Source organism: Evtepia sp. (assembly GCF_056797215.1).
In genome coordinates this window covers 1-56379 of the sequence record NZ_JBQILM010000008.1, presented here as the reverse complement: position 1 = coordinate 56379, position 56379 = coordinate 1, and the positions used below count along the sequence as shown (strand labels likewise).

Genomic DNA, 56379 nt, shown 5'->3' with positions numbered 1-56379 from the left:
GGGATGGAGAAATCAAGAAAGAACAGACGGGTGCGGCCCGGCTATGTCCTGGCGGTGGCCCTGAACCTGGGGGTCACCGCCGTTGTCGGTTATTTGGCGGCTGGGGACGGCGGGGCGGCGGCGGATGCCCAAAAGCGCTTTGAAACCTGCGCCAAACGCTACCCCTACCCCAGCGACATCGCCGGGGAACGGGAGCTGATGGGGCTGGTGGGGGAGAAGTGGTAGGTTTGGCCGGGGCGTTTGCAGCCCTGCGGGGTTGGCCTTGGCTGTGCAGAAGGGCCCTGATGCAGGCTTGACAATTTCTCCCTGGGGACATACAATAGATTTACCTATGACCACCGCCGCCCCTGGGCGTTTGAAACTGACTGAATAAAGGATGAAGGACTATGGCTAAGGACAACAAAAAGAAAGTGGAACAGATCACCGACATGGAGCAGGACTTTGCCCAGTGGTACACCGACGTGTGCAAAAAGGCAGAGCTCATCGACTACTCCTCCATCAAGGGCATGTTCATCTACCGCCCCTATGGCTACGCCATCTGGGAGAATATCCAGCACGAGCTGGACCGGCGCTTTAAGGAGAGCGGCCATGAAAACGTCTATCTCCCCATGCTCATCCCCGAATCCCTCCTGCAAAAGGAGAAGGACCACGTGGAGGGCTTCGCCCCGGAGTGCGCCTGGGTGACCTATGGCGGCAGCGAACCCCTGGAAGAGCGCTACTGCATCCGCCCCACCTCGGAGACCCTGTTCTGTGAACACTATAAAAATGTCATCCAGTCCCACCGGGACCTGCCCAAGCTCTACAACCAGTGGTGCAGCGTCCTGCGCTGGGAAAAGACCTCCCGCCCCTTCCTGCGCCACCGGGAATTTTTGTGGCAGGAGGGCCACACCATGCACGCCACCGCCCAAGAGGCCCGGGAGGAGACCCAGCGGATGCTGAACGTCTACGCGGACTTTTTGGAAAACACCCTGGCCATGCCTGTGGTGAAGGGCCAGAAAACGGAGAAGGAGAAGTTCAACGGCGCGGAGGAGACCTACACCGTGGAGTGCATGATGCACGACCACAAGGCCCTGCAATCCGGCACCAGCCACTACTTTGGCGACGGCTTCGCCCGGGCCTTTGACATCACCTTCACCGGCAAGGACAACACCCTCCACTATCCCCACCAGACCTCCTGGGGGGTCTCCACCCGGATGATCGGGGGCATCATCATGACCCACGGGGACAACAACGGCTTAGTCCTGCCCCCCCGCATCGCCCCCATCCAGGCCATGGTGATCCCGGTGGCCCAGCACAAGGAGGGGGTCCTGGACGCCGCCGCCGCCCTGCTGGGCCGGCTGCAAGCCGCCGGCATCCGGGCTAAGATGGATGCCTCGGACCAGTCCATGGGCTGGAAGGCCGCGGAGTATGAGATGAAAGGGGTCCCCCTGCGCATCGAGCTGGGGCCCAAGGACATGGAGAAGGACCAGTGCGTCCTGGTGCGCCGGGACAGCGGGGAAAAAGTATTCATCAGCCTGGACGAGTTGGAGAGCGCCGTCCCCGCCATGCTGGACGCTATCCACGACGGCCTCTACCAGCGGGCCAAGAAAAACCTGGAAGAGCACATCTTCCCCGCCTACTCCTTGGAGGAGGCCAAAGAGGTCCAGGCCCAGCACGGCGGCTTTGTCAAGACCATGTGGTGCGGCGCATTGGACTGCGAGATGAAAATGAAGGAGGAGGCGGGGATGACCTCCCGCTGCATCCCCTTTGCCCAGGAGCAGTTGGGGGATACCTGCCCCATCTGCGGCCGGGCGGCGAAAAAGATGATCTATTGGGGCGTGGCCTATTAACCGCCCGCAAACGGAGTGCAAGGAGTGTTTCATGAAAAAAGCAAAATGGATCCCGCTGGCCGCCCTGGTGGGTGGCCTGGCAGGGCTGGTGGCCCGCCGGTTTTATTGGCGCACCGCCTTTGAGCCCGACACCGGCCTGCCCATCTCCGGCACCACCAGCGAGGCGGTGATATGGGTGCTGAGCCTGGTGGTGGCCCTGGTGCTGCTCTTCCTCAGCTGCGGGAAGCACCAGGACTTTGGCAAACGCTACGGCGCCGCCTTTGCCCCCCGGGGCTTCGTGGGCCGGACGGCCATGCTGGCGGGGGCCTTCCTGTTTATGGCCGCGGCAGTGCTGAACGTGTGGGGCTTCTTTGGCGGCACCAAGGACGCCCTGGGCCAGCGCAGCGTAGGCGTGGTACACCTGGTCCTGGCGGCGGTGGCCCTGATGGCCGGGCTGGTGGTGGTGGCCATCACCACGTCCCTGAGCAAGGGCCAGGAGCCCCGGCGGGTGCTGCTGCCCCTGCCCGGCTTCGTGGGCTGCGTGTGGGTGATGGCAAGCTATCAGGAGTGGGCCCGGTGCCCCATCACCGGCAATTACTACCTGGAACTGCTGGCCCTGCTGGTGGCCATGGTGGCCTGTGCCCTGCTGGCGGCCTTCGGCTTCGACAAGGGGAAGGTAGGGGGCGCACTGTTCTTCGCCGGGGAGGGCGCCGCCTTTTGCATCATGATCCTGGGGGACGGACTGCCCCTGTATGACGTGGCCATGGCCCTGGGGATGGTGTTCTATCTCCTGTCCATGAGCGAAGCCCTGGCCCATAACGACGGCATCCCCCTGCCGCCCCCGCCGTCCCCGCCGCCCTCCTGCGACAGCGGCACCTGCGCCGGCTGCCCCAGCGCCGCCCCCGACGGCAGCTGCCCCAGCGCCCCCCAAAACCAGGGGTAACAGCCGCCCGTTGATAGGGGCAATCTGCCCCATACCCCCATTCCTATCCTTCCGGAGGTTACGATTTTATGGACCGAACAGACAAGAAAAAGTTTTATATCACCACCCCCATCTACTACCCCTCAGATAAGCTCCACATCGGCCACACCTACTGCACCGTGGCCACCGACGCCATGGCCCGGTATAAACGCCTCACCGGCTGCGACGTCATGTTCCTCACCGGCACCGACGAGCACGGCCAGAAGATCGAGGACAAGGCCAAGGAGGCCGGGGTCACCCCCCAGGCCTTCGTGGACGCCATCGTGGACGGCCCCAGAGGGGTCCGGGACCTGTGGAAGCTGATGAATATCTCCAACGACCGCTTCATCCGCACCACCGACGGCTACCACGTGGCCGCCATCCAGAAGATATTCAAGGCCATGTACGACAAGGGGGATATCTATAAGGGCAAGTATGTGGGCAAGTACTGCAAGCCCTGCGAGTCCTTCTGGACCGAGAGCCAGCTCAAGGACGGCAAGTGCCCGGACTGCGGCCGGGACGTCCAGGACGCGGAGGAGGAGGCCTATTTCTTCCGCCTGTCCAAGTACGCCGGACGGGTCCAGGACCTGCTGGAAAACACCGACTTCCTGGAGCCCCGGAGCCGGGTCCATGAGATGGTGAACAACTTCATCAAGCCCGGCTTGGAGGACTTGTGTGTCTCCCGCACCTCCTTCTCCTGGGGGGTGCCCGTGGACTTCGACGAAGGCCATGTGGTGTATGTGTGGATTGACGCCCTGTTCAACTACATGACCGCCCTGGGCTACCAGAATGGCCAATACAACGATCTGGACCACTACTGGCCTGCCGACGTCCACTTTGTGGGCAAGGAGATCGTCCGCTTCCATGCCATCATCTGGCCTGCCATGCTCATGAGCCTGGAACTGCCCCTGCCGGGGAAGGTCTACGGCCACGGCTGGCTGCTGCTGGACGGGGGCAAGATGTCCAAGTCCAAGGGCAACGTGGTGGACCCCTACCTGCTGGCGGAGAAGTTCGGGGTGGACGCCCTGCGCTTCTTCCTCCTGCGCACCTTCCCCTTCGGCGCGGACGGCAACTTCTCCAATGAGCTGCTGATCCAGACCATCAACGTGGACCTGGCCAATGACCTGGGCAACCTCCTCAGCCGCACCACCGCCATGGCGGGCAAATACTTCGGCGGCACCCTGCCGGAGGGAAAGCTGGCCGATGAGGCCCAGGACGCAGAGCTCATCGCCCTGGCCTCTGGCCTCCGGGACCGCTATGAGGCCCAGATGGAAAAATACCAGTTCCAGAATGCCCTGGCGGAGGTGTTCAAGGTCATCCAGCGGGCCAACAAGTATATCGACGAGACCGCCCCCTGGGTCCTGGGCAAGGACATTGCCGCCCATGGCCCCCGGCTGGCGGCGGTGCTGTACAACCTCTTGGAGACCACCCGCATCTGCGGCGTGCTCCTGACCCCTTTCATGCCCGAGCGCATGGAAAAGCTCCTGGACCAGCTGGGGGCCTGTGAGGATTGCCGGGGCTGGGCCGCCGCCGGGACCTGGGGTTCCCTGTCCCAGACCATCACCGTCACCAAGGGGGAGAACCTCTTCCCCCGCATCGACATGGACAAGGCCCTGGAAGAGCTGGAAGCCCTGCAAGCCGCAGCCGCCGCCCCCAGCCAGCCGGAGATCGAGCTAGAGCCCTGGGAGGAGGAAGTGGACTTCGATACCTTCGCCAAGAGCGACTTCCGGGTGGTGAAGGTGAAGGAGTGTGAGCCGGTGAAGAAGTCCAAAAAGCTGCTGAAATTCACCCTGGACGACGGCACAGGCACCCCGCGGCAAATCCTGTCCGGCATCGCCATGTACTATAAGCCGGAGGACTTGCTGGGGAAAACCCTGGTGGCCATCGTGAATCTGCCCTCCCGGAAGATGATGGGGTTGGAGTCCAACGGGATGCTCCTCTCTGCCGTCCATAAGGAGGCCGGGGAGGAACGGCTGAACCTGTTGATGCTGGACGATGGGATTCCCGCAGGGGCGAAGCTGTGTTGAACGCCTTGCGGGAGATCATAGCATAACGTTTTCATCCACCTTAACGAGGGACCCGCTTCTAGCCGGGTCCCTTTTCTATGCCCAAAAACCAAACAGACAAATTGTAAGCTTTTGCAAAAGGATAAGCTGTTTTGTCAGCCATAGCCCGAGAGGAGCCAACAGGACAGTCAGGATGCACAAAATTTTAGCAAGGAATTTGCCCCCACGTCTTGACAGGAAAACAAGATTAAATTAACATAAGGGGCAGACAGCGGCCCGCAATGGCCGCCGCGTTCATTGAGAAAGAAGGAGTGTAGAAAATGAAAAAGAACCGTTTCCTGGCCCTGCTGCTGGCAGGGATGATGTGCCTGGGCTTGGCCGCCTGCGGCAGTGAGCCCGCCCCTGGGGAAGGCGAGGGCAATGACGACGCTGCCGGCAACGGCGAGGCCGTGGTGCTGAAGCTGGGTACCACCGTCAACGAAGAGGACAGCTTCCAGGTGGCCGCCGAGAAGTTCGCCGAGCTGGTGGAGGAGCGCACCGAGGGCGCTTATAAAATCGAAATCCACCCCAACGGCGCCCTGGGCGACGAGCGCACCATGCTAGAGAGCATGCAGATGGGCACCGGTACCCTGGACCTGGGCATCATCACCAGCGGCCCCTTTGTGAATTTCTCCGCCGACATGGGCGTGCTGGACATGCCCTTCCTGTTCTCTAGCAACGAGGACGTGTATAAGATTCTGGACGGCGAGATCGGCAAGGACCTGCTCAAGTCCTTGGAGAGCTCCAACCTGAAGGGCCTGGCCTATGCCGAGCGGGGCTTCCGGAACCTCACCAACAGCGTCCGCCCGGTGGAAAAGGCCGACGACGTGAAAGACCTGAAAATCCGCGTGATGGAGAATGAGGTCTACACCGCCTCCTTCAAGGCTATGGGCGTCAACGCCGTCCCCATGGCTTGGAACGACGCCCTCACTGGCCTGCAGCAGAACACCATCCAGGGCCAGGAGAACCCCATCAACGTCATCTATTCCTATAAGCTCTGGGAGTCCCAGAAGTACGCCACCCTCACCCGCCACGCCTACGCCAGCGCCATCATCACCATGAGCCTGGACACCTACAACAGCCTGCCCGAGGACGTGCAGAAAATCTTTGACGAGGCCGCCCAGGAGGCCGCCGAGTACGAGCGCAACTGGACTGCCGAGCACGAGGCCGAGCAGCTCCAAGCCATGAAGGACAACGGTATGGAAGTGGTGGAGACCCCCGACCTGGAAAGCTTCCAGGCAGCGGTGCAGAGCGTGTATGACGCCTATCCCCAGTACGCTGACTACATCACCCGGATTCAGGAGGCTCTGGCCTAAGGGGCAGAGAGGACGGAACCATGCCAGTTGCAAGAGCCATCCACAAAGTTAGCAATGTTTTAGACCGGGGGTGCAGCGGGGTGCTCATCGCCGCCCTGGCCGCTATGGTGCTCCTCACCGGGGCCCAGATCGTCTGCCGGCTGTTCTTCACCGCCCTGGCTTGGAGCGAGGAATTGTCCCGCTACCTGCTGATCTGGTCCACCTTCCTGGGGGCGGGCATCGTGTATAAGCACGGGGGCCACATCTCCGTGACCCTGCTCCATGGCTTCCTGCCCCCCATGGCGGGGAAGGCCGTCAAGATTTTTATCCATGTGGTCTGCGGGGCCTTCTGCGTCATCGCCATCTACTATGGCTTCCGCTACATGGGTATGCAGGGCAACCAGCTCTCTGCCGCCCTGCGCCTGCCCATGCGGTACATGTATATGAGCATCCCCATCGGCTTCGCCATCATGGAGGTCCATGTGGTGGACGCCATCCTCCAACTCCTCACCCGGAAGCACGCGGAGGGGGTGAACCTGGAATGACCGCGATTTTATTTGTCACCTTCCTGGTTCTCCTGGTGCTGGGGGTCCCCATCGCCTTTGCCATTGCCGTGGCCGGTGTGGCGGTGATGATGGCAGGGGATGTCAACCTGCTCATCGTGGTGCAGCGGATGTTCGCCTCCACGGACTCCTTCCCCCTGATTGCCGTGCCCTTCTTCATCCTGGCTGGGGACCTGCTGGCCCGGGGTTCCATGTCCCAGGCCCTGGTGGCCTTTGCGGAATCCCTGCTGGGGCGCATCCGGGGCGGGCTGTCCGCCGTGGCAGTGGCGGCGGGGATGTTCTTCGCGGCCATCTCCGGCTCCGGCGCGGCCACCACCGCCGCCGTGGGGGCCACCCTGATCCCGGAGCTGAAGAAGCGCAACTATGACGAGAGCTCCTCCGCGGCCCTGGTGGCGGCGTCGGGCTGTATCGGCGTGGTGATCCCGCCGTCGGTGCCCATGGTGCTCTACGCGGTGATCGCCAACCAGAGCGTCACCCAGCTCTTCTCCAACGGCTTCCTGCCGGGGATTGCCATGGGCGTGGTGCTCATCGCCATCGCCCTTTATCAGGCCCATAAGCGCCACTACCCCAGGGGGGAGAAGCGTTCCCCCAGGGATACCCTGGTGAACATCGTGAAAACCTTCGCCCGGGCCATCGGGGCCATCCTCATGCCCCTCATCATCCTGGGCGGCATCTTCTCCGGCAAGTTCACCCCCTCGGAGTCGGCGGCGGTGGCGGTGATTTACGCCGCCCTCATCTCCTTCGTGATCTACCGGGACATGAGCCTCAAGGAGCTGGGGCAGATCATCCTGGGCAGCGCCCGGACCTCGTCGGTTATCATGATTATCATTGCCTGCAGCGGTATCTTTGGCTGGGCCCTTGCCAACTGGAAGATCCCGGAACACATCGCCACAGGGGTGCTCTCCATCTCCGACAACAAGTACGTGCTGCTGCTGCTCATCGCCCTCATCGTCCTTGTGGCCGGGATCTTTATGGAGACCTCCTCCGCCGTAATCCTGCTGACCCCGGTGTTCCTGCCCCTGGTGAATGCCCTGGGGGTGAGCCTGGTCCACTTTGGGATCATCTTCACCATCGGCATCTCCATCGGCATGATTACCCCGCCGGTGGCCATCAACCTGTTTGTGGCTTCCAGCACCACAGGGCTGCCCATCGAGAAGATATCCAAGTCGGTGGTGCCCTACCTGGTCGGCTTGATTTTGGTGTTTTTACTGTATACCTACCTGCCCCTGTTCATCCCCGCCTTGGTGGTGTGATTGGGCGCAGGCAAACAACAGGATGCGCGAAAGCGGCCTGTGGAGAAATCCACGGGCCGCTTTTTTCTGGCTTAAGGGGGAGGAAAACCATAGAGCTCTACAGAAAATCGGGGTTTTCTCTCGAAAATAAGAAGATTACAGCGCTTTTCTGTTAGAAAAAGGGGGACAAGACAGCGGACATTTTGTAGAATGGGGAAGTACGCCAAACGCCAAGCAAATGAATGGAGGGATGCCCCATGGCAGAAACCACGTATGGATACATCCGCGTGTCCACCACCGAACAGAACGAGGACCGGCAGCGCATCGCCCTAGAGGGCAAGGGGGTAGCTGCTGCCCACATCTATATGGACAAGCAGTCCGGCAAGGACTTTGACCGCCCCCAGTACAAACGCCTGGTCCGCCGCCTGCGCCCCGGGGACCTCCTCTACGTACAGAGCATCGACCGGCTAGGCCGCAATTACCAGGAAATCCAAACCCAGTGGCGCATCCTCACCAAGGAGCTGGGGGTGGACCTGTGCGTGCTGGACATGCCCCTGCTGGACACCCGCAACGGCAAGGACCTCATGGGCACCTTCATTGCCGACCTGGTGCTGCAAATCCTGTCCTTTGTGGCCCAGAATGAGCGGGAGAACATCCGCCAGCGCCAGGCCGCGGGGATTGCCGCCGCCAAGGCCCGGGGGGTACGCTTTGGCCGTCCGCCCCGGCCCCTGCCGGAGAACTACCACAGTGCCTATCAAAAGTGGAAGGCCGGGACCCTCAGCGGTGCCGCCGCCGCCAAGGAATGCGGGATGCCCCTGGCCAGTTTTCGCTATCGGGCAGAGGGGTACGAAAAAGAGGGAACGCCGTGAGCGGCGTATTCCAACCGGCTGTTGGAGCGGGTGGAAGCTGCCCAGGGCTATGAGCCGGGGATGCCCGTGGTGCTGGTGGGCAGCACCACCCGGGAGGCGGGGCTCTCTCCCACGCCGGAGCTGGATACCGCAGACCTGGTGGGGATTTTCGACATGGGTGATTTGCGCAGCTTCTTTACCTACCGCCACTTCCTGCGCTACTACCTGGGCTTTTCCCAGCCGGTCTATACCGGGGAGAGTCCATTGGCCCAGCGCTTTGCCGCCACCCAGCAAGTCCAGGCGATGCCCCTCTATCCCCAGGAGGGCAGCGTGGAAGTGCTGGACGGGGCGGTGGTGGTTAAGCTGAATCCGTGAAGCGGGGGTGGCTTTCTATATCAAAAGTATTGCGTTTCGTTATACAAGTGGGTATAATACAGGGAGAAAGGCGGTGTGTGATATGGCAGCAAAGACGGCAACCATTCTTGCACGGGTAGAGCCCGGCATCAAGGAACAGGCGGAGGCAATTATGGATCAGCTTGGTGTCCCGGCTTCGGTGGTGATCAACATGCTTTACAAACAGATTATCATGACCCGGAGCATTCCATTTTCCCTGGCGCTTCCCGCTGTGCCTGCGGCCCGGGATGAGCTGGATGCGGCTGCATTTGACGCTATGATGGCGCGGGGCTTGGAGGAGGCGAAGGCGGGGCGTGCCCGTCCTGCCCCAGAGGTTTTTTCCCAATTGCGGCGGGAGATCGGTGAGTAATGGAGGAATACACAGTTAAGATTACACCCCAGGCGTAGAAACAGTTGGAGGAAATCACCCATTATATTGCGTTTACCCTGCAAGCACCGGAGGCAGCCTTAGATTTATTGGAAAAACTCGAGCATGAAATCGCGTCACTCTCCAACTTCCCCAGCCGCATTGCACGGACGGAGGAAGAGCCCTGGCACAGCTTAGGCATCCGCAAAATGCCGGTGAAAAATTATTTGGTTTACTTTTGGATCGACGAGGAAACCCGCAGTGTCCAGGTGACCGCTGTTGTCTATGGCCGGCGGGACCAGAGACGTCAGTTATCTCAAATGGACCTGGGGAAAGGGGAGGGATGACTTGCCAAGGGCGCAACAAAACCGGTTGACTTTCCAGGGAAAACAGGGGTACAATAGGGAAAACCCCACCCTGGTGCGGTACCACCGGGCAGGGGAATGGAGGAGAGAGAATGAAACGATTTGCCCTATTGCTTGCCGCCCTGCTTCTGCTGGTGGGGTGCAGCGGCGGGAGCCCCTCGGAGGGGACAGCCTTGGCGTCCATGTCCGCCTACCCGGAGACCTTGGAGCTGCAGCCTGGGGAGAACAGCGCCATCCAGGTGGTCCTGACCCCCGCCGACGCCAAGGAACAGGACCTGCTCTGGGTGAGCAGCAACAGCAGCGTGGCCACTGTGGACGACAGCGGCAAAGTCCAGGGGGTGGGTGCGGGGAGCTGCACCATTACCGCCGCGTCCAAGGCCTACAGTGAGATTTCCTGCACAGTGAGCGTGACGGTGGGGGGCGCCCAACAACCAACCCAAGCTGAACCTGCCACCACCCCAACCCCCACCCAGGGCGGCACGGAAACGCAAGTGGTCTACGTGCGGGAGACCAACCCCGACGCCGTGTACCCGGCCTATGCCCTCACCGAGGGGGAGGTGGCCAGGATGGATGGGGAGACCTTGCAATTTACCATCAACCAGATCTATGCCAAGAACGGTTACATCTTCCGCACAGACAGCTTGCAGGCCTACTTTTCCCAAATGCCCTGGTATGCCCCGGTGTCCAATGACACCGGCAGCCTGCGGATGTCCACCCTGGACCGGAACAACCTGAACCTGTTGGTGCGCTACCGGGACCAGCTGCCCAACCGGGACAGCATCTCCCAAATGGGCTGGCTGTGGACCCGCTACGCTGTAGACGAGCGGCTCAGCGAGAGCTATGTGCGCAACCTCTCCGGGGCGGATATCCAGCTTTTGATCAATACCATCTATGCCAAGAACGGCTATATCTTCCAGGACAGCGCCCTGCAAGCCCTGTTCTCCGGCCAGTCCTGGTATCAGGGGGTCACCCGGGATGCCGCCAGCATTTCCTTCAACAGCACCGACCAGGCCAACCTGCGGCTGTTGACAGCCCACCGCTGAGGACTTGACAGCGGGGGATGAGAACCGGTATAATAGCTCAAAGGAGTGAGGCCCATGTTAGAAGAAAGAGATTTACAGGAGATCGACCGCCTGATGGCCCATCGAATGAATATCATCATTGAGTCTGATGTTATGCCTAAGTTCAATCTTCTGGCGGAGGGTATCCAGGATATTCAAGAAAAGCTCCTTCCGCGTTCTCGTGTGGATGACTTGGAGGACGAGATGAAATTCCTAAAGGTTATGATCCGCCAAATGGCAGAGAGGATCAGCGAACTGGAAAAAGCAAACTAAAACAAACCGTCCCCAAAGGCCTGTCTGGCCTCTGGGGACGGTTTTTTGTGCTCATTCGCCCTTCTTTTTCAGCTTGGTCTGGCTGCCGTCGGGCTCTTGGAAGTAGACGTTGTCTAGTTGGGCTTCCAGGCTTTCCCGGATGGCGGCCAGGTATTCCTTGCGCAGGACGGCCTGCTCGGCGGTCTCTTCCGGCGTGAGGCCCACGGACTTTTTCTTCCGGGCCAGTTCGTTGATGCGGTGGATGCGTTCTTGGGTCATAGGTTTACTCCTTTTTGCTGTTGAACACAGCGGAACAGTTTCACTAACCTTGTTTCAAAAGGTGGCGGAGCCCCGGGCAGTGCCCAGGGCAGGTCTGGGCGGTGGCCCAACAGGATGCGGTTTCTCAAGGACGCTAGAGATACCGTTCCAACTCCAAAATCAGCCGCCCCCGTTTGGAGCTGCCGCTGGCGCTGCGCAGGACACACTTCCCCAGCCCCCGGCAGGTGAGGACGGCTTCGGGTTCTATCAGCTTGTCCGCCTTTTCACAGGGGCGGTGGTCCACCATCACCCGTCCGGCGCGGATGAGCTCCGCTGCCCGGCTGCGGGGGATGGAAAAACCCGCCGCCACCACTGCGTCCAGCCGGGGGGAGGCCACTGTGGCCCGGATGGCCTTGGTCTCCCCTGGGGTGGGGGCCAGGCCCGAGAGGGGGAGGGGGGACAGGGCCACAGGGTAGCGCCCCACCCGCTCCCATTGGCTCAGGAGGATGGGCAGGGTTTCCCGGAGGAGGAGCACTTGGGCCTCCCCCTCCAACAGGAGGATATCCCCCAGCTTTTCCCGGGTGAGCCCCAGGCCCATGAGGGAGCCCAGAAGGTCCCGGTGGCTCAGCTGGGCCCCCTTGGGGAGCTGCACCCGGAGGGCACACAGGGGGCAGTCCTCCCCCTGCCGCCAGGCCTCCTCCTCCAGCCAGTCTGGCAGGAAGGCCCAGAGCTTCCGCTCCGCCCCCTCGTAGCCGCCAAACAACAGCCCCGCCCCAGGGGCAGCGGCCATGAGGAAGTCCGCGCTGGTGGCCTGCTCCGCCGGGGAGAGGAAGGCCGTGTGGGTGGGGATGCCCCGCTGCTGTGCCCGCTGCTGCTGGTCCAGGATGCGGCCCAGGAGCAGGCGGCTGCCGCTGTCCCGGGCAAAGCGGTCTAGGAGCTGTGTCTTGTTCATAAAACCCCTCCCTTCGGGGTAAGGTAGTGTATATATTATATAGTATATCCGGCGCTTGTCAACCGGCAGCCAGAGATTGCATCCCTTCCCGAGATATGGTATGATGGGAAGAAATAGGGAGCAGCATGAGCCGCAAAAAGTCTGAGAACACAGGGAGGGCTTTTTTATGAAACGTGTTTTATTTATCTACAATGCCAAAGCCGGCAAGAGCCGCACTTGGACGGAGCTGTCCACGATCATTCAGGCCATGACCCAGGAGCAATGCCTGGTCACCGCCTACCCCACCCAGTACCGGGGGGACGCCGGGGACGCCATTGTCCGTTGGAGCCGGCAGTTCGACCAGGTGGTGGTGGCCGGGGGGGACGGCACCCTCAGTGAGGCCATCTCCGGGGTGCTCCGGGCTACCCATCCCCCGGAGGTGGGGTATATCCCCGTGGGCACCACCAACGATTTTTCCAAAAACCTGAACCTGCCCCTGGGGGACCTGCACGCCCTGGCGGCCACGGCGGTGAACGGGGTGCCCCGGGCCCTGGACCTGGGGCGGTTCAACCGCAAGCCCTTCCTCTATGTGGCGGCCTTTGGGGTGTTCACGGAAGTGACCTACTCCACCCCCCAAAAGGCCAAGAACCTCCTGGGCTACAACGCCTATATCCTAGAGGCGGTGAAGGAATTGCTGAACCTGAAGCCCCACCACGTCCGCCTGGAATACGACGGGGAGGTGGTGGAGGGGGATTACCTCTTCGGCATGGTGAGCAACACCACCTCCGTGGGCCGCTTCCGCAACTTCCCCCCGGGGAACCCGGACCTCTCCGACGGCCTGTTGGAGGTGACGTTGATCGCCCCCGTCCGGGACGTGAAGGACGCGGAGGAGTTCAGCCGGGCCCTGCTGGCCACGGACCCCTCCATGCTGCGCTCCATGCTCACCAGCTTTTCCGCCTCCCGGGTGCGCATCATCGCCGGGGAGCCCCTGAACTGGACCCTGGACGGCGAGGCAGGGGGGACCCACCAGGTGGTGGAGGTGGAGTCCATCCACAATGCCCTGCGGATTATGCATGGGATGTGACGCAGGCCAGAAAGGAGACAATTTCATGGCACATACGATCATTACGGCTGAGGTGGATGCCCACGACAAGGCGGATTTCGATGCCTTCTGCTCTAATGTAGGGCTGAATACCTCCACAGCCATCAACCTGTTTGTGAAAGCAGTGCTGCGGGAAAACCGCATTCCCTTTGAGATCACGCCTGCCGCTGACCCCTTCTTCTCCCAGGAGAACTTGGCCTATGTGAAAAAGTCGGTCCAGGAGCTGCGCGCCGGGAAAGGGACGGAGCATGAATTGATTGAGGTGGAGGAAGCTTGAACAAAATATGGTCAGATGACGCGTGGGAGGACTACCTATACTGGCAGACCCAGGACAAGAAAACCCTGAAACGGATCAACCAACTGATTCAGGACATTGAGCGCAACGGCTGTTCCGTGGGGATTGGAAAGCCGGAGGCACTCACCGGCGACCTGCGGGGAGAGTTTAGCCGCCGTATCAACGACAAAGACCGCCTGGTCTATCATATTGAGGACGGACGGCTCTACATTGCCCATTGCCGCGGACATTATGGAGATAAATAGGGGACAGGGATGAAAAGAGGCCATGTGGCCACTGGTTCGTGTGCCGCCCTTGACAGCGTCCCACTCCCCGTATATAATTTTTACAACCCCAGACAATATGAAGGAGGGCCCTCTTATGAAAAAAGTTCTTCTGCCTGTGGACGGCAGCGCCCGCAGTAAGCGTACCGTGGAAGCGGTGAAACAGCTTTACAAGCCCGCTGACTGCGAGCTCATCATCGCCAAGGTCATTGGCGCACAGCTGTACCTAAACTCCACCGACGAGATCAAGCACAACGCCGAAAAGGCCCAGCCGGAGCTGGACGGCGTGGCCGCTATGCTCCCGGAGTACAACGTAAGCACCCAGATCCTCCTGGGCAGCGCCCCTGGCCCGGAGATTGTGGAGTACGCCAAAGAGGTGGGGATTGACACCATCGTCATGACCCGTTCCTCCCGGGGCCCCCTGCGCCGGATGGGCTCGGTGGCCGCCTACGTGGTGAAAAATGCCGGGTTCCTGGACATCGTGGTGATGCGGGAGCCCCACGAGGATGAGCTGTAAAACCAAATAGCCAATGGAAGCTGCGGAGCGTTGCGCGGCGCTCTGGGCCGTGGCCCAAAGCGCCCCGGCGCTCCGCGCTTCTGTATTTTAATAAGGAGGCGTTTCCTATGAAAGAAGTTTTGCTCCCTGTGGATGGCAGCGAGCGCAGCCTGCACTCCTTGGAGGCGGTGAAACGGATTTATCCCCCAGACCAGGCCGCCTTGACCATCCTGATGGTGGCGCCCGGGGTGGAATCCGCAGGGAAAGAGGAACGGATTTTGGGGCTGCTGGAACAGTACGCCCTGGAAATGGAGGGGTATGAGGTGAAAACTGTATTCCTCCGGGGGGTGGTGGGCCCGGTGATTGTGGACTACGCCCGGGAGAAGGAGATGGACGCCATCGTCATGACCCGCTCCTCCCGGGGGCCCCTGATGCGCCTGGGCTCCGTCAGCGCCCACGTGGTCAAACACGCCGATTTTTTGAACCTCTTCGTGCTCCGGGAGAGTGGGTCGCACTGAGGGGTAGGCAAAACAAAGGAACAGCAAAAGCCGCAAGGTTTAGGGCTACGTGTAGCCCCGGCCTTGCGGTTTTTGGTTTTGTATAAAATGCTGAAATTGAAAAAATTTATAAAAACATATCCACTTTTTTCCTTGGAGAACGATATATATTATGGGAGAATTTTTGGTTTTGACTTGCGCAACCAACGGTTGCCCCTGGTGTAAACCGAAAGTGGTTTACTTTTTTGAGAAACTATCTAAAATGGGAGGCAGAATTATCCATGAGCTTACAAGAAAAACTGATTACGCTGAGAAAAGCAAAGAAACTGTCCCAGTTGAGGGTGGCGGAAGCCCTCAGGGTTTCCCGGCAGGCCGTGTCAAAGTGGGAGGCGGGAATTGCCGTGCCGTCCACCGACAACCTAAAATTTTTGAGTGACCTATATGGGGTGTCGGTAGATTATTTATTGGATAGCGGTGCGGACAGACCAGAACCGCCGGAGGAAGAAACCCAGGAGGCCCAAACGCCACCAACAATGGGGAAAAAATTTACCCGCGAGAGGAAACTCATTGTTGTCCTTTCGTGTGCTGTGGTGCTGCTGCTGGCAGCGATGATTTACACTCAAATTCCCCAGGAGACGGAGGACATCCCGGTGCTCCCAATCGAGGAATTGGAGGAGGAAACTGATGATGGCACACCCTATGTAGAGTTCTCTTTGGAGTGGCCATAACCTAGAAACGGGGGGAGGTGAACAGAATGAAGGGGAAGAAAATCCTTTGTACAGTGTTGGCAATGGTTACTGTGCTGGGATGTTCAGGCATCACCGCGTGGGCGGTTGAGGTAGAGCCGGAGGATACCGATGCAGCCGTGGTATTCATGGACACACGGGCAACTGGAAGAATCAACGTGAATATCCCGGCCAACACAAAGGCACGCGTGAGTACAGCCTTCCCGCTGGAAGCGGGGGCGGTGGTGACGGTCAATGCGTCCTATTCCCCCCGGACTGCCAGCGTGGACTTCGGCCTGGTTGGCCCCAACGGCAGCTTCCACTATATCAATGTGACAAATGGGAGCATTAACAGGGGTATCCAGGTGACCCAGCGTGGAAACTATACCTTGCAAATTCGGAATAATTCCGGAAATGCTGTGCAGGTTTCTGGGTTTGTGAATTACTAACCTGGATGTTGGAGAATGGAGGGGAGGGGAGTCCGATGTGGAAATAAATGGATAAGGATAAGGGTTTTACTGCAGAAAAGAAAGGAAAGACAACATGAAAAAGATTTTTATATCAATGATTTTAGCAATCAGTCTTTTGAGTTCACTTGTAGTCCCGGCGTTTGCAGCGAACGAGAACAGTAACACTGTTCCTGATGATGTAATTGAAGCAATTGGACGTGTCGTTAGCACAATGGCGTTTGAAAAAGAAAACTATGGATTTGCGGACGTTGACCTCTCGAAGATTCAAATTGGGGACGTGATTCCTACATATACCCTTCTTGAGGATACGGGTGTCCAAGCTACCCAGGAAACCTTTTACTCCATTCTGGATGAGTTTGATAATCTTATAGCGCTTGCGGCGGTTTTTTCTGATGAAGAGAATGGAACTTATGCGTTCGTGTCGTCTGAGTTGGTTCCTATGTTGAACAGCAGCATAGCTACTGATGGGAATGTTGCATTGGTATATGACGATAGGGGTGTTTATTGTTGGAATGGAACGTCTGCCACTTTGCTGAATTATAATAATGTTATTGAGGGAATAGAGGGACGAGCATCTCTATCTGATATTCCAACGGCAGAACTTTCGATTGTTGAAACAAACCAAGTTGGAGCAACCTGTGAATTGGGGCTTGATCTTGACGCTCCAAGCACAATTGGATATGGTGATGAATCTGCGTATGTTAATGCCCCTGTAATACGCCAGCCTGCGGGAAGTAACTGGTGTTGGGCAGCGTGTATGGCAAGTATCGTTAAACTGGAAAAAAATTTATCGTATAGCTGTAAAACTATGGCAAATAAATATACAACGAACACAGCGGAGGGAGCTAGTATCACTACAGCAAAATCTAGGTTGTTGAATGATTTTTCTTTAGCATTTGCTTTAAACTCAACCAACAATTTAACGCCAATTTTGAATACGTTGGGTAAGGGTCACATTGTATATGGGAGGTTTACTGTCATTGGCGCCGGACATACAATGATTGTACGAGGAATTAACATAGATGGGGGTACATTCTCATATATGGACCCAGAAGCGACAGGTGCCAATTACAAGACAGGAGAAATCCTAAATAGGAGCGGGAGTCATGGAGATTTAGTGGGGTATAATTTTAACGGAAATCTGATGCTTTGGCTAGATGCATATCTTTATAGGTATTGATATGGCGATGGCGTGAAAAGACTTTTGGTGGCCCTTTTCCATTGACTATTCTGCCTATATCCTGTATAATATAAAAAACAATGTATAAAAAATATTTAATGGCGGAAACGAAAAAAGGGATGATCCTATGAACTTTGATATCAAACTTACAAGCATCACCATAAAAAAGCCCTCCGCGCCCCCTGGCTCTGTGAAGCCAGTGGGCGCGGAGGCGGACGACACCCGCGTCACCTACTACAGAGGCGACCCGGAGTTTGACCGCTTTGAGCACGCCCATGACAAGCCGTTCTGGACGCCTACAGACGAAAGAGGGCTGCCCAAAAATTTTGTGGGTCCGGGGTCTATGGGGACATCTGTCTCTGGCATGGACTTAAGCCACCAAGTTTTAGATACCTTTGAACAGTACTACCGAGGCCAAACCAGTGCGTCGGCTGTGGAACAGAAGTTGACCGAGGTTGTGGAGGATTTGAAAACTGCCTACGTCAACAAGGGATATGACCCTGCTGACTTTATGCAAAAGCTCATTGAAGATGTCTATAATATATCGCGGCTGGGAAACGTGCATGGCGCTGCGATAGGCAGTTGGTACGATGGGAAAGAGGTACTCAAGCAGTTCAAGGGGGCCAATGAGTACTCCGGATACTACGTCTATTATGACGCTAAGTATTATTATCAGTCTGAGGACATGAAGGATACTTTGCAAGATATTGCGTGGAAGCTGGCGGAAAAACACGGGGTTACGGAGCTGAACCTTCCCACAAGTTACCCCGACGGAGACGTGCGCAAAGGTCTGTATGAAAACTACAACGCGGCCATCAATGACCGGATGCGCAACGACCAACACATTGGGAATTTCCTCAACGAGGGCTTTGTCCCACCTAAGGATTTCCGCTTCTTCTACCGGATGTATGGCGGGGTCGGCCCCAAGGTTCCGCCACTGCCCGCCCCCACCAATGACATAGAAGGCAACCACGACGACAGCCTGCTGGTTGTCTGGACCAAGAATTGGTCGTATATGGGGCGCATCCCTACGCGTATGAATGCCACGCGATATCCGGCCAGTGTCAACGCCTATGACATCGTCAGCCGCACCGCCGGCAACATCCCCAGGGACGTTGCCGCTGTGCTGCGAAACATGGACTTCTATGCCCAGAACCGGGGGAAGGAATATGAGAGCACACACCCCAGACGCTACCATTAAACACCCATAAAAACAGACCCACTGGCAGGGCCCCGCTGTAAAACGGCAGCGGGGCCCTGGGCGTTTTGGCAGGCCTGGGGCTTTTCTATTGACCACCCTGCCCCCATCCTGTATAATATAGACAAAACAAGGGGGAAAGGGAGGGGAGTCCGATGTGGAAGTGAAAAGGGTCTTCCAGTGAGAACAGGCAGAAAAGAAGAGTCTGAAGCTATGACAGTACATTTCACTGGATATAGAAAAAGACAGGAGTAAACATTAAAAATACAATATCACCATACAAAATAGTAGAATGATGAAAAGAATATCCTCAATAGTATTTATTGTGTGCCTTTGTCTACTGAGTGCCTGCGGCGACGAGTATTGTGTGACAGGGACCATTGCGGAATGCTCGGAGGAGCGGGTGGCAGTTGAGGTAACACACATGACAGACGTGAACGACACAACGGATGTTTCAGGCACTAGGGTGACCTTCCCTCTGTCGGAAACTGGTGTCCCGCCGATTGACGGGGCTGTTGTGGGGGATGTGGTGGAGGTCATTTACCGGGGGAAATTGACCCCCGCTGACAAGGGGGACCTGGATGCCCTGGGGTTCAACTTGGCAACAAAGGAGCTCAGGGCAACGCTTCAAGCCTTTGAGCCGGACTATTTGCTGGTCAGCCCCCTGGAATCAGACCCACTAGCCCAGGAAACCGAGGTTATTAAAGTGCAAATTGATCGAGACGCTCCCCTCAAGGTTCGTGGGGCAGACAAGGGTGATACCCTTCTGATTCCTTACGTTCGGGAATTGGTTCCCGGTTCTCCGCCGCAAGTGGAGGCAATAGACTGGATGATTGAAGTGATTGGATAAAAGATACCCAGGGGTCGCGCTGTGCGGCCCCTGGGCGTGATGTTTCAGTGTTACATGATCTAAAAATATAAACGAATGGATAAAATGCGCCCTTTGAAAGGGCGGGGAGTCCGATGTGGAAGTACCCAGTACATCTACAAATCACAACTTGATGTAATCGGTTAAGGAGGCGACGATGGCAAGAATTTTTTCTATGGCGCTTATTCTGATCCACTGTTTTTGTCCCAGCGTGTACGCGAGCAATTCTAACCATGCCAACGATTTCATAGGAACTGTTGTAGAAGTTTCTGGCGATCGCGTTGTCGTTGCGGTGCCAGATAATCTCTTGGTCCGTCAGATGGCCTTTTCCTTGGAACGGAACAAGCTGAGTAACTACGACGGCGCTGTTGCTGGGGACAGTGTTGTGATTACCTATATGGGGCCGTTGCTTCCTTATTCCGTAGGAGATACCGACGTGCGGTCTTGGGGGGTGGCCAAGAAGGAGATGAATGGAATCTTGCTCTCCCTGGATGAAAGCCAAGTCGTTGTCCAGCCCATGCCGGATGATCCCTTGGCTGGGCAGGTGGAAGAATTGATGTTTTTGCGGAATAACGAGGATTTGAAAAGGGATATTGGGGTTAGTGTAGGGGATTCCGTTTCCGTTACCTATGTCCGCGATGTGATTCCTGGAAATCCACCGCAGATTGAAGCAAAAAACTGGGGTGTTTATGTAGACTTGGATGCTTGGGAAGAAGAACTAATAAAAAACATGGAGGAATCATGATGAAAAAGAAATGAGAATCCCAGAAAATGTTGCAGAAATTATTGCATCATTTTTCGTGAGGGATTTTCAATCTATGCCTGATACCATGTAGACATCAGAAACAGAGATTGCTAATGTTGTAACCATGTATGATGTGGATGGTAGTGTTTCAGCATACTCATGTGAGCTGGAAACGGCAGGAGATGAAACAGGATATGTTGTTATATCTGCATACCCCGACAGCGAGAATGTTATCTTAGAATTTTCTGATACTGCTGCTCCTTTTTTGGCCCCGTTCGGCGATATGTAAGTAGAAGGTTTTTAAGGCCTGCAACGCGTAAGGAGGATTCTTATGATCGATCTGGTTACTTTTGTGAGTGCAGTGCTCTTTCTGGCCACTGGCTATATTCCCGGAGGAAATTCGGAATGTGCAACAGGAACGGTTGTGGCGATTTCGGAGGAAATGGCTGTGGTTGAGATCACGGACCATCCTCTGATATCGGACATCCGGTTTCCCTTCGAGAACACCCTCATGGACCCCAACGACGTCGTCGTGGGGGATCAGGTCAACCTGACCTATGTGCGCAAACTGGTTCCCGCTGACGTCGGGGAGACCGATGTGGGCAGTTGGTGCCTTACACGGAAGTATTTGGACGGCACCGTGGTTTCCATGGACGAAAACCAGGTGGTGGTGCGACCTCTGCCGGAGGACCCTTTGGCGGGACAAGTTGAAACGCTTCGGTTCCTGCGCAACAACAGGGATTTACAGCGGGATATTGGCGTTCAGCCGGGGGATGTGGTTGGCATCTCCTATGTCCGCGATGTGATCCCCGGGAACCCACCGCAGATCGAAGCGGTGAGCTGGGGTGTGTAATGGGAAGTCGGAATTTCACGCCCTGATGCCGAAGGGCCAGAATGCCTATGAGGTGGTGCGGTATTGTGATGCCCTGGGGAAATTTTCCGCTTTGCTGGAAGAGGCCACCGTGTTGCTTCGAGCGGACAATGGAAATTGAGTTGGATGATTGACCACCCTGCCCCCATCCTGTATCATATAGACAAAACAAGGGGGAAAAGGGGAGCTGGTGACGTGATGAGAAAATTTTTAATAAGCTTGCTTCTGCTTGCGCTCGTTCTCTCCGCGTGCGCCCAGGAGGAAACGCTGGCAAAAGAGGGAACACTATGTGGAACCCTGACCGCATTCAAAAGGGAAGGGATTGAGCTTCAGGCGGAAAACGATGCGGCCTATTGTTTTGAACTTCCCCTTGGCCTGGATCTGTCTGCCTTTGCCGTAGGAGACAATGTGTGCGTTGACTACAGGGTAGAGGAAAACCCGGTTGCGTATCACGTTGCGGCGGTGGAACTGGAATGGGGGGAGCTCTTTGTGGTTCGCCCGGATAGCTTTACCATCAGCCTAGGGGGTGGGGCCGCCATGACCTTTGCGTATGGGGAACACATAGATATGGACGCCTTTGAACAAGGAGACCGCCTGTGTGTGGAATATTATGTTGACAACATCCACACCGAGGCCCTTTCGGTTTCAAGGGCGCAAGACGAATAGTATCCCTGTTTGCAGGGCATTTCCTCCATCTTGTTGTCAGAAACCCAAGACGCCCGAAAGGAGGCCTATAATGGACCAATACAACCTGTTTGAGCTGGGGATCATCCTGCTGTTTGGACTGGCGGGGGGACTGCTGATATATGGGCGGCGGGGGCTCCTGCCGGACAGGGAAGCCCGGGCGCGGGGCGTGTTCCTGGCTGGGGGGCTGCTCTGCGGGCTTGTCTGTTGGCTGCGTTTGGATAGTCCGTATTCGTTTCGTACCTATAACGCCGATGATTTCGTATGTCACTATGGCTTCCTGGGGCCGAAGATTGCCATAGTACTGCTGCCCCCGGTGGTACTGCTCCTGGCAGCGGTGCTGCTGTGCTGGAAGACGCGGCGGTTGGCCCAGACGGAGAGTAGGAATGAGATATACCACGGGATGTGGCTGCTCTGCGCTGCGGTCTGTGTGGTGCTGTTTATAGTGGAAACCTATCCGCTGCTGCGAGAGCTGTTGTTCTAATGGGCAGCGTATCATGATAACAACGAGGGGGCTGCGCCGCTATGGCTGCAAGCCCCCTCGTTGTGTTGTGGCAGGCGGGTACGCCCTTCACGACGGCACCCGCCCCAGGGTCCCCACGCTGACCTCCTCCGGGGGTACCCCCAGCATCAGCTGTACCCCGGCGCAGGCCAGCACGTGGAGGGGGGAGGTGTGCCCGCCCCGGGGCAGCAGCAGTTCCTGGCATTCCAGGCAGTCCCCCGCCAGGGTGACCACCTCCCGCTGCAGTGCCAGGCTGATGGCCTCCTCCCCCAGGCTGGACAGGGTCAGGGAGTCCCGGGAGGAGATGCCATAGCTCACCGCCCAGGCGGCAGGGATATCCCCCGCCAGAGGCGACAGCCGCCCCGGCACCAGCAGCGCCCGGCAGGCGGGGGGCGTCACGTCCTTTTCCGCCAAGTCCGGGGAGACCACCAAAAGGTCCGCCGTCTGCCCCGCAGGCAGCTCCCCCACAGGGCACAGTGACACCTGCTGCCGCAGGCCCTCCGGCAAGGTGCCGGAGAGGAAGGTGGAGAGGGCCGGACGGCTCTCTAAGATACCAACGAGATACATAACGCTCCCTCCTTGTTCTTCCCTAAGTATGGCCTGGCAGAGGAGGGTTTATGCGGCAGAATTGACAGTTTCCTGTGGTTTTTGGGCCTTTTTGCAGGGGGGCAACCAGTAGTTGCCCCCAATGTAAACCGAAAGTTGTTTACTTTTTCGAGAAATAATATATATTTTCGGGACATAATCGCTAGGATAGTTTTAATTGTGCGAAAAGCACAAAACAACTTGATTTGTTATGGGTTTTATGATATAATAAAAATATATTGAATTTCATGTTACTGGTAGTGCGAAGGTTTACTAATAATTATGAAACGAATTCCCTTTGTTTTGATTTTTTTGTCTTATCCCTTGTCTTTATTGATGTCGATGCTTTTGACTCTTATAGAAATAGGAATTGGACATTTAGTACTTGGGACAAAGTTAGAAATAATATGGTCATCACTGTACCCCGTTGTTTCTATTGAGAAAGCAAGTATTTTCTTTTTTATCACGTTTAATTTGATTTCACTCTTTTTGCTTTGGGAAAGATGGGAAAAGAGAAAAGCATCTTCTCAAGATGAAAAAGCTGAAAGTGAATAAACGTTGTTTGGCAGGACCTCACTGCGAAGTCACAGTGAGGTCCTGTTTTTGGTAGTTCTTTAACATGAAAAATTCCCCTGGTTCTACCAGGATTATAAAATATCCAAAGTATGAACGATCGTCCCAAACCTCCCTCCTTGAGGGCCGTGCCCCAGTGCGCACACTGGCCGGATGCGCAACGACAACACATTGGGAATTTCCTCAACGAGGGCTTTGTCCCACCTAAGGATTTCCGCTTCTTCTACCGGATGTATGGCGGGGTCGGCCCCAAGGTTCCCCCACTACCCGCCCCCACCAATGACATAGAGGGCCACCATGACGACAGTCTGCTGGTTGTCTGGACCAAGAATTGGTCCTTTATGGGCCGGGTTCCTACGCGCATGAATCCCGTGCTGTACCCAGCCAGCGTCAACGCCTATGAAACCGTCAGACGCGCCGTCTCCAACATCCCCCCGGACATTGCCGCCGTGCTGCAAAACATGGACTTCTATGCCCAGAACCGGGGCCAGGAATATGAGAGCACACATCCAAGGCAATACGCTTAAAACCCTTGATTGCATTCCCATTGGCCTAGGGGGTGACCGCAGTGTTGTTGTGACCCCCACAAGGAAATCACCCGTCACGAGCTGCGCCGTGACACCCTCTTTGGAAAAGAGGGCTTGGGGGTCGGGATTGACAGCGCCTTGCTGCTTGCATATAATAAGTGTGGTGAGGAACCACCATGCAGCGTGTACTTTGTCCCCGGCAGTGGGAAGCCGGTGGTGAAAAAAGTTTAAGCCCCTTGTCTGGAAACAGCAAGGGGCTTAATGTATACAAGGGGAGGCCTGCCCTTATCCGCAGCGCTCCAAAAATACCTTCCCCGCCGCCCGGGCAAAGAGCCGGGCCCCGGCCAGGGCTTCCTCCAAGCTGTTCCCGTGGCTGCCCACCTCCACCAGGAAGGAGCCCTTGGTGAGCTGTTGGTTGAAGCGGGCGGTGCGCAGGGTGATGGGCCGGGCCAGCTGGGGCCAAAGGGAGTTCATCTGCTGCTGCACGGACATCACCAAGGCCAGGTGTTCCGGCCAGTCGGGGAACTCCGCCCCGGCGTCGTCAGACCCCACCAGCATCATCACCTGGGCGGTGGATACCCCGTCCAGCTCTATGACAGGCTTGTAGATGGTGCCGTCGGAGCCCACCAGGGCGTCCCGGTGGATGTCCAGCACCACCTGGATGGTGGGGTGCTGGGCCAAGATGGCCTCAATCCCCGCCCGGGAGCGGGTGTAGGCCTCGTTGTAGGAGGGGTAGTCGTAGAGGGTGGTGTCGTGGATGACATTTAATCCCATTTCCGTGAAAATTCGCGTGATCTCGTCCCCCACCCGTATGATACTATGGGAGGGGTCCGTGGTGCGGGCGGTGCCGCTCTCTGGATAGGGGTCGTCCGGGTTTTGGGCATAGGCCTCTGTGGCGTGGGTGTGCATGATTAGGATTTGGGGCCCCGCCTGGGCGCTGCCCAGGTGGAGGCTGCTGCCCCCTTGGGCAATGGCGTCCAGGTCCACGGTTTTTTCCGTGCGGTTGTACAGGGTGACCCCCTGGCCGTTGAGATAGCCCGTCCCAGACCCGGTGATGGTTTTGGGCTGGATCTGCTCCGGCGTCACCGCGTCCAGCTCCACCTCGTCCTCACCGTCGTCCTCGGCGGTGGTGATCTCCTGGGGCGGCGTCCCCGCCGCCCAGTGGGACAGCAGGGCAGATTCCCCCAGCAGCAGCCGCTGCAGGCGGGGGACCGGCTCGTCCGCCGGGGTGGTTTGGGCGGAGAGGGCGGCAGAAAAGGCGTCCAAGTCGTTGAGGGCCTCCAGGTCGAAGCCGGCGGTGGCAACGGTCATGCCCAGGCCTGCCAGGGCCAATAGGCCCCCCAAGCCCCGCCGCAGCCCCCTGGTGGCGGCCTGCGTTTTTCGTTTCATTTGCATCACGCTCCCGTATCTCCCATGGTATGCGGGGCGGGATGGGGTAAGAACTGGTAGGAGGTGGCTTTTTTGAAGAAGCTGTGGAGCAAGCTGTGGGAGGCAAGGGCTGTGCGCTTCCTGCGGGAGGCCCTGACCCTGTATTTTAGCTGCCGGGCCCCCCAGGCGGCGGCGTGCCTGGCCTATTTCCTGCTGCTGACGGTGTTCCCCATGCTCATCTGCGTGTCCTTCGTCTTGGGGCTGGTGAACATCGACATTGTGAGCCTCATGGAGAGCTTGGGCAGCGTCCTCCCCGACGAGGCCTTGGAGGTCATCAGCAGTTACCTGCGCTATATCTCCTACCGCCAGAGCCCGGGGCTGTTCATTGCGGGGCTGGCGGCGGGGTGGTTCTCTGCGGCGGCGGCCTTCCGCACCATCACCCGGGTGATTTTGGACGTGTATACCGACGTGTCCCAGTCCATGGTCCGGGGGATGGTGGTCAGCGTGGCCTTCCCCCTGGCCCTGCTGCTGACCATCGACCTGTCCATCATTGTGGTGGTCACAGGGCAGCGGACCTTGGAGAGCTTAGGCCAACACCTGCCCTTCCTGGACCAGACCTTGCAGCCCTGGGTGTGGCTGCGCTACCTCCTGCTGTTTTTCATCTTCTACTTATTCGTCCTGGCGGTGTTCGTCATGGCCGCCCCCAAGGGGACGCCCCGGGTGCCCATGATGGTCAGCAGCCTGGTCTGTGCCCTGGCCCTGGTGACGGCCTCCGCCCTGTTTTCCTGGTTCATCGGCCTGTCCTCCCGCTACTCCCTGGTCTACGGCTCCCTGGTGTCCATCATTATCCTCCTGGTGTGGCTGTACTTCTGCGGCCAAATCCTCTTTTTGGGGATTGTGTTCACCAGCGTGTGGTACCGCCGGCGGCCAGACGGAAAACTGGACCTCTGGCGGCATTGGCGGTGAGGAATGGATTGATAGAGGGGGCTGGATGTGGTACAATAAAGGCGTTCCCAGGTATTATGTTCAGACGAAGGGAAGGAGGCTGGCCATGAGCAACCGTGAACGATGCGACGCGATTTTAGACAGCTTCAGCGAGGCCCAATTGGTCAACGTCGCCGCCATGCTCCAAGCCATGCGGCAGACCATTGACGACCTAGAGGATGAGGCCTTTTGCCAGAGGATGATCGAGGACTATGAGCGTGACCCAGATAAGGGAGACCCTATGCCCCTTGAGGATTTTGCCAAGGAGCTGGGGATTCAGCTATGAAATACAGGATTGTCATTGAGCGCCCCGCCCGGAAGTTTATCCAAAAGCAGCCACGGGACCAACAGGAGCGGATCGTGGCCGCACGCTATAAGCTACCCTATGAAGGGGATATCTTTCCCATTCGTGGGCAAAAGGGGCGCTACCGGGTCCGTATTGGCACATATCGGGCCATTTATGACCTTTACCAGGATGTTCTGACGGTCAGTGTAATCAAGGTGGACAATCGGGGCGATGTGTATAAAGGGTTATAATAGAGCAAAAAAGCGGGAGCGATGAGCTCCCGCTTTTTTGTGTTGATGAATAAGCTGTCAATGGCTGGTATCCACAAACACCACGCTGGAATCCCCCTTGCGGGCCTGGTCCAGCACGGCGGCGGACAGCTTTTGGAAGGAGCCGTGGGAGGAGGTGGCGCCGGTGATGGCATTGACCTCCCCTGTGCCCTGGCCCTCTAGGAACTGGCTGGCATAGTTGCGGGTGTACTCGTTGGGATAGGTGCCGTTGGAGTGGAGCATGGTTTGCATGTAGGCATTGTCCCAGCTCTTGATGAAGCCGCTGGCGTTTTCCGCGTTGTACTCCACGGAGATGATGCTCCCGTCCTTGACCAGGATGGTGATATACTCCTTCCAGCCGTGGCTGAACTCGGCGGCCTGGGCGGTGTAGTAGCCGTCCTGGAGGGTATCCTGGCCGCCACAGGCTGTTAGGGGCAGGGCCAGGGCCAACAGCAGGAGAAAACAAAACATCCGTTTCATCGCTTACATTCCTCCTTCAGGACAAATTTGTTCACCTGGGCTTGGAGGGCCTCCGCCTCCCGGGCCAACAGGCCGCTGGACTGCTCCGTGCCGCCGGCGTTTTGCAGGTTCCGGTTGGCGATGGTGGAGATGTTCTCAATGCGCTCCTCCATAACAGACAGGTCCTGTTCCTGGCCCTCCACCGCGGCCACCAGGTGGTCGGCGATGGTGCTGATCTGGCCGGTGACCCGGGAGATGGCTTGGAGGGAACCGGCGGTGTCAGCGGTGAGGATCACCCCGGTCTGGATGATGTCATGGGTGCTGCCGATCATCTGGGTGGCCCGCTGGGCAGCCTGGGCGCTGCGGGCGGCCAACCGCCGCACCTCCTCCGCCACCACGGCGAAGCCCTTCCCGGCGCTCCCGGCCCGGGCGGCCTCCACCGAGGCGTTGATGGCCAGGATGTTGGTCTGGAAGGCGATGTCCTCAATGTCCTTGGAGATCTGGGTGATCTCCTGGGCGTTGCCGCTGATGTCGTCCATGGCGTTGGACAGGGCGGACATGTGGGTGTTGGCCTCCTGGACCCGCTGGGCAATCTCGGCGGATTTGCCCCGGGTCTGGCCGCTGCTCTCAATGACGTTGGAGAGGCGCTCCTTCGCCCGGTGGACCTCCTGCACCAGGGCCTGGGTGGACTGGGTCTGCTCCACCGAGGCCTGGTGGAGCTGGCTGGACTGGCTGTTGAGCTCCTCAGACATATCTGCCAGCCGGGCGGCGGCGGCCCGGAAGCCCACGATGGTCTCGTTGATGGACTGGATGATGGTGCCCAGGCTGGCGCGGATCAGGGCGAAATCCCCCTTGTAATCCACCTGGGGCTCCACTTGGAGGTTGCCCCCGGCCACCTGGGTGAGCACTTGCTGGATGTCTGAAATGTAGCGGTTCACGCTCTCCACAGTGGTGTCCAGGGTCCGGGTGAGGACTTCCAGCTCGTCGCCGGAGCGGACAGGGACCACCGCTGCGTGGAGGTCCCCGTCGGAGAGGGCCACCATCCGCCCGGTTACCCCCTTCACCGGGCGGGAGATGGATTGTGCCAGGCGCAGCACCAGCAGGATGGACACCACCAGCACCACCAGGGTGGCCGCCACCGCCACCAGCATGGCCCCGTTGATCATGGAGCTATAGTCCGCCTTGGGGATTTGGATCACCAGGGACCACTGGGTCCCCCGGATGGGGGAGAAGGCCACCAGCATGGTCTCCCCGTCCACGGGGAACTCCGCCGAGCCGGTCTCGTCGGTGACGATGCGCTCCATGGCCTCCTGGTTGTCGCCGCTGAGCTGGCCCAGGGTGCCGCCCCCTTGGACCAGGGCCTGGTCCGGGTGGCCGGTGATGGTGCCGTCGTGGCCGACCATATAGGCGGTGCCGTGGCGGCCCAGGTTGATGCTGCTGATGACATCGTTGAGGGTATCGTATTTATACACGCCCACCAGGTACAGGACGGTTTCCCCACCGGCCTTGACGGGCATGCCCATGGTGACGCCCAGGCTGCCCTGGAAGCGGGTGGAGCTGTCGGTGGTGAGATTGTCTGTCTCTTGGAGCAGGGAGAGGAAGCTGCCGTCCAGCTGCTCCGGTGCGCCGCTGATGCCCTGGACCAGCCGACCGTCCAGGCTGTACAGGGCGATGGTGTGGAGTTCATAGATTTCGGCGGCCTCTGCCAGCACCGCCTGGCGGCTGCTCCGGGGGTCGGCGTCGCCGGTGGGGGCCATACGGGGGTCCCCCGCCACGGTCATCATCCGGTCTGCCAGCATGTGGATGTTGGCCTCCACGGTCTTGGCGGACTGCCGGGCCATGGGCTGTAGGCTGTCCAACAGGATGTTGTTGGCCAGAAATTGCATGGAAATGGCCATGATCACGCAGCAGATGACCACCAAAATCAGGATGTTAAGGGTGGTGTTTTTCAGGATCCTCCCATTGAGGCTCCGTCTGGTCTCCCGGCTGTGGGAGTGTGTCTGTTTCCCAGCCACGGTTTGATCGCTCCTTTTCCTGCGCGGGGCAAGGGGTCAGAGGATCCGGGGGAGAAGGGCTGCGCCCCTGGCTGCCGCGCTGATGATGGTGACAGAATCTATGTCTGTTCGCCCCGTAGTATACCACAGTCTCCGCCGGGAAGGAAGCCCCCTTTTCCCAAAATCAAGGGAGAAAAACCGGGGGCCTGGCGGGGCCTCCGCCCCCTGGCAGATACGACAAGGTTCCTCCTTGTAACCGGGGGAAAACTATGGTATAATATTTCATCACACTACACTTCCACCCCGGCCGCCCCGGCGGCCCAAGCCCATGGAGGCGCAATGATGCAACAGAGCTTTACCAAAACAGTATCCAGCCTGACGGATACCGGGATGCGGGTGATGCTCGTCACCTGCCTGGTCTTTGCCGGCCTCACGGCGATGTTCAATCCCTGGCTGTCCTTGGGGGAGGTGGCCGCCCTGGTGGGGGTGTGCCTGGTGCTGCGCGCCAGTGCGGCCCGGCGCAGGAGTGCCCTGCTGTCCTACCTGGACACGGTGACCAGCGACGTCAACTGTGCCTCCCGCCAGACCATGATCGCCTCCCCCCTGCCCATCCTCATCCTGCGCCCGGACGACGAGGAGATCATTTGGAGCAACAGCCGCTTCCTCCGGCTCACAGGGGATAAGAACCACATCTTCGAGACCAAGCTCTCCGCCCTGGTGCCCAACTTCCAGACCCAGTGGCTGCTGGACGGCAAGCACCTGTGCCCCGAGCCGGTGCAGGTGGGGGAGCGGTACTATCTGGTCTACGGCAACCTGGTGTGCGTGGAGGGGGAGAGCGAGTTTTTGGCCACCACCTACTGGGTGGACATCACCCGCTACGCGGGCATCGACGAGAAATACCAGCGCAGCCGCCAGGTGCTGGGCATCATCCAGGTGGACAACTACGACGACCTGGCACGGGGCCTAGAGGAAGGGGAGCGCTCCGCCCTGCGCTCAGAGATCAACAACCATATCGCCGACTGGCTGGACCCAGTGGGGGGGATGCTGTGCCGCTACAGCCGGGACCACTACCTCTTCCTGCTGGAAACCGGCAGCTTGCAGGAGCTGCAGCGGAAAAAGTTCGCCATCCTGGACGACATCCGCCGGGTGCAGAGCCCCAACGGCGTGGCCGCCACCCTGTCCATCGGCCTGGGCCTGAGCGCCCCGGACCCCAAGACCCTGTTCCAATATGCCTCCCTGGCCCTGGACATGGCCCTGAGCCGGGGCGGGGACCAGGTGGTGCTGAAAAACGGCGACAGCTTCTCCTTTGTGGGGGGGCGGTCCAAAGAGGTGGAGCGGCGCACCAAGGTGAAGAGCCGTGTGGTCGCCTCCGCCCTCTCCGAGCTGATGGCGGGCACCCAACAAGTGCTCATCATGGGCCACAAGTTCCCGGACCTGGACGTGGTGGGGGCTGTGGCGGGGGTGTGCGCCCTGGCCCGGAAGCGGGGGGTGAGCGTCCACGCGGTGAAGGCCCCCGGCCCGTACCCAGCCCAGGACATGGCCCGGAGCCTGATGGCCCTGCCGGAATACAAGGGGGTGTTCCTCCCCGCCGAAGAGCTGCGGCACCTGGCGGGGCCCAACACCCTGCTGGTGGTGGTGGACACCAACCGCCCCGAACAGACCCAGGACCCGGAGCTGCTCAAAACCGGGGCCCGGGTGGCGGTGATCGACCACCACCGCCGGGCGGCCTCTTACATCGAGAATCCGGCCCTGAGCTTCCACGACCCCTACGCCTCCTCTGCCAGCGAGCTGGTGACGGAGCTGGTCCAATACGCCCTGGACAGCGGCGACCTGCTGCGCACCGAGGCGGAGGCCCTGCTCTCGGGCATCGTGCTGGACACCAAGAGCTTCACCATGCGCACCGGCAGCCGGACCTTTGAGACGGCGGCCTTCCTGCGCAAGTCCGGGGCGGACATCAACCAGGTCAACCGCCACTTCCAGAACGGCCTAGAGGATACCCTGCAAAAATACAGCATCATCCAGAGCGCCCAGACCTACCGGGACAACATCGCCATCGCCTCCACCGCCGCCAAGGTGGAGCGGATCATCGCCGCCCAGGCGGCGGATGAGCTGTTGAAGATTGCGGGGGTGGACGCCTCCTTCGTGCTCTTTGCCGAGGCGGGGCAGCTCTACCTCTCCGCCCGCTCCCGGGGGGATGTGAACGTCCAGGTGATCTGCGAAATGCTGGGGGGAGGCGGCAACGCCGCCACCGCCGGGGCCCAGTTCCCCGGCCAGACCATGGAGCAGGTGCTCCCCGCCCTCACCGGGGCCATCGACCAGTATTTCGACGAGGACAGCTAACCCAGGGGCCGGGCCGCCATTGGCGGCCCCTACCATAGAAATCAAAATAGAAAGAAACCACAATCGAATGGAGGACATGAACGATGAAAGTCATTTTACAGCAGGATGTGAAGGGCCAGGGCAAGCGGGGGCAGTTGGTAAACGTCTCCGACGGCTACGCCCGGAACTTCCTGTTCCCCAAAAAGCTGGCCGTGGAGGCCAACGCCGAGAACGTGAACACCATGAAGATGCAGGACAAGGCCAAGAAGGCCCAGATGGCCGCGGAGAAGGCCGAGGCAGAGGCCGTTGCCAAGCAGCTTAAGGACGTGGTGGTGAAAATCCCCGCCAAGGCCGGGGCCAACGGCCGCCTCTTCGGGGCGGTGACCTCCAAGGAGGTCTCCGACGCCCTGCAGGCCCAGCACGGCATCGCCGTGGCCAAGACCAAGATCGTCCAGGAGGAGCCCATCAAGGCCTTTGGGGCCTACCAGCTCAAGTGCAAGCTGGGCTATGAAATCTCCGGCACAGTGCATGTGGAGGTTTTGGAAGAAAACTAAGGGGATCGGGAGGTGAACATCCATGGACGAATCCCTGCTGCTGCGGCAGATTCCCCACAGTGTGGAGGCGGAGCAATCCGTCCTGGGCGCCATGCTCATCGACCCCCGCTGCATCCCCGACGTGGTGGAGGGGCTCACCGGGGAGGACTTTTACCTGAAAGCCAACCGGGAGATTTACCAGACCATCTATGGCATGTTCAACTTCTCCGCCGCCATCGACCCGGTGACGGTGTTGGAACAGATGCGCCGCGATGGCGTCTATGACGAGGCCAACTCCCGGAGCTATATCCTCCAACTTATGGAGATTACCCCCACGGCGGCCAACGTCATGGAGTACGTGCGCATCGTCAAGGACAAGTCCCTGCTGCGCCGGGTGTATGACACCGCCGGGGAGCTGACCTCCCTGGTCCAAGAGGGGGGCGAGAGCGCCCAGGCGGTGCTGGACTTGGCGGAGCAGCGGATTTACGCCATCCGCCAGGGCCGCAGTGCCCAGGGCTTGGAGCCCTTGAGCAAGATTCTGGTGGACGTGTGCGACCGCCTCCAAGAGCTCTCCGCCTCCGGATCGGAAATCCCCGGTATGGCCACCGGCTTTGGGGACCTGGACCGGACCCTCACAGGGTTCCACCCCACGGAGCTGGTCCTCCTGGCCGCCCGGCCGGGCATGGGCAAGACCTCCTTCGCCCTGAACATCCTGCTCCACGCGGGGAAGTTCTCCAAAAAGGCGGTGGTGTTCTTCTCCCTGGAAATGAGCCGGGAGCAGTTGGCCACCCGGCTGCTGTCCAGCGAGGCCTTTTTGGACAACAAAAAACTCATGACCGGGCGCTTAAACCAGGACGATTGGGATAAGGTCACCCTGGCGGCCACCGCCCTGTCCCATACCTCCATCTACATTGACGACAACCCCAGCCTTTCCGTGGCGGACATGAACGCCAAGTGCCGCCGGATGGAGAACTTGGGGCTGGTCATCATCGACTATTTGCAGCTGATGCAGTCCTCGGGCATGGGCCGCAGCTATGCCGGGGAAAACCGGCAGCAGGTGGTGGCGGATATCAGCCGGGCCTTAAAAATCATGGCCAAGGAGCTGCGGGTACCGGTGCTGTGCCTGTCCCAGCTCTCCCGTGCCAACGAGAGCCGGTCGGACAAGCGGCCCATGCTCTCGGATTTGCGGGAGTCCGGGGCCATTGAGCAGGACGCCGACGTGGTGATGTTCCTCTACCGGGAGGACTATTACAATAAGGACAGCGACAAGCACAACCAGGCCGAGTGCATCATCGCCAAGAACCGCCGGGGGGAGACCACCACCATCCCCCTCCAATGGCTGCCGGAGTTCACCACCTTCTCTTCTGTGGAAAACAACTATGAAGAGCCCTACTGAGCTCCCCCGCCAGGTGCTGGCCTTTGGGGACGGCTTTGGGATGTTCCCCCAGGGAGGGACCATCCTGTGTGCCCTCTCGGGCGGGGTGGATTCCATGGCCCTGCTCACCCTGCTGCTGGCGCTGGCGGAAGGGCGGGGGCTGAGGATTCACGCCGCCCACTACAACCACCAGCTCCGAGGGGCGGAATCCCAGCGGGACGCGGCCTTTGTCCAGGACTGGTGCCGGCGGCAGGGGGTCCCCCTGCACCTGGGCCAAGGGGACGTGGCCGCCCAGGCCGCCCGGACAGGCCGGGGCATTGAGGACACCGCCCGTCAGCTGCGCTACGTCTTTTTGGAGCGCACCGCCCAGGGCTTGGGGGAGGGCACGTTGATTGCCACCGCCCACAATGCCAATGACAACGCCGAGACGGTGTTGCTCCACCTGCTCCGGGGCAGCGGCCTGGACGGCCTGACGGGCATCCCGCCCCGGCGGGGCAGGCTGTGCCGCCCCCTGTTGGAGTGCCCCCGGGAGGTGTTGGAGGCATATTTGGCCGCCCAGGGGGTCCCCCACGTGGAGGACAGCTCCAACGCCGACGTGACCTATCGCCGCAACCTGCTGCGGCGGGAGGTGATGCCGGTGCTGGAACGCCTGAACCCCAGCTTTTCCCGCCGCCTGGCGGCGAACCTGCGCCACCTGCGGGCGGACCGGGACTGTTTGGACGGCCTGGGCCAGGCGCTGGTTCAAGGGGGAGAGCGGACGCAGGAAGGGATTGCCCTTTCCGTCCAAGCCCTCCGGGAGGCCCCCCGCCCGGTGGCCATCCGGGGGGTGAAGGCGGCGTTGGCGGCGCTGGGCCGCTGGGAACACAGCGCCGCCCATTTGGAGGCGGTGGTGGAGCTGGCCCTGGGGGATAAGCCCTCCGGGCAGATAGACCTGCCCCAGGGGCTCCGGGTGCGGCGGCAATACGGCCGCCTGCTCTTTGCCCTGGGGGAGGCAGAAGCGCCGCCGCCGCCTATGGAGCTCCCCGGCCCCGGCCAGTACCACTGGGGGGATTGGACCCTCCGCATCACCCCCGCCACCTGCCCGGTGGAAGGGGAGGGGTGGTATCTCCGGGACCCGGTGTTCCCCCTGACCCTCCGCCCCCGGCAGACCGGGGACCGGCTCAAGCTCCCCCGGCGAGGGGAAAAGAGCTTGAAAAAGTGGTATATCGACGAGAAGATTCCAAAAGCCCAGCGGGACAGCCTCCCGGTGCTCTCCGACGCCCGGGGGATGCTGGCCGCGGCAGGGCTGGGGCCCCATGCCCCCCGGCTGGCAGCGGCAGGGGAGGCGGCGGTGTGTCTCGTCCTAGAGAGAAAGAAGATAGAGAGGAAGGAACAGCAGCGATGATGGAAGAAGATATGAAGGCGATCCTCTATACCAAGGAAGAAGTGGCGGCGCGTATCCAGGCCATGGGGGAGCAGCTCACCCGGGACTACCAGGGGGAGCTGCCCCTGGTGGTGGGGGTCCTGCGGGGCTCCTTCATCTTTATGGCGGATTTGGTGCGCAGCATCCAGACCCCCCTGGAGCTGGACTTCGTGGCCGCCTCCTCCTATGGCTCCTGGGCGGTGAGCACCGGGACGGTGGAGATGCGCCTGGACCTGGAAAAGGAGATCATCGGGCGGCATGTGCTCCTGGTGGAGGACATCTTGGACACCGGGCGTACCCTGTCCAAGCTGGTGACGGAGCTGAAAAAACGCCACCCCGCCTCCCTGAAGCTCTGTGTGCTCCTGGACAAGCCGGAGCGCCGGGTGACGGAGATCGAGGCAGATTACGTGGGCTTCACGGTGCCCGACGAGTTTGTGGTGGGCTGCGGCCTGGACTTCAACCAGAAGTACCGCCAGCTCCCCTACATCGGTATTTTGAAACCCAGCATTTACCAATGATGCAGCAAAAGGATGTGATGGATTGAAGCGAAATGCAAGCCCCCTGCGGGCTCTGATTATGGTGGCCTGCCTGTTGGCCCTGGTGTTCTGCGTCACCACCCTGTTCCGGGACTCCAACGATAAGCCGGAGTACAGCTATGGGGAAATCCGGGACCTTTTCGAGCAGGAAAAGGTGATGGAGGTGAAGGTGGAGGAGGATACCCTCACCCTGTTCCTGCGGGAAGCGGTGAACGGCAGCCATACGGTGACCTATTCCCTCTACAATTTCCAGCTCTTCTATGATGATTTCAACGACCTCCTGGTGGAGCAGTACCGCCAGGGGATCATCAAGCACTATGATTACCCCGACAGCCCCTCCCCCACCTGGCTCAGCGGCATTCTCACCTGGGCGGTGATCCTGGTGGTGGTGGCGGTGCTGTGGTACTTCCTCTTCCTGCGCCGGGCCCAAGGGGGCGGCGCAGGCGTAGGGGGCGCCAGCCAGTTCGGCAAGGCCAGGGCCCGGACCCTGGCAGAGAGCGGCCGCAGCGTGACCTTCTCCGATGTGGCCGGGGCCCAGGAGGAGAAGGAGGAGCTGGCGGAGGTGGTGGACTTCCTGCGCCAGCCGGACCAGTACACCAAGCTGGGGGCCCGGATTCCCAAGGGCGTGCTGCTGGTGGGCCCTCCGGGCACCGGTAAGACCCTGCTGGCCCGGGCTGTGGCAGGGGAGGCAGGCTGCCAGTTCCTGTCCATCTCCGGCTCGGACTTCGTGGAGCTCTATGTGGGCGTGGGCGCCTCCCGTGTCCGGGACCTCTTCGACCAGGCCAAGAAAAACTCCCCGGCCATTGTGTTCATCGACGAGATCGACGCCGTGGGCCGCCAGAGAGGCACCGGCCTGGGGGGCGGCCACGACGAGCGGGAACAGACCCTGAACCAGCTGCTGGTGGAGATGGACGGCTTCTCCTCCAACGAGGGCGTGATTGTCCTGGCGGCCACCAACCGGGCGGATATCTTAGACCCCGCCCTGCTGCGCCCGGGGCGCTTTGACCGCCAAGTCTATGTAGGCCTGCCGGACATCAAGGGCCGGGAGGAAATCCTCCGGGTCCACGCCCGGAACAAGGCCCTGGGGGATGATGTGGACCTGCACACCATCGCCAAGGCCACCGCGGGCTTCACCGGGGCGGATTTGGAAAACCTGCTCAACGAGTCCGCCCTTCTCACCGCCCGGGCACACCGGCCCTTCATCCGTATGGACCTGGTCCATGAGGCCATGTTGAAGGTCATTGCCGGGCCGGAGAAGAAGAGCAAGGTGGTCTCGGACCGGGCCAAGCGGCTCACCGCCTACCATGAGGCAGGCCACGCCGTGGTCATCCACGAGTTGGAGACCCAGGACCCGGTGCATCAGATCACCATCATCCCCCGGGGCGCCGCCGGGGGCATGACCATCTCCCTGCCGGAGGAAGATAAGGCCTATCAGGCCAGAGGGGAGCTGCAAGAGAGCATCTCCACCCTCCTGGGTGGCCGGGTGGCGGAGGAATTGGTGCTGGGGGATATGTCCACCGGCGCCTCCAACGACCTCCAACGGGCCACCGCCATTGCCCGGAGCATGGTGATGAAATACGGCATGAGCGACCGCCTGGGGGCCATCTCCTACGACAGCGACCAGGAGGTGTTCATTGGCCGGAGCATGTCCCAGGCCCGGAGCTACTCCGAAGAGGTGGCAGGGCTCATCGACGAGGAGGTCAAAAAACTCCTGGACCAGGGCTACCAGCGCTGCCAGGAAATCCTCAACAGCCACCGGGAAGAGCTGGAACGCACGGCGGAGTATTTGTTGGAGTTCGAGACCATGTCCGCCGAGGACTTCGCCCTGGTGTTCGACGACCCGGAGGCCCTAGAGCTGCGCAAGGCAGAGGAACGGGAGGAACGGGAGAAACGAGCCCAGGTGGAGGCCCAGGAGCGGGAGCGGATGAAAGCCCAATGGGAAGAGGAGACCGCCAAGCGCCTGCGGGCCGCGGACGAATTGATCAAGGATCACGTCCAGCTGCCGCCTTTGGATGAGGAACCACCAGCCAAGGACAGCAAGGACGACCAGCCGCCGGACCCGTTTTGAGGAAATAGAATAAGAAACCGAGAGGGCCGCACACAAGCGCGGCCCTCTCGGTTTGTCTAGCCTTAGGAGAACCAAGGCCGGGAAGCCCCTTGTCTTTTGATAGCATTTATGCTATCATGTGGGTACAAAAGCAAAGCCGAATTGGAGCACATAAACTGATGTATACCGTGGAATTTTACGAAACAGAGGACGGCAATTCTGAGCTCTGGACATTTCTGGAAACCCTGCGGAAAAAAGCTGCCACCAGCAAAGATGCCCGCATCCAGTATAAGCAGATCAGCCTATACATCCAATTGCTTCAGGACAATGGCACCCGTCTAAACGAAAGCATCACGAAGCACCTTCAGGACGGCATCTGGGAACTGCGTCCTGGCAGGAACCGCATCGTCTATTTCTTTTATGAAAACGATACCTTTGTCCTGCTGCATTCATTTCTCAAAAAAACCCAAAAGACACCAAAGCGTGAACTGGACCGCGCCAAAGCGGAACGCGCCGACTATCTGGCCAGGAAGGAGCGAGAGCAGAATGAAAACGTGGAATGATTACAAGGAGCATGTAAAAGCAGTTGACCCGGATTTTGCCAAGGACCTGGAGGAGGTGGAGGGAATTTCTGCCATCGTCAGTGCCATGGTGGCACAGCGCACTGCGCTGGGCCTGAGCCAGCGGGACCTGGCTGCGGTGTGTGGGATTCCCCAATCCTCTGTGGCCCGGATCGAAGCCTGCAAAACCACGCCCAACCTGGGAACATTGCTGAACATCCTTCAGCATCTTGGACTGCAATTGACGGTAACACCTGCGAACTAAGACCAAGCGGCAAAAAAGACGTTTTGCATGAGCGCGTGTTCTGTGAATGCAGCCAACATAAAGACGAGGAATGTAGCGCAGATCGACCAGATTTGTATAGACTTTGCCGTAGAAAGTTTCATTCTCTATGCCCCCCTTTATCGTATCTTACTATGATACATGATACCTTAAAATGGTGGGGAGAGCAACGGGTGATTTGTGGAAGGTGACGGAAACTGAAAGAGAGCAACAAAACAAAGCCCGTGGGAAGCGCTTCCCACGGGCTTTGCTTATTGTACCACCAACGTCCCCTCCACGCAATCCACCGTGAGGGTGGTGCCGGGGAGGATGTCCTCGGCGATGAGCTTCCGCCCCACCAAGGTCTCCACACTGTGCTGCAAGAAGCGGCGCAGGGGCCGGGCACCGTAGAGGGGGTCATAGCCCTGCTCCACCACGTAGGCCTTGGCGGCAGGGGTGAGGGACAAATGGAGCTGTTTGTCCGCCAGCCGCCGTTCCAGATTGCCCAGGAGCAGCTCCACAATGGCGGTGATGTCCCCCTTGCTCAGGGGCTTGTAGCACACCACCTCGTCCAGCCGGTTCAAGAACTCCGGCCGGAAGGTGGCCTTTAGAAGCTGGTCCACCTGGACCTTGGCCTCTGGGGAAATCTCCCCATCGTCCCCTATGCCATCCAGAAGGAACTGGGAGCCCAGGTTGGAGGTCAAAATGAGGATGGTATTCTTGAAATCCACCGTGCGCCCCTGGCTGTCGGTGATGCGCCCGTCGTCCAGGACCTGCAAGAGGATGTTGAACACGTCCGGGTGTGCCTTTTCAATTTCGTCAAAGAGCACCACAGAGTAGGGCTTGCGCCGCACCGCCTCGGTGAGCTGTCCCCCCTCCTCATAGCCCACGTACCCCGGCGGGGCCCCGATGAGCCGGGAGACAGAGAACTTTTCCATATACTCCGACATGTCAATGCGCACCAGGTTCCGTTCCGAGTCGAAGAGGGCCTCTGCCAGGGTCTTGGCCAGCTCCGTCTTGCCCACGCCGGTGGGGCCCAGGAAGAGGAAGGAGCCGATGGGCTTGTCTGGGTCGGCGATACCGGCGCGGCTGCGCAAAATGGCCTCGCTCACCAGGCGCACCGCCTCCTCCTGCCCCACCACCCGCTGGTGGAGGATGTCCTCTAAGTGGAGCAGCTTTTCCCGCTCCCCCTCCATGAGCCGGGCCACGGGAATGCCCGTCCAGCGCTCAATGATCCGGGCAATCTCCTCCTCTGTCACCTTGTCCCGGAGCAGGGACGCGGCCTTGCGGCTGGCAGCCGCCTGTTCCTCCACCTCCAGGGCCTGGCGCAGCGCCGGGATTTTGCCGTATTGCAGCTCCGCCGCCCGGTTCAGGTCGTATTCCCGCTGGGCCTGCTCCAAGGCGGCGTTGGCGGATTCCAGCTCCGTGCGCAGCCGCTGGACCTTGCCAATGGCCTCCTTCTCGTTGTCCCACTGGGCTTTCTTGGCGTTGAAGGCCTCCCGCATGTCCGAGAGCTCCTTTTGAATCTCCGCCAAATGCTCCTGGGACAGGGCATCCGTCTCCTTCTTTAACGCCGCTTCCTCTATCTCATGCTGGATGATCCGCCGCTGAATCACATCCAGTTCCGTGGGCATGGAGTCAATCTCCGTGCGGATGAGGGCACAGGCCTCGTCAATCAGGTCAATGGCCTTGTCCGGCAAAAAGCGGTCGGTGATATAGCGGTTGGACAGGGTGGCGGCGGCGATGATGGCCCCGTCCTGTATCTTCACCCCGTGGAACACCTCATAGCGCTCCTTCAGCCCCCGCAGGATGGCCACCGTGTCCTCCACCGAGGGTTCGTTCACCTGCACCGGCTGGAACCGCCGCTCCAAAGCCGCGTCCTTTTCAATATACTGCCGGTACTCATTCAAGGTGGTAGCCCCGATGCAGTGGAGCTCCCCCCGGGCCAGCATGGGCTTGAGCAGATTCCCCGCGTCCATGGCCCCCTCGGTTTTCCCAGCCCCCACAATGGTGTGGAGCTCGTCAATGAACAGAAGGATACGCCCCTCAGAGCCCTTTACCTCGTTGAGTACCGCCTTTAAGCGCTCCTCAAACTCCCCCCGGTACTTGGCCCCGGCCACCAGGGCACCCATGTCCAGGGCAAAAATGGTCTTGTCCTTCAAGGAGGCGGGGACATCCCCCTTGACAATCCGCTGGGCCAAGCCCTCGGCAATGGCCGTCTTGCCTACCCCAGGTTCCCCGATGAGCACAGGGTTGTTTTTCGACTTCCGGGAGAGAATGCGGATGACGTTGCGAATCTCGTCGTCCCGGCCAATCACCGGGTCCAGCTTGTTGGCCCGGGCCCGCTCCACCAGGTCCGTGCCGTACTTCTGCAACGCGTTGTAGGTCTCCTCCGGGTTGTCCGAGGTCACCCGCTGGCCGCCCCGGATGGCCGCCAGGGCCTGCAATACCTTCTCCCTGGTAATCTGGTACTGAGAGAACAACCCCGCCAGTTCCCGCCCGGCGGCATCCAGCAGCCCCAGGAAGAGATGTTCTACGGAGATAAATTCATCCTTCATCTCCCCGGATACCTGCTCCGCCCGGTTCAGGGCCTTGTCCGTTTCCGCCGAGATGTAAACCTTCCCCGCCTCCCGGGCGGTGCCGGCCACCTTGGGCTGGCGGTCCAACAGGTCCCCGGCGGCGGCCATGAGGGAGGGGAGGGTAAGCCCCATACCAGTGAGCAGTTGGGGGATGAGCCCTGCCTCGTCCTGGAGGAGGGCGCAGAGCAGGTGGATCTGCTCGATTTGTGGATTGCCGTATTCCTGGGCCAGGGATTGGGCGTCCCGGATGGCCTCGGCGGATTTTTGGGTGAGTTTTTCTGCGGTCATAAGAGCACACTCCTTCCAGGATGATAAAGATTAAAGTTTTCGTCCACCTTTTTCAAAAGGTGGCGGAGTGCAGGGGCAGAGCCCCTGCCGGGTGCGGGCAGCGCCCGCAATCGCCGATGTTCCGTAGGAACGAGGCCCCCTCCCCCGGGAAAACAAAGTCCCTATAACAAAGGGCGGCGAAGGCGTTACCCTTCCACCGCCCCTTGCCGTTTAGAAAGAGAGAGGATTAAGAGACTATCAAAACAAGTGGTGTCACGCTCCGCCGGTTCGCGACGCGGTTCTAAGCTTCTGCGCTCCGGCAAACCCATCCAGGCCATTGCATGGCCCTCCTTGGGCTTTGCCTGCGCTCCGAAGCTTAGCCCGCTGCTCACGACGGCTCCGCGCTTCGTCAGGTGATTGCAATCTGCCGCCGCTCCGGCTGGACAGGCACCTTCTTAGGCAGGGTCAGGGACAAAATGCCATTCTCATAGCTGGCGGAGATGGCGCTCTCGTCGATCCCCGTCACGTCGAAGGTCCGGGCAAAGGAGCCGTACCGCCGCTCCCGGCGGATGTAGTTGCCCTTGTCGTCCTTCTCGCCGCTTTCCTCCTTGTGCTGGGCCTTGATGCTCAGGATGTTGTCCTTCAGATCCAGCTGGATGTCCTCCTTGCCAAAGCCCGGCAGCTCCGCTTCCAGGAGGAATTTGTCCCCCTGGTCCCGGATGTCCGTACGGAAGGCGGGGAGGGTGGCGTTGGTGCTGCCAAAAAATTTCTTCTCAAAGTTGTCGAAGATGTCAAAGAAGTTGTCGTCTCTGCGTTCAAAGGGAATCATACCAAACATACTATCATGTCTCCTTTTTCTATATTCGGTCCGGCAGAGTTGCCGGTGGGCCTCATGGTGTGGCTTGCAGTCAGAACCGGGGAGTGCTGAGCCTCGCTCCGGTTTCACTGGCTTGTGTCCCGACTACGTGAGATATCTTACTGCGATTTTATGAATAAAGTAAGATAAAAATGTGTCTAAATTGTAAATGTTAGCACTCTAAAGTATTGAGTGCTAATTTGGGTGCGGGGCATGCAATGGCTGGGGGGCAAACATTTCCGCCGTTGTTCTGACGGGGCCTTTGTGGTATACTATAGAACCAGTGATACCAAGTGGCCCTGAGCTAGGATATCCTCAGGGCCCGGACTTTATCTCTGGAAGTTTTACTTTTTCAATATAGAACGGAGGAAGCAACCCATGGCAGGATTGTCACAACGAATGGTGGCCCTGGGCACGGCCCGGTCGGAAATCCGGGAGGCCTTTGCCTTTGCCCAACAGCGCATTGCCCAGGTGGGGGCGGAGCAGGTGGAGGATTTCTCCCTGGGCAACCCCAGCGTCCCCGCCCCGGAACTGGTGCGCCAGACGGCCCAGGCCCTGCTGGATGAGATGGACCCAGTGGCCCTCCACGGCTACACCCCCGCCCAGGGGGACGCCGGCGTCCGGGCCGCCCTGGCGGCGGACTTGAACCGCCGCTTTGGCACAAGCTACGATAGGGACTGCCTCTATTTGACCTGCGGCGCCGCCGGGGCCCTGTGCTGCGCCCTCCATGCCCTGTGCTGTCCAGGGGATGAATTCCTCACCATTTCCCCCTACTTCCCCGAATACAAGGTCTTTGTGGAGAGCGCCGGGGGGACCCTGGTGGAGGTCCCCGCCCGGCGGGAGGATTTCCAAATCGACTTTGCCGCCCTGGAAGCTGCCCTCAACGAAAAGACCAAGGCGGTGCTCATCAACAGCCCCAACAACCCCACCGGGGCGGTGTACCCCAAGGCCGCCATAGAACGGCTGGCGGCGATGCTGGGGGAAAAGAGCCAGGAATTTGGCCATACCATTTACCTGATCTCTGACGAGCCCTACCGGGAAATCGTCTACAGCGACGCCCCCCCGCCCTGGGTGCCGGATGCTTACGGCAACACCCTGGTGTGTTATTCCTATAGCAAATCCCTCTCCCTGCCAGGCCAGCGCATGGGCTATGTCCTGCTGCCCCAGACGGTGGAGGACTTCCCCCTGCTCTATGCCGCCCTGTGCGGGGCGGGACGGGCCCTGGGCTACGTCTGCGCCCCCAGCCTGTTCCAGTTTGTGGCGGCGCGCTGTACCGGGGTGTTTTCGGACCTGAGCATTTACCGGCAAAACCGGGACAGCCTCCTCACCGCCTTGCGGGGGATGGGCTACACCTGCGCCCAGCCGGAGGGGGCCTTTTATCTCTTCCCCCAGACCCCGGAGCCCGATGCCGCCGCGTTCTGCGCCAAGGCCAGGGCCCTGGATTTGATCCTGGTGCCCGGGGACAGCTTCGGCTGCGGCGGGCATGTGCGCATTTCCTACTGCGTCCAGCCGGAGCTGATCCAAAGGGCGCTGCCGAAGTTTGAGAAATTGGCCCGGATGTATGGGCTGATGTGAGGGGAACCGGGGGCCCTCACTCCCCCGGCAGGCAGTGGTACACCACCCCATTCTCCGGCACCTCGCCCCGGAGGGCAAAGAGCTCTTCCACTGTCACCAGGCAGTAGCCCCGTTCCAGCAATTCATCTACACAGGCTAAGGCGGCGGTGACGGAGCTGTGGAAAATGTCGTGCATGAGGACGATGTCCCCGTCCCCCACATCTTCCAGCACCGCCTGGATGATCCGCTCTACGTCCTCGTCCCGCCAGTCCTCGGGGTCCACCGACCAGCACACAATCGGGGCGTCCGCCCACTGTTCCAGGGCTTCGTCCACATAGCCGTAGGGCGGACGGACCATAAAGTGGGATTCCCCCACCAATTCCTCCAAGGCGTGGCGGCACTGGTCCAGCTGCCGGTTGATCCCATCCCGGTCCAGGCCGGAGAGCTGGACGTGGTCCCAGCTGTGCAGGCCAATCTGATGGCCCTCGTCAGCCATCCGCCGCACCAGCTCCGGCCGGGTGGAAATCTGCTTGCCGATGAGGAAAAAACTGGCCTTGGCCCCCCGCTCTTCCAGGCCATCCAGAAGGACCCGGGTGGTCCCCGGCCAGGGGCCGTCGTCAAAGGTCAGGGCAACATAGCCCGCGGGCTCCGCCGCCGCCGTGGCCACGGCAGACCCGCCCCCCGGCAGCAACAGCGCCGCCAAGGCCATACACAGGGCCACCGTCCAAAGCACCCAGATGATATCTTTCCGCATCCTGTCCACGCCCCTTTCTGCTCCATGCAGTATGCCCCCGGAAGGGGGGAAAGTTGCGGGGGACAGGGTGGAACCATTGAAAAAATGCAAGGAGTATCGCCATGAAAAAAGTCGTCGGCATTGCGCTGGTCCTAGCGCTTTTGATCTTCCTCATCCCCATGGGCCTGCGCCAGGAACGCAACGCCCAGGAGGAGCAGCCTACCACCCACACCCAGCTCCCCGACAGCGGCCATGTGTTGAATATCCTCACCGACAGCGGCGTGGAGCCCATGGATTTGAACCAGTACCTGTGGGGGGTGGTGGCGGCGGAGATGCCCGCCAGCTTTGAGCAGGAGGCCCTCCGGGCCCAGGCCGTGGCCGCCCGGACCTACGCCCTCCACAAGGCCGGCGGGGCGGTGAACCACCCAGAGGCGGACCTATGCACCAACTACGCCTGCTGCCAGGCCTGGATTTCCCAGGATGCCGCCCGGAACAACTGGGGGGAAAACGCTGAAGCCAACGCCGCAAAAATCACCGACGCCGTGGCCGCCACCGACGGACAGGTCATCCTCTACGAGGGCGGCCTCATCACCGCCGTGTTCCACTCCTCCTCCGGCACCGGCACCCAGGACGCCGTGGAAGTCTGGGGCAACGATGTGCCCTATCTCCACAGCGTGGCTTCCCCAGAGGGGGAGGAGGTCCCCAACTACCACAGCGAGGTCATCCTCACCACCCAGGAGTTCCGGGAAAAATTCCTCACCGCCCACCCGGAGGCGGTGTTGGAAGGGGAGGACCCCGCCGCCTGGATCGGGGACTGCGTGGTCAACGACGCCGGGAGCGTCCACAGCATCAACATTGCCGGGATCACCATCACCGGGGCCCAGGCCCGGACCATCTTTGGCCTGCGCTCCGCCGCCTTTACCGTGGCCGCCGCCGACGGCCAGGTGAAGTTCTCCGTCACCGGCTTCGGCCACGGGGTGGGTATGAGCCAGTACGGCGCCAACGCCATGGCCAAAGAGGGGAAGGGATACATGGATATCCTAAAACACTATTACACAGGGGTCTCTGTGGAAATCTGCCCGGAGGGCTTGTACCCTAAGCACAGTGGACAATAAACAGGCCTGTGGATTGATACTTTTTTGTAACCAGCCTGTAAAACTTCGTCATTTTTACAAGGGATTTTCCCCTTTGTGCGTTCTGACAAGGGTTTTTTCATGGAAATATACGCAGGATTCCACAGGATTCCCGGGAGAGCGAAGGGGAAAACCTCAACAGGCACAAAGGTTTTACACATTGTCCACATGGTTATCCACATTATCCACAGGGTTGTTAACATACAGTTCCACATGTCAAAAATGAATGTCAAGAGAAAAGTTCCCGGTGGATTTGCTAAAAATCACCGGGGGAGGAGGTTTTATGTCCCAGCTCATCGCCGCCATCGCCACCCCGCCGGGCACCGGGGGGGTGGGCATCCTCCGCCTCTCCGGCCCTGGGGCCATAGAGGCGGCGGCCCAGGTCTTTTCCCCGGCGGGGCCCACCGCCCTGGCGGACGCCCCAGACCGGCAGCTGCTCTATGGTAAGCTCCTGGACGAGAAGGGGCAGGGGTTGGACAGTGCCCTGGCCTTCGTCAGCCGGGCCCCCCGGAGCTACACCGGGGAGGACACGGCGGAGCTCCAATGCCACGGCTCCCCCATGGTGCTGTCCCTGGCCTTGGAGGCGCTGTACGCTGCCGGGGCCCGAGCCGCCCAGCCGGGGGAGTTCACCCAGCGGGCGTTCCTCAACGGCAAGCTGGATTTGACCCAGGCGGAGGCGGTGATTGACCTCATCGACGCGGAGACCCCCGCCGCCGCCCGGGCTGCCGCGGGGCAGTTGGAGGGGGCCTTGTCCCGGCGCATCGGGGGGATTTATGACGGGTTGGTGGACCTCTCCGCCCACTTCCACGCGGTGTTGGACTACCCCGACGAGGAGTTGGACCCCTTCCGCGCCGACACCATCGCCGCCGCCCTGGAAGGGGCCCTGGGGGGCTTGGATGCCCTCCTGGCCACCTACCAGCGGGGGCGGCAGCTCACCCGGGGGGTGCCCACGGCCCTGCTGGGCCGTCCCAATGTGGGGAAATCCTCCCTGCTCAACGCCCTGCTGGGCTATGAGCGGGCCATCGTCACCCAGGCCCCCGGCACCACCAGGGATACCATTGAGGCAAAGGCCACCCTGGGCGGGGTGCTCCTGAACCTTACAGATACCGCCGGCCTCCGGGAGGCCGGGGACGAGGCGGAGCGCTTGGGGGTGGCCCGCAGCCGGGCGGCGGCGGAGACGGCGGAGCTGGTGCTCCTGGTGCTGGACGCCTCCCAGCCCCTGACAGCAGAGGACCGGGAGGCCATCGCCCTGGCCCAGGAGCGGCCCCGTTGTATCTGCCTGTTGAACAAGTCCGACCTGCCCCCGGTGCTCACGGCGGCGGATTTGCCCTTCCCGTGGATATGCCCCGTGAGCGCCAAGGACGGCAGCGGCTTAGACGCCCTGGGGGAACGGGTGGCGGCGCTGTTCCCCGCCGGAGACACCCAAGGGGGAGCGCTGCTCACCAACGCCCGGCAGATGGAGGCCGCCCGCCGGGCCCGGGGGGATTTGGAACGGGCCCAGGAGGGCCTGCGCCTGGGCACCCCGCCGGATTTGCTCCTCAGCGATGTGGAGGAGGCCCTAGGGGCCCTGGGGGAGCTCACCGGAGCCAGCGTGCGGGAGGATATTACCGCGAGAATCTTCCAGCGGTTTTGTGTGGGGAAATAATAGACAGAAAGGGACCGGAAACACCGGCCCCTTTCTTTTTTCAAAAATTTTACGGAAAAATGGAAAGCAAGCTTGACATTTGCCCTAGCAAAGTGTATTCTAGGAATGGAAAGTGAGCTTTCCATTAAGGGAGGTGATGCTGTGAAGAATCGTTTGGAAGCCATCCGTAAGGAGCGGGGGGTCACCCAGGAGGCCTTGGCCGCGGCCTTGGAGGTCACCCGCCAGACCATCAGTTCTTTGGAGAAGGGGCGCTACAACCCCTCTATCCTCCTGGCCTTTAAGCTGGCCCGGTATTTTGAACTGCGCATCGAGGACATCTTTATTTATGAGGAGGACATACCATGAGAAGGAAAACCAAGCTGTATTTGGCCCTGGGGCTGTGCGGGGTGTTGGTCCTGGCCCTGACGCTGCCCCTGAAAGGCTGCCTGTCCCAGCCGGTGGACGGGACATTGATTGGCCTGGGCAGCGCCATGGTGGGCCTTGGGGTGGGGCGGTTTGCCCTGGGCCGCTTTGAGGAGACCCATCCCCAGGCGCTGCATCAGGCGGAAATCGAGGCCAAGGACGAGCGCAACCAGGCCATCCGCTTCCGGGCTCAGGCACAGTCGGGAGTGGTGCTGCAATGGCTGACCATGGCGGCGGCGTGGCTGTGCATCCTGATGGACGGCCCCCTGTGGTTTACCCTGGCGGCTGTGGGGGTATTCACCGGGAAGACGGTGTTGGAACTGGGGTTGATGGCGTATCATCAGCAGCGGATGTGAGGATAGGAAACCCCCGGCGGGAAGGATTGTTTCCCGCCGGGGGTCTGCTGATTGATATACAGAATGTGGGAACCATCGGCAGGGGCACAAGGCTTACAGCTCCCGCAGCTGGTCCTCATCTGCGTAAATGGAAAGTTCCCCGCACTTGGGGCAGATTGCCACCTTGGGCCGCCCGATGCGCCCGCCGAACCAGGCGCCTTCCTCCTTGCAGATCTGAAGCTCATAGGCGCCGCCCTCAACCTTTAGAGCACAGCCCTCCCGCATCTCTGCGCCGCAACGGATACAAATTCGCATGCCTTAGCCCTCCTGTGATGTTTATTTTCATTGATAGTGTAACACAGGGAAGGTCCGGGGGCAAGATATACCCCGCCCCCTTGCAGGAATCCCACTTTTTTGCTATACTAGAGTATCTTGAAAAAACCCACCGCCAGGGAGGTCACTATGGAATTTATCATCATCTCCGGCCAGTCCGGCGCGGGCAAGAGCTCCGCCGCCGCGTTTTTGGAAGACTTGGGCTTTTACTGTGTGGATAACCTCCCCGTGGCCCTGATTACCTCCTTTGCCGGCATCTGCATGGCCGGGGCGGGGACGGGCAAATATAGCCGGGTGGCCCTGGTGACGGATATCCGGGGAGGCCAGACCTTCGACGAGCTCTTCCAGGCCCTGGACGAGCTGGAAGCCATGGCCCTGCGCTACCGTCTGCTCTTCGTGGAGGCCGCCGACGAGGTCATCATCAGCCGCTATAAGGAGACCCGCCACACCCACCCCCTCACCCGCCAGGGCTATTCCCTCCCGGAGGCGGTGCAGTTGGAGCGGGTGGCCTTGGAGCCGGTGCGCCGCCGGGCCAGCCACACCTTGAACTCCACCGGGCTGAACCTGTCCAAGTTCCGGGGGGAGCTGCTGCGGCTCTTCGGCATGGGCTCCCTGGACGAGACCATGACCGTGTCCGTAACCTCCTTCGGCTTCAAGTTCGGCATCCCCATGGACGCCGACCTGGTCTTTGACGTGCGCTTCCTCCCCAACCCCTTTTATATTGCGGAGCTGCGGGAGTGTACCGGGCTGGAAGAGGCGGTGCGCAGCTTCCTCTTCGGCTACCAGCAGACCAACACCTTTCTGCGCCATTTGGAGGAGATGCTCTCCTTCCTCCTGCCCCAGTATGTGGAGGAGGGGAAGTCCTCCCTGGTGATTGCCATCGGCTGCACCGGCGGCCACCACCGCTCCGTGGCCATCGCCCACGCCCTGACGGAGTATATCCGCCAAAAAGGCTACCGGGTGGAGGAGCTCCACCGGGACATGGGGCGATGAACCACACCACCATAGAGGAGGGACGCCCCATGTCCTTTGCTGGCGACACGAAAACAGAGCTGTGCCGGACCAAGCTCACCCGGGCCTGCTGCGCCCAGGCGGAGGCCTGCGGCATCCTGCTCTTTTGCAACCACTTCTCCCCCCGGCAGGTGCGCATCATCACCGAGTCCGCCGCCTTTGCCCAGCGCCTGCCCCTGCTCTTCCAAAAGGCCTTTGGCCTGGGCTTCGACGGCCGGGGCGGGGAGGGGCCGGGGAAACGGGTGTTTACCATCACCCAGCCGGACAAGCTCCGGGCCCTTTGGCAGGCCTGCGCCTTTGACCTCAACGGCCCCGCCCACCACATCAACTTCGGCTTGTTGGAGGAGGCCCACTGCCGCCTGGCCTTCCTCCGGGGGGCGTTCCTGGCAGGGGGCTCCGCCATCGACCCGAAAAAGGGCTACCACTTGGAGTTTTCCACCACCCACTTCAGCGTCAGCCGGGAGCTCACCGCCCTGCTGTTGGAGCTGGGCTTCCCCCCCAAGGCGTCCACCCGGAAGTCCAACTACGTCACCTATTTCAAACAGAGCGAGACCATTGAGGAGCTCCTCACCGCCATCGGCGCGCCGGTGTCCGCCATGGAGCTGATGAACGCCAAGGCGGAAAAGCTCCTGCGCAACGGGGTGAACCGCCGGGTGAACTGCGAGGCCGCCAACGTGGGCAAGACCGTGGACGCCGCCTTGGAGCAGCGCCGGGCCATCCAGGCCCTGCGGGCGTCCCAGCGCTTGGAAACCCTCTCCCCCAAGCTCCAGGAGGCCGCCCAGCTCCGGGAGGCCCATCCAGAGCTCTCCCTATCCCAGCTGGCGGAGCTGTGTACCCCTCCGGTGACCAAGTCCTCCTTGAGCCACCGGCTGAGGAAGCTCATCGCCTTGAGCCAAGAAGCGCCGGAAGGCGCGGAGGGATAGACGCCAGGGATGCGGCTCACCCCACCACCGAGCAAACGACGACAAAGGAGGGGAACCATGTATTTCACACTGATTTTGACCATCCTATGTGCCGGGTTATCCTTCGTGATGCTGGCCCTGACCATCATCAAAGGGGTCAGGGGGGACTATTATACCGGCACCCTGACGGTGGGGACGCTGGCCTTTTGCCTGCTGTCCCTTCTGTTATCCGGCGTTTTCTAACCGCTGGATCCACCACACATACCATAAGATACCATAGAAACAAAAAGGAGTTAATTGTTATGGACCTGACACGTTACCAGAAAGCAATGGACCTGCACAGCAAGGGCTTCAACTGCTGCCAGTCTGTTCTGGCGGCCTTTTCTGACCGCACGGGCCTAGACGACCAGACCGCCTTCAACCTGGCCGGGGGCTTCGGTGCCGGAGCGGGCACCGGGGAGCTATGCGGCGCCCTCAGCGGAGCGGTGATGACCCTGGGCCTCACCCATCCCGTGGACCCCGCCGACCCCGTGGGGGGCAAGCGCCGGACCATGGGCCTGGGCAAGCAGGTCCAGCAGGGGGTGAAGGAGCGCTTCGGCAGCCTGCGCTGCACCGACCTCTTGAAAACCGATATCTCCCCAGAACTCACCCCGGTGGCCCAGGAGATGGGTCTCACCAACCGCTGTGATATCCTCATCGTCAATGCCATCCAGCGGGTGGAAGCGCTCCTCCAGGAGGAAGGCTAAGCCATGGCCTTTGTCCACCTCCACGTCCACTCGGAATACAGCCTCCTGGACGGGGCCTGCCGCTTGGAGGGCCTGGTGCAGCGGGTGAAGGAATTGGGGCAGACGGCCGTAGCCGTCACCGATCACGGGGTGATGTACGGGGCGGTGGACTTTTACAAGGCCGCCAAGGCCGCGGGCATCAAGCCCATCATCGGCTGCGAGGTGTACGTGGCCCCCCGGACCCGCTTCGACAAGGTCCATGAGCTGGACGATAAGCCCTACCACCTGGTGCTGCTGTGCCGCAACGAAACCGGCTATCGCAACCTCTCCGCCCTGGTGAGCCGGGGCTTCACCGAGGGGTTTTACGGCAAGCCCCGCATCGACATGGCGCTGTTGGAGGAGTACCACGAGGGCTTGCTTGCCCTCTCCGCCTGCCTGGCGGGGCAGCTGCCCCGGCTGCTGCTGGCGGGGGACTATGAGGGGGCCAAGGCCCATGCCCTCCACATGCGGGAGCTCTTCGGCCCCGACGGCTATTACCTGGAACTCCAAGACCACGGCATCCCCCAGCAGCGGGAGGCCGCGGGGGCCATTGCCCGGCTCCACCGGGACACCGGCATCCCCCTGGTGGTCACCAATGACGCCCACTACCTCACCCGGGAGGACGCCGCCACCCAAGATGTACTCCTGTGCATCCAGACCGGCCGCAGCGTGGAGGACCCCAGCCGGATGCGCTTCGAGACCCAGGAGTTTTACATCAAGTCCCAAGAGGAGATGGCCGCCCTCTACCCAGACTTCCCGGAAGCGGTGGAAAATACGGCCAAAATCGCCGATTTGTGTAACCTGGACTTCCAGTTCGGGGTCTACCACCTGCCAGAATTCAAGCTGCCAGAGGGGGAGGCCGACGGGGACGCCTATTTTGAAAAGCTCTGCCGGGCGGGGTTCCGGGAGCGCTACCCCCAGGGCAGCGGCGAGTATGAACAGCAGTTGGAATACGAAATGGCCATGATCCGCCGGATGGGCTTTGTGGAATACTTCCTCATCGTCTCCGACTTCATCGGCTATGCCAAGGCCCAGGGCATCCCGGTGGGGCCGGGGCGGGGCTCCGCCGCCGGGTCCATGGTGGCCTATTGCTTAAAAATCACCGACGTGGACCCCATGAAGTATGCCCTGTATTTCGAGCGCTTTTTGAACCCCGAGCGGGTGTCCATGCCGGATATCGACGTGGACTTCTGCTACCGCCGCCGGGGAGAAGTCATCGACTATGTGAACCGGAAGTACGGCGGGGACCATGTGGCCCAGATCGTCACCTTCGGCACCATGGCCGCCAAGGGGGCCATCCGGGACGTGGGACGGGCCCTGGATGTGCCCTATGCCCAGGTGGATACCATCGCCAAGCAGGTGCCCGACACCCTGCACATCACCTTGGAACAGGCCCTGCAAGTTTCCAAGCCATTCCGGGAACTCTACCAGAGTGACCCAACGGCCAAGCAGATCATCGACACCGCCAAGAGCCTAGAGGGGATGCCCCGCCACGCCTCCACCCACGCCGCCGGGGTGGTTATCACCCGGGAGCCTGTGGACCACTACGTCCCCCTGGCGAAAAACGACGAGGCCATCGTCACCCAGTATACCATGACCACCCTGGAAGAGCTGGGGTTGTTGAAAATGGACTTCCTGGCCCTGCGCAACCTCACGGTGTTGGACGACGCCCTGGCCCTGGTCCGGGCCCACACCCCAGGGTTCAGCCTGGAAGCCATCCCCGACGACGACCCGGAGACCTTCCAAATGCTCTCCGAGGGCCGCACCTGCGGGGTGTTCCAGATGGAATCCGCGGGGATGACCGGTGTGTGTGTGGGCCTCAAGCCCAAGGATATTGAGGACATCACCGCCATCATCGCCCTCTACCGGCCGGGGCCTATGGACTCCATCCCCCGCTTCATTGCCTCCAAGCACGACCCCAAGATGATCAGCTATAAGCACCCGGCCTTGGAACCCATCCTGGCCACCACCTACGGCTGCATCGTCTACCAGGAGCAGGTCATTGAGATTTTCCGCCGCCTGGCGGGCTACTCCCTGGGGCAGGCGGATATGGTCCGCCGGGCCATGAGCAAGAAGAAGCGCAAGGACATCGAGCGGGAGCGCACCGCGTTCCTCCAAGGGGACCCAGAGCGGAACATCGCCGGCTGTGCCGCGGGGGGCATCCCTGGGGAGACCGCCCAGGCCATTTACGACGACATCTCGGACTTTGCCGAGTACGCCTTCAACAAGGCCCATGCGGTGTGTTACGCCATCGTGGCCTATCAGACCGCCTGGTTCAAGTGCCACTATCCCCGGGAGTATATGGCAGCCCTGCTGACCTCGGTGCTGGACTCCCAGGGGAAAATCGCCATCTATATTGCGGAATGCCGGGAGATGGGCATCCGCCTCCTGCCCCCGGATATCAACAAGTCCGGCCCCCACTTCACCGTGGCGGGGGAGGACATCCGCTTCGGCCTGGCCGCCCTGAAAGGGGTGGGCAGGGGCTTTACCAATAAGGTGTTGGAGAAGCGGGGAGAAGGGGGGGCCTTCCGCTCCTTCCCGGACTTCTGCCAGCGGCTGTTGGAGGAGGACTTGAACAAGCGGGTGGTGGAAAGCCTCATCCGCGCCGGGGCCTTTGATTCCATGGGCCTGCGGCGCTCCCAGCTTTTGGATGCCTACGAGGGATTCCTAGACGCCCTGGCCCGGAACCGGCGGAAGAATTTGGAGGGACAAGTGGACCTCTTCTCCCTGGGGGGGGAGGAGAGCGAGCCGGTGGAGCTCACCCTCCGGGACATCCCAGAGTGCTCCCCCCAGGAGCTGATGGCCATGGAGAAGGAACTCACAGGGCTGTACCTCTCCGGCCACCCCATGGATGCCTACCGGGACAGCGCCCAGGCCCAGGGGGCGGTGCCCATCGGCGGGCTGTTGGAATCCCTGGAAGGGGAGGACGCCCCCCGCCAGGACGGGGCCCGGGTGCTGGTGGCGGGGGTGGTGTCCTCCGCCAAGACCAAGACCACCCGGAACAACAGCCTCATGGCCTATGTGACCTTGGAGGACGACACCGGCTCTGTGGAGCTGATGGTGTTTGCCCGGGAATTGGAGCAGTGCAGCAACTACCTCCACGAGGGCAGCCCCCTGTTGTGCCAGGGCCGCATCTCCCTGCGGGACGACAAGCCCGCCCAAATTCTGTGCGACCGGGTGACCCCCCTGAGCCAGGTGCCCGAGGCCCCGCCCCCCCAGCCGGAGCTGCGGCAGGGCACCCTGTACCTGCGCCTGGCAGGGGAAGGCCCCCTGCTCCAACGGGTGAAGGACCTGTTCCTCCTCTTCCCCGGGGGGAGCCGCACGGTGCTCTATTTGGCCGACAGCCAGCGGCGGCTGGGGGCCACCTGCCTGCTCCACGAAGCGCTCCTGGAAGAGCTGGGAGAGCTGTTGGGGGAGGAAAATGTGGTGGTGAAAGGGGCGGCATCTTAGGCCCCGGCAGCAACAATCAAACGAAAGGCATACCATGGAAAAAAACATACAACAAGTGTTCTCCCCCCGCCACCAGCGGATTTTATGGGTGGCCCTGAGTATCCTGCTCCAAGCGGGGCTCATTGTGGTGACCCTGCTCTTCTTCAGCCAGTATTTCGGCTGGGTCTACCTGACCTGCGTGGCCATCAGTGTGTTGGTGTCCCTGTACATCTCCACAAAAAAGACCAAGCTGGCCTATAAGGTCGCCTGGATCATCCCCATCCTGCTGTTTCCCCTGGTGGGGGGAATCATGTATATCTTCCTGGGGGGTGGGCGGCAGCCCCACTATCAGAAGGCCGACGCCGTCCGGGTGTTCCGCCGCCACCTGTCCCCCGGCCTGGACAACATGGACTTCCTGGGCTACGGGGCCGACGCCATGCAGCAGGCCTATTACCTCCAGCACAGCGGCTTCTTCCCCGCCTACCTGGGGACGGAAACCCGCTATTTCTCCACCGGCGAGGACTTTTTCCCGGTGCTGTTGGAGGAGCTGGAAAAGGCCCAGTCCTATATCTTCCTAGAGTACTTCATCATCTCCGAGAGCACCATGTGGTGGGAGATTTTGAACGTCTTGGAGAGCAAGGCCCAGGAGGGGGTGGACGTGCGGGTGATCTATGACGGGGTGGGCAGCGCCGCCGTCCTGCCGAAAAATTATCCCGAATACCTCCAAGGCTTGGGCATCCAGTGCCAGGTGTTCCGGCCCTTCGTGCCGGTGCTGTCCATCCACCAGAACAACCGGGACCACCGGAAGCTCTGCGTCATCGACGGCTTGACGGGCTTCGTGGGGGGGCTGAACCTGGGGGACGAGTATGTCAACCGCATCAAGCGCTTTGGCTACTGGAAGGACAACGCCCTGCGCCTGCGGGGGGAGGCGGCCTGGTCCCTTAGTGTCCTGTTCCTGACCATGTGGGACAACATCACCAAGGGCCGCACAGACTACGCCCTCTTCCGGCCCAAGGAGTTCCCGGCCGCTGCCCTGGCGTCGGGGCTGGTGGTGCCCTATGCCGACAGCCCCCTGGCAGAGGATACCCTCTGCGCGGACCTGTTTTTGCAGATGATTACCAAGGCCAAGCGCTACCTCTACCTCACCACCCCCTACCTCTCGGTGGATGAGACCATCCTCTCCGCCCTCACCACCGCCGCCCGGACGGGGGTGGATGTGCGCCTGATGGTGCCCCATATCCCGGACAAAAAGACGGTGTTTACCGTCACCCAGTCCAACTACCCCCCCTTGTTGGAGGCGGGGGTGCGGGTGTTCGAGTTCACCCCCGGCTTCATCCACAGCAAGACCGTGGTAGCCGACGACCTCTATGCCTCTGTGGGCAGCTGCAACATGGACTACCGCAGCCTGTTCCTCCAATTTGAAAACGGCGTGTGGCTGTGCGGCGACCCGGCAGTGGTGGCGGTGCGGGACGACTTCCTAGAGGCCCAGCGCCATTGCCAGGAAATCGCCATGTCGGACTGTGAAAACCTGTCCTTTTTTACTAAGCTGAAGCAGTCTGTGTACCGGATGTTCTCGCCGTTGTTTTGAGAATGGAATCGACAACCCCCGGACGATATGTCCGGGGGTTGTTAATCTGTATCGCTTCCGTCTGTCTGAACCCCATCAACATTGTAGTTGTAGGTCAAAGACGGATTGCCTTCTTGATTCAAAAAGGTGGGCGCGCCATACTGTTTTTCAATTTCCTTTTGCGCCGCCCCCAACGGCACCACATCGTCCAAAACCCAGTGGGTCTGGCCTTTTCCAAAAGCCAATTGCACGACGGTATCTGCCTCCCAATCGTAGGCAACCTGGACCCCGTCCTCACCCTTTCCATAATTTGTTGTCCATAATTGACACGCCTCTTCCGGTCGTTCCGCTTTTTCCTCCGGACTTAGCGCGGCTTCCACTTCTTCGCGGGTCATGCCTAACGTGAGCTTCACACCTGTTTCCTGATTGCTGATTACACCAAGGCTGTCCCTTTTTCCTGCACAGGCGGTAAGGCACAAACACAGCGCCAACACCAGCGCACCTGTCAAGATGAT

The 56379-nt window shown here is 60.3% G+C and carries 63 protein-coding genes; 52 read left to right on the top strand and 11 right to left on the bottom strand.

The genetic code is table 11. The features are described from left to right. The 13 genes from ACTOZL_RS03285 to ACTOZL_RS03225 form a co-directional block, all read left to right on the top strand. The coding region (locus ACTOZL_RS03285; protein ID WP_482476657.1) for a hypothetical protein at positions 1–225 on the top strand (225 nt) is incomplete at its 5' end. Between the two features lie 161 nt (positions 226–386). Continuing rightward, positions 387–1829, top strand: a complete 1443-nt coding sequence (gene proS / locus ACTOZL_RS03280) for a proline--tRNA ligase (RefSeq protein ID WP_482476656.1) — start codon at positions 387–389, stop codon at positions 1827–1829. 31 nt (positions 1830–1860) lie between these two features. Beyond that, positions 1861–2751 (top strand): hypothetical protein, encoded by an 891-nt coding sequence (locus tag ACTOZL_RS03275; protein ID WP_482476655.1) that lies wholly within the window; start codon positions 1861–1863, stop codon positions 2749–2751. A gap of 68 nt (positions 2752–2819) precedes the next feature. Next, positions 2820–4796 (top strand): methionine--tRNA ligase, encoded by a 1977-nt coding sequence (gene metG / locus ACTOZL_RS03270; RefSeq protein WP_482476654.1) that lies wholly within the window; start codon positions 2820–2822, stop codon positions 4794–4796. A gap of 299 nt (positions 4797–5095) precedes the next feature. Continuing rightward, positions 5096–6130 carry a TRAP transporter substrate-binding protein gene (locus ACTOZL_RS03265; protein WP_482476653.1) on the top strand — a complete coding sequence of 345 codons (1035 nt, stop codon included), beginning with the start codon at positions 5096–5098 and terminating at the stop codon, positions 6128–6130. 20 nt (positions 6131–6150) lie between these two features. Beyond that, complete coding sequence (locus ACTOZL_RS03260; protein ID WP_482476652.1) at positions 6151–6654, top strand: TRAP transporter small permease; 504 nt, start codon at positions 6151–6153, stop codon at positions 6652–6654. Then, positions 6651–7925, top strand: a complete 1275-nt coding sequence (locus ACTOZL_RS03255) for a TRAP transporter large permease (protein WP_482476651.1) — start codon at positions 6651–6653, stop codon at positions 7923–7925. The genes ACTOZL_RS03260 and ACTOZL_RS03255 overlap by 4 nt, the downstream gene beginning before the upstream one ends. A 236-nt stretch (positions 7926–8161) precedes the next feature. After that, on the top strand, positions 8162–8773 hold the full coding sequence (locus ACTOZL_RS03250) for a recombinase family protein (protein WP_482476650.1): 612 nt from the start codon (positions 8162–8164) through the stop codon (positions 8771–8773). Positions 8774–8794: 21 nt separating this feature from the next. Continuing rightward, entirely contained in the window at positions 8795–9127 is a 333-nt protein-coding gene (locus tag ACTOZL_RS03245; protein ID WP_482476649.1) for a hypothetical protein, read from the top strand. A gap of 82 nt (positions 9128–9209) precedes the next feature. Further along, positions 9210–9515, top strand: a complete 306-nt coding sequence (locus ACTOZL_RS03240) for a type II toxin-antitoxin system RelB/DinJ family antitoxin (protein WP_482476648.1) — start codon at positions 9210–9212, stop codon at positions 9513–9515. A 44-nt stretch (positions 9516–9559) separates the two neighbouring features. Then, entirely contained in the window at positions 9560–9859 is a 300-nt protein-coding gene (locus ACTOZL_RS03235) for a type II toxin-antitoxin system RelE/ParE family toxin (RefSeq protein WP_482476647.1), read from the top strand. A gap of 110 nt (positions 9860–9969) precedes the next feature. After that, on the top strand, positions 9970–10920 hold the full coding sequence (locus tag ACTOZL_RS03230) for a YARHG domain-containing protein (protein ID WP_482476646.1): 951 nt from the start codon (positions 9970–9972) through the stop codon (positions 10918–10920). A 54-nt stretch (positions 10921–10974) separates the two neighbouring features. Further along, a complete protein-coding gene (locus tag ACTOZL_RS03225; RefSeq protein ID WP_482476645.1) occupies positions 10975–11211 on the top strand; it encodes a hypothetical protein in 237 nt (78 codons plus the stop codon). 51 nt (positions 11212–11262) lie between these two features. Here the strand turns inward: ACTOZL_RS03225 and ACTOZL_RS03220 are convergent, their stop codons facing one another. Next, entirely contained in the window at positions 11263–11469 is a 207-nt protein-coding gene (locus ACTOZL_RS03220; protein WP_482476644.1) for a DUF896 domain-containing protein, read from the bottom strand. A 133-nt stretch (positions 11470–11602) separates the two neighbouring features. Further along, positions 11603–12400, bottom strand: coding sequence for a YlmH family RNA-binding protein (locus tag ACTOZL_RS03215; protein ID WP_482476643.1), 798 nt, complete (start codon positions 12398–12400; stop codon positions 11603–11605). 166 nt (positions 12401–12566) lie between these two features. Here ACTOZL_RS03215 and ACTOZL_RS03210 point away from each other — a divergent pair, with 166 nt between their 5' ends. From ACTOZL_RS03210 to ACTOZL_RS03140, 15 genes are all read left to right on the top strand, one after another. Then, positions 12567–13463 carry a diacylglycerol/lipid kinase family protein gene (locus ACTOZL_RS03210; RefSeq protein ID WP_482476642.1) on the top strand — a complete coding sequence of 299 codons (897 nt, stop codon included), beginning with the start codon at positions 12567–12569 and terminating at the stop codon, positions 13461–13463. 25 nt (positions 13464–13488) lie between these two features. Further along, complete coding sequence (locus ACTOZL_RS03205) at positions 13489–13758, top strand: type II toxin-antitoxin system RelB/DinJ family antitoxin (protein WP_482476641.1); 270 nt, start codon at positions 13489–13491, stop codon at positions 13756–13758. Then, positions 13755–14021 (top strand): Txe/YoeB family addiction module toxin, encoded by a 267-nt coding sequence (locus ACTOZL_RS03200; RefSeq protein WP_482476640.1) that lies wholly within the window; start codon positions 13755–13757, stop codon positions 14019–14021. The genes ACTOZL_RS03205 and ACTOZL_RS03200 overlap by 4 nt, the downstream gene beginning before the upstream one ends. Positions 14022–14136: 115 nt before the next feature. Then, entirely contained in the window at positions 14137–14556 is a 420-nt protein-coding gene (locus tag ACTOZL_RS03195; RefSeq protein WP_482476639.1) for a universal stress protein, read from the top strand. Positions 14557–14663: 107 nt separating this feature from the next. Next, positions 14664–15053 (top strand): universal stress protein, encoded by a 390-nt coding sequence (locus tag ACTOZL_RS03190; protein WP_482476638.1) that lies wholly within the window; start codon positions 14664–14666, stop codon positions 15051–15053. Between the two features lie 260 nt (positions 15054–15313). Next, positions 15314–15760, top strand: coding sequence for a helix-turn-helix domain-containing protein (locus ACTOZL_RS03185; protein WP_482476637.1), 447 nt, complete (start codon positions 15314–15316; stop codon positions 15758–15760). Between the two features lie 26 nt (positions 15761–15786). After that, a complete protein-coding gene (locus tag ACTOZL_RS03180) occupies positions 15787–16206 on the top strand; it encodes a hypothetical protein (protein ID WP_482476636.1) in 420 nt (139 codons plus the stop codon). 94 nt (positions 16207–16300) lie between these two features. Then, complete coding sequence (locus tag ACTOZL_RS03175) at positions 16301–17407, top strand: papain-like cysteine protease family protein (protein ID WP_482476635.1); 1107 nt, start codon at positions 16301–16303, stop codon at positions 17405–17407. 127 nt (positions 17408–17534) lie between these two features. After that, positions 17535–18608: a hypothetical protein gene (locus ACTOZL_RS03170; RefSeq protein WP_482476634.1), complete on the top strand. Its 1074-nt coding sequence runs from the start codon at positions 17535–17537 to the stop codon at positions 18606–18608. 322 nt (positions 18609–18930) lie between these two features. Next, positions 18931–19455, top strand: a complete 525-nt coding sequence (locus ACTOZL_RS03165) for a hypothetical protein (RefSeq protein ID WP_482476633.1) — start codon at positions 18931–18933, stop codon at positions 19453–19455. Between the two features lie 175 nt (positions 19456–19630). Further along, entirely contained in the window at positions 19631–20218 is a 588-nt protein-coding gene (locus tag ACTOZL_RS03160; RefSeq protein ID WP_482476632.1) for a hypothetical protein, read from the top strand. Between the two features lie 124 nt (positions 20219–20342). Beyond that, positions 20343–20507, top strand: a complete 165-nt coding sequence (locus ACTOZL_RS03155; protein WP_482476631.1) for a hypothetical protein — start codon at positions 20343–20345, stop codon at positions 20505–20507. Positions 20508–20666: 159 nt separating this feature from the next. Next, a complete protein-coding gene (locus ACTOZL_RS03150) occupies positions 20667–21071 on the top strand; it encodes a hypothetical protein (protein ID WP_482476630.1) in 405 nt (134 codons plus the stop codon). A 216-nt stretch (positions 21072–21287) separates the two neighbouring features. Continuing rightward, a complete protein-coding gene (locus ACTOZL_RS03145) occupies positions 21288–21755 on the top strand; it encodes a hypothetical protein (RefSeq protein WP_482476629.1) in 468 nt (155 codons plus the stop codon). 70 nt (positions 21756–21825) lie between these two features. Further along, positions 21826–22257 carry a hypothetical protein gene (locus ACTOZL_RS03140; protein WP_482476628.1) on the top strand — a complete coding sequence of 144 codons (432 nt, stop codon included), beginning with the start codon at positions 21826–21828 and terminating at the stop codon, positions 22255–22257. Between the two features lie 87 nt (positions 22258–22344). On the opposite strand, the gene ACTOZL_RS03135 is transcribed toward ACTOZL_RS03140, so the two are convergent. Next, on the bottom strand, positions 22345–22842 hold the full coding sequence (locus ACTOZL_RS03135) for a hypothetical protein (RefSeq protein WP_482476627.1): 498 nt from the start codon (positions 22840–22842) through the stop codon (positions 22345–22347). Between the two features lie 300 nt (positions 22843–23142). On the opposite strand from ACTOZL_RS03135, the gene ACTOZL_RS03130 reads away from it, so the two are divergent. Next, entirely contained in the window at positions 23143–23415 is a 273-nt protein-coding gene (locus ACTOZL_RS03130; RefSeq protein WP_482476626.1) for a hypothetical protein, read from the top strand. Positions 23416–23561: 146 nt separating this feature from the next. Continuing rightward, complete coding sequence (locus ACTOZL_RS03125; RefSeq protein ID WP_482476625.1) at positions 23562–23960, top strand: hypothetical protein; 399 nt, start codon at positions 23562–23564, stop codon at positions 23958–23960. 285 nt (positions 23961–24245) lie between these two features. On the opposite strand, the gene spoIIP is transcribed toward ACTOZL_RS03125, so the two are convergent. Then, positions 24246–25349, bottom strand: a complete 1104-nt coding sequence (gene spoIIP / locus ACTOZL_RS03120; RefSeq protein WP_482476624.1) for a stage II sporulation protein P — start codon at positions 25347–25349, stop codon at positions 24246–24248. 72 nt (positions 25350–25421) lie between these two features. On the opposite strand from spoIIP, the gene ACTOZL_RS03115 reads away from it, so the two are divergent. The 3 genes from ACTOZL_RS03115 (at position 25422) to ACTOZL_RS03105 (ending at position 26849) form a co-directional block, all read left to right on the top strand. Further along, complete coding sequence (locus ACTOZL_RS03115; protein WP_482476623.1) at positions 25422–26294, top strand: YihY/virulence factor BrkB family protein; 873 nt, start codon at positions 25422–25424, stop codon at positions 26292–26294. Positions 26295–26379: 85 nt separating this feature from the next. Then, on the top strand, positions 26380–26598 hold the full coding sequence (locus ACTOZL_RS03110) for a hypothetical protein (RefSeq protein ID WP_482476622.1): 219 nt from the start codon (positions 26380–26382) through the stop codon (positions 26596–26598). Continuing rightward, positions 26595–26849: a type II toxin-antitoxin system RelE family toxin gene (locus ACTOZL_RS03105; protein WP_482476621.1), complete on the top strand. Its 255-nt coding sequence runs from the start codon at positions 26595–26597 to the stop codon at positions 26847–26849. The genes ACTOZL_RS03110 and ACTOZL_RS03105 overlap by 4 nt, the downstream gene beginning before the upstream one ends. 57 nt (positions 26850–26906) lie before the next feature. On the opposite strand, the gene ACTOZL_RS03100 is transcribed toward ACTOZL_RS03105, so the two are convergent. After that, positions 26907–27347 carry an FMN-binding protein gene (locus tag ACTOZL_RS03100; protein ID WP_482476620.1) on the bottom strand — a complete coding sequence of 147 codons (441 nt, stop codon included), beginning with the start codon at positions 27345–27347 and terminating at the stop codon, positions 26907–26909. Next, the gene (locus ACTOZL_RS03095) at positions 27344–29341 is read right to left on the bottom strand and encodes a methyl-accepting chemotaxis protein (protein WP_482476619.1); all 1998 of its coding nucleotides are present in this window, start codon (positions 29339–29341) and stop codon (positions 27344–27346) included. The genes ACTOZL_RS03100 and ACTOZL_RS03095 overlap by 4 nt, the downstream gene beginning before the upstream one ends. A gap of 321 nt (positions 29342–29662) precedes the next feature. Here ACTOZL_RS03095 and ACTOZL_RS03090 point away from each other — a divergent pair, with 321 nt between their 5' ends. From ACTOZL_RS03090 to ACTOZL_RS03055, 8 genes are all read left to right on the top strand, one after another. Then, entirely contained in the window at positions 29663–31660 is a 1998-nt protein-coding gene (locus tag ACTOZL_RS03090; protein WP_482476618.1) for a DHH family phosphoesterase, read from the top strand. A gap of 83 nt (positions 31661–31743) precedes the next feature. Continuing rightward, positions 31744–32193, top strand: coding sequence for a 50S ribosomal protein L9 (gene rplI, locus ACTOZL_RS03085; protein WP_482476617.1), 450 nt, complete (start codon positions 31744–31746; stop codon positions 32191–32193). 22 nt (positions 32194–32215) lie between these two features. Next, on the top strand, positions 32216–33568 hold the full coding sequence (dnaB, locus tag ACTOZL_RS03080) for a replicative DNA helicase (RefSeq protein ID WP_482476616.1): 1353 nt from the start codon (positions 32216–32218) through the stop codon (positions 33566–33568). Continuing rightward, a complete protein-coding gene (gene tilS / locus ACTOZL_RS03075; RefSeq protein WP_482476615.1) occupies positions 33552–34931 on the top strand; it encodes a tRNA lysidine(34) synthetase TilS in 1380 nt (459 codons plus the stop codon). Before dnaB ends, tilS begins: the two co-directional genes overlap by 17 nt. Then, positions 34928–35467: a hypoxanthine phosphoribosyltransferase gene (gene hpt, locus ACTOZL_RS03070; protein WP_482476614.1), complete on the top strand. Its 540-nt coding sequence runs from the start codon at positions 34928–34930 to the stop codon at positions 35465–35467. The genes tilS and hpt overlap by 4 nt, the downstream gene beginning before the upstream one ends. 58 nt (positions 35468–35525) lie before the next feature. Beyond that, positions 35526–37553, top strand: coding sequence for an ATP-dependent zinc metalloprotease FtsH (ftsH, locus tag ACTOZL_RS03065; protein WP_482476658.1), 2028 nt, complete (start codon positions 35526–35528; stop codon positions 37551–37553). 167 nt (positions 37554–37720) lie between these two features. Further along, positions 37721–38095, top strand: a complete 375-nt coding sequence (locus tag ACTOZL_RS03060; RefSeq protein WP_482476613.1) for a type II toxin-antitoxin system RelE/ParE family toxin — start codon at positions 37721–37723, stop codon at positions 38093–38095. Further along, complete coding sequence (locus tag ACTOZL_RS03055) at positions 38079–38357, top strand: helix-turn-helix domain-containing protein (RefSeq protein ID WP_482476612.1); 279 nt, start codon at positions 38079–38081, stop codon at positions 38355–38357. Before ACTOZL_RS03060 ends, ACTOZL_RS03055 begins: the two co-directional genes overlap by 17 nt. 269 nt (positions 38358–38626) lie before the next feature. Here ACTOZL_RS03055 and clpB read toward each other — a convergent pair whose 3' ends face one another. Together clpB and ACTOZL_RS03045 are read right to left on the bottom strand one after the other, a co-directional pair. Beyond that, positions 38627–41221: an ATP-dependent chaperone ClpB gene (clpB, locus tag ACTOZL_RS03050; protein ID WP_482476611.1), complete on the bottom strand. Its 2595-nt coding sequence runs from the start codon at positions 41219–41221 to the stop codon at positions 38627–38629. A gap of 388 nt (positions 41222–41609) precedes the next feature. Continuing rightward, positions 41610–42038 carry an Hsp20/alpha crystallin family protein gene (locus ACTOZL_RS03045; protein WP_482476610.1) on the bottom strand — a complete coding sequence of 143 codons (429 nt, stop codon included), beginning with the start codon at positions 42036–42038 and terminating at the stop codon, positions 41610–41612. A 396-nt stretch (positions 42039–42434) separates the two neighbouring features. Here ACTOZL_RS03045 and ACTOZL_RS03040 point away from each other — a divergent pair, with 396 nt between their 5' ends. Further along, positions 42435–43631 (top strand): pyridoxal phosphate-dependent aminotransferase, encoded by a 1197-nt coding sequence (locus tag ACTOZL_RS03040; RefSeq protein WP_482476609.1) that lies wholly within the window; start codon positions 42435–42437, stop codon positions 43629–43631. A 16-nt stretch (positions 43632–43647) separates the two neighbouring features. Here ACTOZL_RS03040 and ACTOZL_RS03035 read toward each other — a convergent pair whose 3' ends face one another. After that, complete coding sequence (locus ACTOZL_RS03035) at positions 43648–44364, bottom strand: polysaccharide deacetylase family protein (protein ID WP_482476608.1); 717 nt, start codon at positions 44362–44364, stop codon at positions 43648–43650. 101 nt (positions 44365–44465) lie between these two features. Between ACTOZL_RS03035 and spoIID the strand changes: the two genes are divergently transcribed. The 4 genes from spoIID (at position 44466) to ACTOZL_RS03015 (ending at position 47879) form a co-directional block, all read left to right on the top strand. Next, a complete protein-coding gene (spoIID, locus tag ACTOZL_RS03030; RefSeq protein ID WP_482476607.1) occupies positions 44466–45458 on the top strand; it encodes a stage II sporulation protein D in 993 nt (330 codons plus the stop codon). 301 nt (positions 45459–45759) lie between these two features. Further along, complete coding sequence (gene mnmE / locus ACTOZL_RS03025) at positions 45760–47121, top strand: tRNA uridine-5-carboxymethylaminomethyl(34) synthesis GTPase MnmE (protein WP_482476606.1); 1362 nt, start codon at positions 45760–45762, stop codon at positions 47119–47121. 141 nt (positions 47122–47262) lie between these two features. Beyond that, on the top strand, positions 47263–47466 hold the full coding sequence (locus ACTOZL_RS03020; RefSeq protein WP_482476605.1) for a helix-turn-helix transcriptional regulator: 204 nt from the start codon (positions 47263–47265) through the stop codon (positions 47464–47466). Further along, positions 47463–47879, top strand: a complete 417-nt coding sequence (locus ACTOZL_RS03015; RefSeq protein ID WP_482476604.1) for a hypothetical protein — start codon at positions 47463–47465, stop codon at positions 47877–47879. The genes ACTOZL_RS03020 and ACTOZL_RS03015 overlap by 4 nt, the downstream gene beginning before the upstream one ends. 93 nt (positions 47880–47972) lie before the next feature. Here ACTOZL_RS03015 and ACTOZL_RS03010 read toward each other — a convergent pair whose 3' ends face one another. Continuing rightward, positions 47973–48173 (bottom strand): hypothetical protein, encoded by a 201-nt coding sequence (locus ACTOZL_RS03010; protein ID WP_482476603.1) that lies wholly within the window; start codon positions 48171–48173, stop codon positions 47973–47975. A 147-nt stretch (positions 48174–48320) separates the two neighbouring features. Between ACTOZL_RS03010 and rapZ the strand changes: the two genes are divergently transcribed. The 6 genes from rapZ to cls are packed head-to-tail and all read left to right on the top strand — an operon-like array spanning position 48321 to position 55885. After that, complete coding sequence (gene rapZ / locus ACTOZL_RS03005; protein WP_482476602.1) at positions 48321–49184, top strand: RNase adapter RapZ; 864 nt, start codon at positions 48321–48323, stop codon at positions 49182–49184. A 29-nt stretch (positions 49185–49213) separates the two neighbouring features. After that, positions 49214–50125: a DNA-binding protein WhiA gene (gene whiA, locus ACTOZL_RS03000; protein WP_482476601.1), complete on the top strand. Its 912-nt coding sequence runs from the start codon at positions 49214–49216 to the stop codon at positions 50123–50125. A gap of 57 nt (positions 50126–50182) precedes the next feature. After that, the gene (locus tag ACTOZL_RS02995; protein WP_482476600.1) at positions 50183–50347 is read left to right on the top strand and encodes a hypothetical protein; all 165 of its coding nucleotides are present in this window, start codon (positions 50183–50185) and stop codon (positions 50345–50347) included. A 59-nt stretch (positions 50348–50406) separates the two neighbouring features. Next, positions 50407–50850, top strand: a complete 444-nt coding sequence (locus ACTOZL_RS02990) for a C-GCAxxG-C-C family protein (protein ID WP_482476599.1) — start codon at positions 50407–50409, stop codon at positions 50848–50850. A gap of 3 nt (positions 50851–50853) precedes the next feature. After that, positions 50854–54318 (top strand): DNA polymerase III subunit alpha, encoded by a 3465-nt coding sequence (locus ACTOZL_RS02985; RefSeq protein ID WP_482476598.1) that lies wholly within the window; start codon positions 50854–50856, stop codon positions 54316–54318. 34 nt (positions 54319–54352) lie between these two features. Beyond that, positions 54353–55885: a cardiolipin synthase gene (cls, locus tag ACTOZL_RS02980; RefSeq protein ID WP_482476597.1), complete on the top strand. Its 1533-nt coding sequence runs from the start codon at positions 54353–54355 to the stop codon at positions 55883–55885. A gap of 41 nt (positions 55886–55926) precedes the next feature. Here cls and ACTOZL_RS02975 read toward each other — a convergent pair. Then, a partial coding sequence (locus ACTOZL_RS02975; protein ID WP_482476596.1) for a hypothetical protein occupies positions 55927–56379 on the bottom strand: 453 nt, incomplete at its 5' end.

Coding starts and splice junctions, on each gene's coding strand:
- ACTOZL_RS03260 (WP_482476652.1), top strand. CDS start 6,151: ATGCCAGTTGCAAGAGCCATCCACAAAGTTAGCAATGTTTTAGACCGG.
- ACTOZL_RS03265 (WP_482476653.1), top strand. CDS start 5,096: ATGAAAAAGAACCGTTTCCTGGCCCTGCTGCTGGCAGGGATGATGTGC.
- rplI (WP_482476617.1), top strand. CDS start 31,744: ATGAAAGTCATTTTACAGCAGGATGTGAAGGGCCAGGGCAAGCGGGGG.
- ACTOZL_RS03205 (WP_482476641.1), top strand. CDS start 13,489: ATGGCACATACGATCATTACGGCTGAGGTGGATGCCCACGACAAGGCG.
- ACTOZL_RS03055 (WP_482476612.1), top strand. CDS start 38,079: ATGAAAACGTGGAATGATTACAAGGAGCATGTAAAAGCAGTTGACCCG.
- spoIID (WP_482476607.1), top strand. CDS start 44,466: ATGAAAAAAGTCGTCGGCATTGCGCTGGTCCTAGCGCTTTTGATCTTC.
- ACTOZL_RS03140 (WP_482476628.1), top strand. CDS start 21,826: ATGGACCAATACAACCTGTTTGAGCTGGGGATCATCCTGCTGTTTGGA.
- ACTOZL_RS03090 (WP_482476618.1), top strand. CDS start 29,663: ATGCAACAGAGCTTTACCAAAACAGTATCCAGCCTGACGGATACCGGG.
- ACTOZL_RS03135 (WP_482476627.1), bottom strand. CDS start 22,842: ATGTATCTCGTTGGTATCTTAGAGAGCCGTCCGGCCCTCTCCACCTTC.
- metG (WP_482476654.1), top strand. CDS start 2,820: ATGGACCGAACAGACAAGAAAAAGTTTTATATCACCACCCCCATCTAC.
- ACTOZL_RS03015 (WP_482476604.1), top strand. CDS start 47,463: ATGAGAAGGAAAACCAAGCTGTATTTGGCCCTGGGGCTGTGCGGGGTG.
- ACTOZL_RS03130 (WP_482476626.1), top strand. CDS start 23,143: ATGAAACGAATTCCCTTTGTTTTGATTTTTTTGTCTTATCCCTTGTCT.
- ftsH (WP_482476658.1), top strand. CDS start 35,526: ATGGTGGCCTGCCTGTTGGCCCTGGTGTTCTGCGTCACCACCCTGTTC.
- tilS (WP_482476615.1), top strand. CDS start 33,552: ATGAAGAGCCCTACTGAGCTCCCCCGCCAGGTGCTGGCCTTTGGGGAC.
- ACTOZL_RS03240 (WP_482476648.1), top strand. CDS start 9,210: ATGGCAGCAAAGACGGCAACCATTCTTGCACGGGTAGAGCCCGGCATC.
- ACTOZL_RS03010 (WP_482476603.1), bottom strand. CDS start 48,173: ATGCGAATTTGTATCCGTTGCGGCGCAGAGATGCGGGAGGGCTGTGCT.
- ACTOZL_RS03155 (WP_482476631.1), top strand. CDS start 20,343: ATGTATGATGTGGATGGTAGTGTTTCAGCATACTCATGTGAGCTGGAA.
- ACTOZL_RS02995 (WP_482476600.1), top strand. CDS start 50,183: ATGTATTTCACACTGATTTTGACCATCCTATGTGCCGGGTTATCCTTC.
- ACTOZL_RS03220 (WP_482476644.1), bottom strand. CDS start 11,469: ATGACCCAAGAACGCATCCACCGCATCAACGAACTGGCCCGGAAGAAA.
- ACTOZL_RS03215 (WP_482476643.1), bottom strand. CDS start 12,400: ATGAACAAGACACAGCTCCTAGACCGCTTTGCCCGGGACAGCGGCAGC.
- ACTOZL_RS03195 (WP_482476639.1), top strand. CDS start 14,137: ATGAAAAAAGTTCTTCTGCCTGTGGACGGCAGCGCCCGCAGTAAGCGT.
- ACTOZL_RS03255 (WP_482476651.1), top strand. CDS start 6,651: ATGACCGCGATTTTATTTGTCACCTTCCTGGTTCTCCTGGTGCTGGGG.
- ACTOZL_RS03170 (WP_482476634.1), top strand. CDS start 17,535: ATGAACTTTGATATCAAACTTACAAGCATCACCATAAAAAAGCCCTCC.
- ACTOZL_RS03230 (WP_482476646.1), top strand. CDS start 9,970: ATGAAACGATTTGCCCTATTGCTTGCCGCCCTGCTTCTGCTGGTGGGG.
- cls (WP_482476597.1), top strand. CDS start 54,353: ATGGAAAAAAACATACAACAAGTGTTCTCCCCCCGCCACCAGCGGATT.
- hpt (WP_482476614.1), top strand. CDS start 34,928: ATGATGGAAGAAGATATGAAGGCGATCCTCTATACCAAGGAAGAAGTG.
- ACTOZL_RS03250 (WP_482476650.1), top strand. CDS start 8,162: ATGGCAGAAACCACGTATGGATACATCCGCGTGTCCACCACCGAACAG.
- ACTOZL_RS03180 (WP_482476636.1), top strand. CDS start 15,787: ATGAAGGGGAAGAAAATCCTTTGTACAGTGTTGGCAATGGTTACTGTG.
- ACTOZL_RS03100 (WP_482476620.1), bottom strand. CDS start 27,347: ATGAAACGGATGTTTTGTTTTCTCCTGCTGTTGGCCCTGGCCCTGCCC.
- ACTOZL_RS03175 (WP_482476635.1), top strand. CDS start 16,301: ATGAAAAAGATTTTTATATCAATGATTTTAGCAATCAGTCTTTTGAGT.
- ACTOZL_RS03160 (WP_482476632.1), top strand. CDS start 19,631: ATGGCAAGAATTTTTTCTATGGCGCTTATTCTGATCCACTGTTTTTGT.
- ACTOZL_RS03105 (WP_482476621.1), top strand. CDS start 26,595: ATGAAATACAGGATTGTCATTGAGCGCCCCGCCCGGAAGTTTATCCAA.
- ACTOZL_RS03035 (WP_482476608.1), bottom strand. CDS start 44,364: ATGCGGAAAGATATCATCTGGGTGCTTTGGACGGTGGCCCTGTGTATG.
- whiA (WP_482476601.1), top strand. CDS start 49,214: ATGTCCTTTGCTGGCGACACGAAAACAGAGCTGTGCCGGACCAAGCTC.
- dnaB (WP_482476616.1), top strand. CDS start 32,216: ATGGACGAATCCCTGCTGCTGCGGCAGATTCCCCACAGTGTGGAGGCG.
- ACTOZL_RS02985 (WP_482476598.1), top strand. CDS start 50,854: ATGGCCTTTGTCCACCTCCACGTCCACTCGGAATACAGCCTCCTGGAC.
- proS (WP_482476656.1), top strand. CDS start 387: ATGGCTAAGGACAACAAAAAGAAAGTGGAACAGATCACCGACATGGAG.
- ACTOZL_RS03210 (WP_482476642.1), top strand. CDS start 12,567: ATGAAACGTGTTTTATTTATCTACAATGCCAAAGCCGGCAAGAGCCGC.
- ACTOZL_RS03190 (WP_482476638.1), top strand. CDS start 14,664: ATGAAAGAAGTTTTGCTCCCTGTGGATGGCAGCGAGCGCAGCCTGCAC.
- ACTOZL_RS02990 (WP_482476599.1), top strand. CDS start 50,407: ATGGACCTGACACGTTACCAGAAAGCAATGGACCTGCACAGCAAGGGC.
- rapZ (WP_482476602.1), top strand. CDS start 48,321: ATGGAATTTATCATCATCTCCGGCCAGTCCGGCGCGGGCAAGAGCTCC.
- spoIIP (WP_482476624.1), bottom strand. CDS start 25,349: ATGAAACGAAAAACGCAGGCCGCCACCAGGGGGCTGCGGCGGGGCTTG.
- ACTOZL_RS03275 (WP_482476655.1), top strand. CDS start 1,861: ATGAAAAAAGCAAAATGGATCCCGCTGGCCGCCCTGGTGGGTGGCCTG.
- ACTOZL_RS03185 (WP_482476637.1), top strand. CDS start 15,314: ATGAGCTTACAAGAAAAACTGATTACGCTGAGAAAAGCAAAGAAACTG.
- ACTOZL_RS03040 (WP_482476609.1), top strand. CDS start 42,435: ATGGCAGGATTGTCACAACGAATGGTGGCCCTGGGCACGGCCCGGTCG.
- ACTOZL_RS03110 (WP_482476622.1), top strand. CDS start 26,380: ATGAGCAACCGTGAACGATGCGACGCGATTTTAGACAGCTTCAGCGAG.
- mnmE (WP_482476606.1), top strand. CDS start 45,760: ATGTCCCAGCTCATCGCCGCCATCGCCACCCCGCCGGGCACCGGGGGG.
- ACTOZL_RS03045 (WP_482476610.1), bottom strand. CDS start 42,038: ATGTTTGGTATGATTCCCTTTGAACGCAGAGACGACAACTTCTTTGAC.
- ACTOZL_RS03145 (WP_482476629.1), top strand. CDS start 21,288: ATGAGAAAATTTTTAATAAGCTTGCTTCTGCTTGCGCTCGTTCTCTCC.
- clpB (WP_482476611.1), bottom strand. CDS start 41,221: ATGACCGCAGAAAAACTCACCCAAAAATCCGCCGAGGCCATCCGGGAC.
- ACTOZL_RS03225 (WP_482476645.1), top strand. CDS start 10,975: ATGTTAGAAGAAAGAGATTTACAGGAGATCGACCGCCTGATGGCCCAT.